This is a genomic window from Embleya sp. NPDC059213 (assembly GCF_042754445.1).
Lineage (GTDB): Bacteria > Actinomycetota > Actinomycetes > Streptomycetales > Streptomycetaceae > Embleya.
Genome location: NZ_JBHZAV010000011.1, coordinates 1 through 54,225 on the forward strand (window position 1 = coordinate 1; position 54,225 = coordinate 54,225).

At 70.6% G+C, this 54,225-nt stretch carries 62 protein-coding genes and 3 pseudogenes (1 of these 65 only partly in view); 28 read left to right on the forward strand and 37 right to left on the reverse strand.

Features of this window, described 5'->3' with window-relative positions:
• Positions 1-81: 81 nt before the first annotated feature.
• Positions 82-1,569, reverse strand: a complete 1,488-nt coding sequence (locus ACFXMF_RS06505) for an FAD-dependent oxidoreductase (protein WP_379987709.1) — start codon at positions 1,567-1,569, stop codon at positions 82-84.
• A gap of 108 nt (positions 1,570-1,677) precedes the next feature.
• On the opposite strand from ACFXMF_RS06505, the gene ACFXMF_RS06510 reads away from it, so the two are divergent.
• Positions 1,678-2,052 (forward strand): ArsR/SmtB family transcription factor, encoded by a 375-nt coding sequence (locus ACFXMF_RS06510; protein ID WP_379987710.1) that lies wholly within the window; start codon positions 1,678-1,680, stop codon positions 2,050-2,052.
• A 10-nt stretch (positions 2,053-2,062) separates the two neighbouring features.
• On the opposite strand, the gene ACFXMF_RS06515 is transcribed toward ACFXMF_RS06510, so the two are convergent.
• Entirely contained in the window at positions 2,063-2,416 is a 354-nt protein-coding gene (locus ACFXMF_RS06515; protein ID WP_379987711.1) for an ArsR/SmtB family transcription factor, read from the reverse strand.
• Between the two features lie 58 nt (positions 2,417-2,474).
• Between ACFXMF_RS06515 and ACFXMF_RS06520 the strand changes: the two genes are divergently transcribed.
• Entirely contained in the window at positions 2,475-3,530 is a 1,056-nt protein-coding gene (locus ACFXMF_RS06520) for a flavin-containing monooxygenase (protein ID WP_379987712.1), read from the forward strand.
• A gap of 16 nt (positions 3,531-3,546) precedes the next feature.
• On the opposite strand, the gene ACFXMF_RS06525 is transcribed toward ACFXMF_RS06520, so the two are convergent.
• Positions 3,547-3,900 (reverse strand): ArsR/SmtB family transcription factor, encoded by a 354-nt coding sequence (locus tag ACFXMF_RS06525; RefSeq protein WP_379987713.1) that lies wholly within the window; start codon positions 3,898-3,900, stop codon positions 3,547-3,549.
• 93 nt (positions 3,901-3,993) lie between these two features.
• Between ACFXMF_RS06525 and ACFXMF_RS06530 the strand changes: the two genes are divergently transcribed.
• The gene (locus ACFXMF_RS06530) at positions 3,994-4,464 is read left to right on the forward strand and encodes an ArsI/CadI family heavy metal resistance metalloenzyme (RefSeq protein ID WP_379987714.1); all 471 of its coding nucleotides are present in this window, start codon (positions 3,994-3,996) and stop codon (positions 4,462-4,464) included.
• Between the two features lie 199 nt (positions 4,465-4,663).
• Here the strand turns inward: ACFXMF_RS06530 and ACFXMF_RS06535 are convergent, their stop codons facing one another.
• The 20 genes and pseudogenes from ACFXMF_RS06535 to ACFXMF_RS06630 all read right to left on the reverse strand — a co-directional run bounded on the left by ACFXMF_RS06535 (position 4,664) and on the right by ACFXMF_RS06630 (position 23,121).
• Entirely contained in the window at positions 4,664-5,881 is a 1,218-nt protein-coding gene (locus ACFXMF_RS06535; protein WP_379987715.1) for a DnaB-like helicase N-terminal domain-containing protein, read from the reverse strand.
• 21 nt (positions 5,882-5,902) lie between these two features.
• Positions 5,903-7,021: a DNA cytosine methyltransferase gene (locus ACFXMF_RS06540; RefSeq protein ID WP_379987716.1), complete on the reverse strand. Its 1,119-nt coding sequence runs from the start codon at positions 7,019-7,021 to the stop codon at positions 5,903-5,905.
• Positions 7,022-7,193: 172 nt separating this feature from the next.
• Positions 7,194-8,915 carry a type IV secretory system conjugative DNA transfer family protein gene (locus tag ACFXMF_RS06545; protein WP_379987757.1) on the reverse strand — a complete coding sequence of 574 codons (1,722 nt, stop codon included), beginning with the start codon at positions 8,913-8,915 and terminating at the stop codon, positions 7,194-7,196.
• Between the two features lie 184 nt (positions 8,916-9,099).
• Complete coding sequence (locus ACFXMF_RS06550; protein WP_380017710.1) at positions 9,100-9,378, reverse strand: hypothetical protein; 279 nt, start codon at positions 9,376-9,378, stop codon at positions 9,100-9,102.
• An 84-nt stretch (positions 9,379-9,462) separates the two neighbouring features.
• On the reverse strand, positions 9,463-9,597 hold the full coding sequence (locus tag ACFXMF_RS06555; protein ID WP_379987717.1) for a hypothetical protein: 135 nt from the start codon (positions 9,595-9,597) through the stop codon (positions 9,463-9,465).
• Between the two features lie 61 nt (positions 9,598-9,658).
• Positions 9,659-10,174 carry a hypothetical protein gene (locus tag ACFXMF_RS06560; RefSeq protein ID WP_379987718.1) on the reverse strand — a complete coding sequence of 172 codons (516 nt, stop codon included), beginning with the start codon at positions 10,172-10,174 and terminating at the stop codon, positions 9,659-9,661.
• A complete protein-coding gene (locus tag ACFXMF_RS06565) occupies positions 10,171-10,668 on the reverse strand; it encodes a hypothetical protein (protein ID WP_379987719.1) in 498 nt (165 codons plus the stop codon). Before ACFXMF_RS06565 ends, ACFXMF_RS06560 begins: the two co-directional genes overlap by 4 nt.
• Before the next feature lie 31 nt (positions 10,669-10,699).
• Positions 10,700-11,233 (reverse strand): hypothetical protein, encoded by a 534-nt coding sequence (locus tag ACFXMF_RS06570; RefSeq protein ID WP_379987720.1) that lies wholly within the window; start codon positions 11,231-11,233, stop codon positions 10,700-10,702.
• A 9-nt stretch (positions 11,234-11,242) separates the two neighbouring features.
• Positions 11,243-11,851 carry a hypothetical protein gene (locus ACFXMF_RS06575; RefSeq protein ID WP_379987721.1) on the reverse strand — a complete coding sequence of 203 codons (609 nt, stop codon included), beginning with the start codon at positions 11,849-11,851 and terminating at the stop codon, positions 11,243-11,245.
• 73 nt (positions 11,852-11,924) lie between these two features.
• Complete coding sequence (locus tag ACFXMF_RS06580; RefSeq protein ID WP_379987722.1) at positions 11,925-13,226, reverse strand: hypothetical protein; 1,302 nt, start codon at positions 13,224-13,226, stop codon at positions 11,925-11,927.
• 26 nt (positions 13,227-13,252) lie between these two features.
• A complete protein-coding gene (locus ACFXMF_RS06585; protein ID WP_379987723.1) occupies positions 13,253-13,615 on the reverse strand; it encodes a hypothetical protein in 363 nt (120 codons plus the stop codon).
• 21 nt (positions 13,616-13,636) lie between these two features.
• The gene (locus tag ACFXMF_RS06590) at positions 13,637-14,488 is read right to left on the reverse strand and encodes a hypothetical protein (RefSeq protein WP_379987724.1); all 852 of its coding nucleotides are present in this window, start codon (positions 14,486-14,488) and stop codon (positions 13,637-13,639) included.
• Between the two features lie 61 nt (positions 14,489-14,549).
• A complete protein-coding gene (locus ACFXMF_RS06595; protein ID WP_379987725.1) occupies positions 14,550-15,401 on the reverse strand; it encodes a hypothetical protein in 852 nt (283 codons plus the stop codon).
• A 4-nt stretch (positions 15,402-15,405) separates the two neighbouring features.
• Complete coding sequence (locus ACFXMF_RS06600; protein WP_379987726.1) at positions 15,406-16,983, reverse strand: ATP-binding protein; 1,578 nt, start codon at positions 16,981-16,983, stop codon at positions 15,406-15,408.
• 2 nt (positions 16,984-16,985) lie between these two features.
• Positions 16,986-17,456 (reverse strand): DUF6238 family protein, encoded by a 471-nt coding sequence (locus ACFXMF_RS06605; protein WP_379987727.1) that lies wholly within the window; start codon positions 17,454-17,456, stop codon positions 16,986-16,988.
• Between the two features lie 38 nt (positions 17,457-17,494).
• Positions 17,495-18,955 (reverse strand): SCO6880 family protein, encoded by a 1,461-nt coding sequence (locus ACFXMF_RS06610; RefSeq protein ID WP_379987728.1) that lies wholly within the window; start codon positions 18,953-18,955, stop codon positions 17,495-17,497.
• Positions 18,956-19,348: 393 nt separating this feature from the next.
• Positions 19,349-20,746 (reverse strand): annotated as a pseudogene (locus ACFXMF_RS06615) (ATP-binding protein); the annotation flags it as partial.
• A 29-nt stretch (positions 20,747-20,775) separates the two neighbouring features.
• Positions 20,776-21,450, reverse strand: a complete 675-nt coding sequence (locus ACFXMF_RS06620; protein ID WP_379987729.1) for a hypothetical protein — start codon at positions 21,448-21,450, stop codon at positions 20,776-20,778.
• A complete protein-coding gene (locus ACFXMF_RS06625) occupies positions 21,447-21,755 on the reverse strand; it encodes a DUF6112 family protein (RefSeq protein WP_379987730.1) in 309 nt (102 codons plus the stop codon). Before ACFXMF_RS06625 ends, ACFXMF_RS06620 begins: the two co-directional genes overlap by 4 nt.
• 82 nt (positions 21,756-21,837) lie before the next feature.
• Positions 21,838-23,121 (reverse strand): C40 family peptidase, encoded by a 1,284-nt coding sequence (locus ACFXMF_RS06630; protein WP_379987758.1) that lies wholly within the window; start codon positions 23,119-23,121, stop codon positions 21,838-21,840.
• Positions 23,122-23,771: 650 nt separating this feature from the next.
• On the opposite strand from ACFXMF_RS06630, the gene ACFXMF_RS06635 reads away from it, so the two are divergent.
• From ACFXMF_RS06635 to ACFXMF_RS06670, 8 genes are all read left to right on the forward strand, one after another.
• Positions 23,772-24,497: a DNA-methyltransferase gene (locus tag ACFXMF_RS06635; protein WP_379987731.1), complete on the forward strand. Its 726-nt coding sequence runs from the start codon at positions 23,772-23,774 to the stop codon at positions 24,495-24,497.
• A 79-nt stretch (positions 24,498-24,576) separates the two neighbouring features.
• The gene (locus tag ACFXMF_RS06640) at positions 24,577-25,260 is read left to right on the forward strand and encodes a DUF4913 domain-containing protein (RefSeq protein ID WP_379987732.1); all 684 of its coding nucleotides are present in this window, start codon (positions 24,577-24,579) and stop codon (positions 25,258-25,260) included.
• 20 nt (positions 25,261-25,280) lie between these two features.
• Positions 25,281-26,036 carry a hypothetical protein gene (locus ACFXMF_RS06645; protein WP_379987733.1) on the forward strand — a complete coding sequence of 252 codons (756 nt, stop codon included), beginning with the start codon at positions 25,281-25,283 and terminating at the stop codon, positions 26,034-26,036.
• Positions 26,033-26,494, forward strand: coding sequence for a hypothetical protein (locus tag ACFXMF_RS06650; RefSeq protein WP_379987734.1), 462 nt, complete (start codon positions 26,033-26,035; stop codon positions 26,492-26,494). The genes ACFXMF_RS06645 and ACFXMF_RS06650 overlap by 4 nt, the downstream gene beginning before the upstream one ends.
• A 20-nt stretch (positions 26,495-26,514) precedes the next feature.
• Positions 26,515-27,054 carry a hypothetical protein gene (locus ACFXMF_RS06655; RefSeq protein WP_379987735.1) on the forward strand — a complete coding sequence of 180 codons (540 nt, stop codon included), beginning with the start codon at positions 26,515-26,517 and terminating at the stop codon, positions 27,052-27,054.
• Positions 27,055-27,100: 46 nt separating this feature from the next.
• A complete protein-coding gene (locus ACFXMF_RS06660; RefSeq protein WP_379987736.1) occupies positions 27,101-27,967 on the forward strand; it encodes a winged helix-turn-helix transcriptional regulator in 867 nt (288 codons plus the stop codon).
• 215 nt (positions 27,968-28,182) lie between these two features.
• A complete protein-coding gene (locus ACFXMF_RS06665) occupies positions 28,183-28,842 on the forward strand; it encodes a hypothetical protein (RefSeq protein ID WP_379987737.1) in 660 nt (219 codons plus the stop codon).
• A gap of 2 nt (positions 28,843-28,844) precedes the next feature.
• Positions 28,845-29,261 (forward strand): hypothetical protein, encoded by a 417-nt coding sequence (locus ACFXMF_RS06670; protein WP_379987738.1) that lies wholly within the window; start codon positions 28,845-28,847, stop codon positions 29,259-29,261.
• A 696-nt stretch (positions 29,262-29,957) separates the two neighbouring features.
• On the opposite strand, the gene ACFXMF_RS06675 is transcribed toward ACFXMF_RS06670, so the two are convergent.
• The 3 genes from ACFXMF_RS06675 to ACFXMF_RS06685 form a co-directional block, all read right to left on the reverse strand.
• Complete coding sequence (locus ACFXMF_RS06675; RefSeq protein ID WP_379987739.1) at positions 29,958-30,425, reverse strand: hypothetical protein; 468 nt, start codon at positions 30,423-30,425, stop codon at positions 29,958-29,960.
• Positions 30,426-30,759: 334 nt separating this feature from the next.
• Positions 30,760-31,071, reverse strand: a complete 312-nt coding sequence (locus ACFXMF_RS06680; RefSeq protein ID WP_379987740.1) for a hypothetical protein — start codon at positions 31,069-31,071, stop codon at positions 30,760-30,762.
• Positions 31,072-31,131: 60 nt separating this feature from the next.
• A complete protein-coding gene (locus ACFXMF_RS06685) occupies positions 31,132-32,028 on the reverse strand; it encodes a recombinase family protein (protein ID WP_379987741.1) in 897 nt (298 codons plus the stop codon).
• A 556-nt stretch (positions 32,029-32,584) separates the two neighbouring features.
• Here ACFXMF_RS06685 and ACFXMF_RS06690 point away from each other — a divergent pair.
• Entirely contained in the window at positions 32,585-32,998 is a 414-nt protein-coding gene (locus ACFXMF_RS06690; protein ID WP_379987742.1) for a DUF1120 domain-containing protein, read from the forward strand.
• A gap of 185 nt (positions 32,999-33,183) precedes the next feature.
• On the opposite strand, the gene ACFXMF_RS06695 is transcribed toward ACFXMF_RS06690, so the two are convergent.
• Positions 33,184-33,780, reverse strand: coding sequence for a recombinase family protein (locus tag ACFXMF_RS06695; RefSeq protein ID WP_379987759.1), 597 nt, complete (start codon positions 33,778-33,780; stop codon positions 33,184-33,186).
• A 317-nt stretch (positions 33,781-34,097) separates the two neighbouring features.
• On the opposite strand from ACFXMF_RS06695, the gene ACFXMF_RS06700 reads away from it, so the two are divergent.
• From ACFXMF_RS06700 to ACFXMF_RS06760, 13 genes and pseudogenes are all read left to right on the forward strand, one after another.
• Positions 34,098-35,687 carry a Mu transposase C-terminal domain-containing protein gene (locus ACFXMF_RS06700; protein WP_379987743.1) on the forward strand — a complete coding sequence of 530 codons (1,590 nt, stop codon included), beginning with the start codon at positions 34,098-34,100 and terminating at the stop codon, positions 35,685-35,687.
• On the forward strand, positions 35,687-36,445 hold the full coding sequence (locus ACFXMF_RS06705; protein WP_379987744.1) for an AAA family ATPase: 759 nt from the start codon (positions 35,687-35,689) through the stop codon (positions 36,443-36,445). The genes ACFXMF_RS06700 and ACFXMF_RS06705 overlap by 1 nt, the downstream gene beginning before the upstream one ends.
• Positions 36,438-37,850, forward strand: a complete 1,413-nt coding sequence (locus ACFXMF_RS06710) for a hypothetical protein (RefSeq protein WP_379987745.1) — start codon at positions 36,438-36,440, stop codon at positions 37,848-37,850. The genes ACFXMF_RS06705 and ACFXMF_RS06710 overlap by 8 nt, the downstream gene beginning before the upstream one ends.
• Positions 37,851-37,945: 95 nt before the next feature.
• On the forward strand, positions 37,946-38,275 hold the full coding sequence (locus ACFXMF_RS06715; protein WP_379987746.1) for a hypothetical protein: 330 nt from the start codon (positions 37,946-37,948) through the stop codon (positions 38,273-38,275).
• A 236-nt stretch (positions 38,276-38,511) separates the two neighbouring features.
• On the forward strand, positions 38,512-39,720 hold the full coding sequence (locus tag ACFXMF_RS06720) for an IS110 family transposase (protein WP_379987747.1): 1,209 nt from the start codon (positions 38,512-38,514) through the stop codon (positions 39,718-39,720).
• 85 nt (positions 39,721-39,805) lie between these two features.
• Positions 39,806-40,207: a hypothetical protein gene (locus tag ACFXMF_RS06725; RefSeq protein ID WP_379987748.1), complete on the forward strand. Its 402-nt coding sequence runs from the start codon at positions 39,806-39,808 to the stop codon at positions 40,205-40,207.
• 19 nt (positions 40,208-40,226) lie between these two features.
• The gene (locus ACFXMF_RS06730; RefSeq protein WP_379987749.1) at positions 40,227-40,484 is read left to right on the forward strand and encodes a hypothetical protein; all 258 of its coding nucleotides are present in this window, start codon (positions 40,227-40,229) and stop codon (positions 40,482-40,484) included.
• 42 nt (positions 40,485-40,526) lie between these two features.
• A complete protein-coding gene (locus ACFXMF_RS06735) occupies positions 40,527-41,333 on the forward strand; it encodes a hypothetical protein (protein WP_379987750.1) in 807 nt (268 codons plus the stop codon).
• Between the two features lie 210 nt (positions 41,334-41,543).
• A complete protein-coding gene (locus ACFXMF_RS06740; RefSeq protein WP_379987751.1) occupies positions 41,544-41,951 on the forward strand; it encodes a DUF317 domain-containing protein in 408 nt (135 codons plus the stop codon).
• Between the two features lie 115 nt (positions 41,952-42,066).
• Positions 42,067-42,381, forward strand: coding sequence for a DUF317 domain-containing protein (locus ACFXMF_RS06745; RefSeq protein WP_379987752.1), 315 nt, complete (start codon positions 42,067-42,069; stop codon positions 42,379-42,381).
• 246 nt (positions 42,382-42,627) lie between these two features.
• The gene (locus ACFXMF_RS06750) at positions 42,628-42,765 is read left to right on the forward strand and encodes a hypothetical protein (RefSeq protein ID WP_379987753.1); all 138 of its coding nucleotides are present in this window, start codon (positions 42,628-42,630) and stop codon (positions 42,763-42,765) included.
• A 207-nt stretch (positions 42,766-42,972) separates the two neighbouring features.
• Positions 42,973-43,183, forward strand: a pseudogene (locus ACFXMF_RS06755) (IS982 family transposase); the annotation flags it as partial.
• Positions 43,184-43,317: 134 nt separating this feature from the next.
• Positions 43,318-44,667 (forward strand): restriction endonuclease, encoded by a 1,350-nt coding sequence (locus ACFXMF_RS06760; RefSeq protein WP_379987754.1) that lies wholly within the window; start codon positions 43,318-43,320, stop codon positions 44,665-44,667.
• Positions 44,668-44,956: 289 nt separating this feature from the next.
• Here ACFXMF_RS06760 and ACFXMF_RS06765 read toward each other — a convergent pair whose 3' ends face one another.
• The 10 genes and pseudogenes from ACFXMF_RS06765 to ACFXMF_RS06810 form a co-directional block, all read right to left on the reverse strand.
• Positions 44,957-45,265, reverse strand: coding sequence for a hypothetical protein (locus ACFXMF_RS06765; RefSeq protein ID WP_379987848.1), 309 nt, complete (start codon positions 45,263-45,265; stop codon positions 44,957-44,959).
• 185 nt (positions 45,266-45,450) lie between these two features.
• A complete protein-coding gene (locus tag ACFXMF_RS06770; protein WP_379987847.1) occupies positions 45,451-47,208 on the reverse strand; it encodes a relaxase/mobilization nuclease domain-containing protein in 1,758 nt (585 codons plus the stop codon).
• Positions 47,205-47,597, reverse strand: coding sequence for a plasmid mobilization protein (locus tag ACFXMF_RS06775; protein ID WP_379987846.1), 393 nt, complete (start codon positions 47,595-47,597; stop codon positions 47,205-47,207). The genes ACFXMF_RS06770 and ACFXMF_RS06775 overlap by 4 nt, the downstream gene beginning before the upstream one ends.
• Positions 47,598-47,857: 260 nt before the next feature.
• Positions 47,858-48,082 (reverse strand): hypothetical protein, encoded by a 225-nt coding sequence (locus tag ACFXMF_RS06780; RefSeq protein WP_379987845.1) that lies wholly within the window; start codon positions 48,080-48,082, stop codon positions 47,858-47,860.
• A 131-nt stretch (positions 48,083-48,213) separates the two neighbouring features.
• Positions 48,214-48,363, reverse strand: a complete 150-nt coding sequence (locus ACFXMF_RS06785) for a hypothetical protein (RefSeq protein ID WP_379987851.1) — start codon at positions 48,361-48,363, stop codon at positions 48,214-48,216.
• A 498-nt stretch (positions 48,364-48,861) separates the two neighbouring features.
• Positions 48,862-49,089, reverse strand: a pseudogene (locus ACFXMF_RS06790) (DUF2637 domain-containing protein); the annotation flags it as partial.
• A gap of 104 nt (positions 49,090-49,193) precedes the next feature.
• The gene (locus tag ACFXMF_RS06795; RefSeq protein WP_379987844.1) at positions 49,194-49,718 is read right to left on the reverse strand and encodes a WhiB family transcriptional regulator; all 525 of its coding nucleotides are present in this window, start codon (positions 49,716-49,718) and stop codon (positions 49,194-49,196) included.
• Between the two features lie 97 nt (positions 49,719-49,815).
• Entirely contained in the window at positions 49,816-50,538 is a 723-nt protein-coding gene (locus ACFXMF_RS06800) for an ATP-binding protein (RefSeq protein ID WP_379987843.1), read from the reverse strand.
• Complete coding sequence (locus ACFXMF_RS06805) at positions 50,535-51,632, reverse strand: hypothetical protein (RefSeq protein ID WP_379987842.1); 1,098 nt, start codon at positions 51,630-51,632, stop codon at positions 50,535-50,537. Before ACFXMF_RS06805 ends, ACFXMF_RS06800 begins: the two co-directional genes overlap by 4 nt.
• Positions 51,633-51,995 carry a hypothetical protein gene (locus tag ACFXMF_RS06810; protein WP_379987841.1) on the reverse strand — a complete coding sequence of 121 codons (363 nt, stop codon included), beginning with the start codon at positions 51,993-51,995 and terminating at the stop codon, positions 51,633-51,635.
• Positions 51,996-52,456: 461 nt separating this feature from the next.
• On the opposite strand from ACFXMF_RS06810, the gene ACFXMF_RS06815 reads away from it, so the two are divergent.
• From ACFXMF_RS06815 to ACFXMF_RS06825, 3 genes are all read left to right on the forward strand, one after another.
• Complete coding sequence (locus ACFXMF_RS06815; protein WP_379987840.1) at positions 52,457-52,918, forward strand: XRE family transcriptional regulator; 462 nt, start codon at positions 52,457-52,459, stop codon at positions 52,916-52,918.
• 222 nt (positions 52,919-53,140) lie between these two features.
• Positions 53,141-53,644: a hypothetical protein gene (locus ACFXMF_RS06820; RefSeq protein WP_379987839.1), complete on the forward strand. Its 504-nt coding sequence runs from the start codon at positions 53,141-53,143 to the stop codon at positions 53,642-53,644.
• Positions 53,638-54,225, forward strand: partial view of an MAB_1171c family putative transporter gene (locus ACFXMF_RS06825; RefSeq protein ID WP_379987838.1) — the 5' end (the start) only. It continues 651 nt past the right edge of the window; only the first 588 of its 1,239 coding nucleotides appear in the window; it begins with the start codon at positions 53,638-53,640; its stop codon lies off the right edge, out of view. Before ACFXMF_RS06820 ends, ACFXMF_RS06825 begins: the two co-directional genes overlap by 7 nt.

Below are 54,225 nucleotides of genomic sequence, written 5' to 3' on the forward strand. Positions count from 1 at the left end.
ATGGGGATCCTCGGTCGCGGCTGCGCGTTCGGTGCGGGTGGGCGCCGTCACCGGCGCCCACTCTCGATGTGGTGACGGTGGTCAGGCATCGCCGTGCTCGGCATCGCCGGAGTAGCCGTGCACGCGCCCGGTCGCGAATCCGACCCCGGCGCCGATGGTGACCGGCTCCGGGACGGGCGTCCCACAGCACGAAGCCGCGACCGGCTCCGGTTCGACGTCGCTGGTACCGCAGCAGGAGGCTTCCACGGCGACGGGCTCGGGCGCGCACGTCGACCCGCAGCCGCCGCCCGCCTCGTCCTCGCCGGGCAGGTTCGTGGAGCACACGCCGGTCTCGGGGAGTTCCAGGTGCACGGCGTCGGCGGCCTCGCGGTCCCCGGCCAGCGCGGCGGCGATCGAGCGGACCTGCTCGTAGCCGGTCGCCATCAGGAACGTCGGGGCGCGGCCGTAGGACTTCATGCCGACGATGTAGAAGTCGGTCTCCGGGTGGGCGAGTTCGCGCTCCCCGTGCGGGGGCACGGTGCCACACGAGTGGAAATTCGGGTCGATCATCGGGGCCAGCGTCACCGGCGCCTCGGTACCCGGCTCCAGCGCCACGCGGACCTCGCGCAGCATGTCCAGGTCCGGGCGGAATCCGGTCGCGGCCACCACCGCGTCCACGGTGATCTCGCGTTGCCCGTCGGGGGTGGCGCCGGTGACGGTCACGCCCGCGTCGGCCGGACCGAAGCCGGTGATGGTGAAGTTGCGGACCAGGGTGATCGCACCAGTTTCGACGGCCTGCTTCACGCGCGAGCCGAGCGCACCGCGCGCCGGGAGACCGTCGGCGTCGCCGCCCCCGTACAGGCGGGCCACCGACGCGCCGCGCACCGCCCAGGTGATCCTCGTGTCCGGTTCGGCCTTGGCGAGTTCGACCAGGGCCAGGAGGGTGTTCGCGGCCGAGTGCCCCATGCCCACGACGAGCGCGTGACGGCCCGCGAAGCGGTCACGGTCACGGCCCAGGACGTCGGGGAGTGCGCCGGTGATGTACGAGGCCGCCTCGCTCTCGCCGGGCGCGAGCAGGCCGGAGTCGCCGAGCGGGTTGGCGCGGCCCCAGGTGCCGGAGGCGTCCACGACCGCGCGGGCCTCGATGTCCTCGATCCGGCCGTCGGTGCCCACGACGCGTACGAACAGCGGGTGGGTGTCGCGGTCGATGGTGCGGGTCTTGTCCACGCCGCGCCGCGCCACCGCGATCACGCGGGCGTTGGTGCGGATGCGTGGTGCCAGCTCGTCGGTCGCGGCGAGCGGGGCGAGGTAGGCGTCGACGAGCTGGGCGCCGGTGGGCAGTTCGTCGGCGGGTGGCGCGGTCCAGCCGGTGGGCTCCAGCAGGCGCCGGGCGGCGGCGTCGGTGTCGTACTCCCACGGCGAGAACAGCCGCACGTGCCCCCATTCGCGGATCGCGGCACCGGCCGCGCGACCGGCCTCCAGGACCAGGGGTTCGAGTCCGCGTTCGAGCAGGTGGGCGGCGGCGGCCAGGCCGATCGGCCCGGCGCCGATGACCACGACCGGCCGGGTCTGCTGCTGGGGTGTGCTCATGGCAGGGCTCCTCGAAGGTTCGACGACGACAACGGGTCTCCGACAACGAACGCAACTGTAAACAGCAAACACTGTTGATAGCAACATGTGCCGTGGTTCAATGGACGCATGACGAACACGCTCGACGTCCTGCTGATGGACCCGGCCGTCGGCGACACCGCCACGAGTCGCGCCCACACCCTCGCCCCGCTGCTCAAGGCGCTCGGCGACGAGAATCGCCTCACGCTGGTGCTGCTGCTGGCCGAGCGCCCGCACACCGTGCGCGAACTCACCGACGCCACCGGCATGGGCCAGACCCTGGTCAGCCACCACCTCGCACCCCTGCGCGAGCAGGGCCTGGTGACCGTCACCCCGCGCGGGCGTGCCAACGTGTACGCGCTGTGCTGCGAAGCCCTGGTGACCCCGATGCGCCTGCTCGCCACCCTCGCCTCGGCCAGCCCCGAGGGCCTGGACGCCTGCCGCACCGGCGCCGACTGCGGCTGACCCACCGGCTTCAGCAGCCCGACTCGTCTCCGCATCCGGTGGGCGGGCAGCACTGGACCAGGTACGCCTTCAGCGCGTCCAGCCGCTCGGCGATGCGCGCGGCGTCGGCGCGGTAGCGCACCGTCCGGCCGTCGCGCACCGACACCAGCAGGCCCCCGCGCCGCAGCAGCGACAGGTGCTCGGAGGCGGTCGACTGACCCAGGCCCGATCGCTCGGCGACCTCGCCGACGCTGAGTTCGACGTTTCCCGCGAACAGGCCCATCACCTGTTGGCGAGTCTCGCTCGCGAGGGCCTTGAGGAAGTCGCCCGCACCCTCCTCGAGGGCGGGTGCCGCCGCGGTGGCGGCGGCCGGAACGTCGGTCATGGGTCCTCCGGATCAAATCTTTCGTCGTTTCCCGATATGACGATGCTACGTTGTCGGCATGGAATCCGCAGACCTCGTGATTGTCGGGGGCGGCCAGTCCGGCCTGTCCACCGCCCACACCGCCCGCCGACTCGGCCTCGCGCCCGTCGTCCTGGAAGCCGGACCAGAAGCCGTCGGCTCCTGGCCGCACTACTACGACAGCCTCACCCTCTTCTCGCCCGCCAGGTTCTCCGGCCTGCCCGGCACCCCGTTCACCGGCGACCCGGACCGCTACCCGACCCGCGACGAGGTCGTGGCCTACCTCCGCGCCTACGCCGCCGGCCTGGACGCCGACATCCGCACCGACACCCGCGCCACCACCATCACCCGCGAAAAGGATGGCGGGGGTCTGGTGGTCGAGACCGAAGCCGGGTCGAGCCTGCACACGCCGTTCGTGGTCGCCGCGACCGGCGGCTTCGGCCGCCCCCACATCCCCGCCCTGCCCGGCCTGGACGTCTTCGACGGGGAGGTCCTGCACGCCTCGCGCTACCGCGACCCCAAGGACTTCGCCGGCATGCGCGTGGCCGTGGTGGGCGGCGGAAACTCCGCCGTGCAGATAGCCGTCGACCTCGCCGACACCGCACGTGTCTCGCTCGCCACCCGCGGCCCTCTCAAGTGGGCCAGACAGCGCGTGCTCGGCAAGGACCTGCACTGGTGGCTCAAGCGCACCGGCCTCGACATCGCCCCCCTCGCCAAGCAACTCGGCGGACAGACCATGGCGGTGATCGACGACGGTCGCTACCACGCGGCACTCGCCACGGGAAACCCCGACCCTCGGCCGATGTTCGCGCGCCTGACCACCGACACGATCGTGTGGGCCGACGGCAGCGAGGAACACCTCGACGCGATCGTCCTGGCCACCGGCTACCGCCCCCACCTGGACTACCTCGAAGCCAGTGGAGCCCTCGACGCCGACGGGCTGCCGCTGCACGACACGGGCGTGTCCACCACCGTCCCCGGACTGGGATACGTCGGCCTGGAATGGCAACGCAGCCTGTCCTCGGCGAGCCTGCGCGGCGCCGCCCGCGACGCCACCCACGTTCTGAACCGCCTGCGGAAGACGTCCGCCCACTGAGCCGCGCGGGCTCGGGTCAGCCCGCCGCGAGAACGCCCGCGAGCATCGCGAGCGCCTGCGGATCGATCCGGTAGAACACCCACGTCCCCCGACGCTCGCTGGTCACCAGGCCCGCCTCGCGCAACTTCTTCAGGTGATGGCTGACAGTGGGCTGGGAAAGCCCCACGTCCGGCAGGTCGCACACACACGCCTCGCCGTTCGCGTGTGCGGCGATCTCCGAGAACAACCGCAGGCGCACCGGATCACCGAGCGCCTTGAACATCACCGCCAAGCGCTCCGCGTCCCGCTCGCCGAGCGCCTCGCGCACCACGGGCGGACAGCACGACGCCCCGGCAGGTCCCACCGCGTCCAACGGAATCAACTTCGACATCCATCAATATTGACAGAACTCGATCCAAGAGCCAAGCTGGCTGTATCGACGAACGTCAATACAGGCGCTCGTAGTCACTCAGGAGGAATCGTCATGTCCCGCGTCCAACTCGCCCTGCGCGTCTCCGACCTCGAAGCCTCGGTCGCCTTCTACACCAAGCTGTTCGGCACCGAACCTGCCAAGCTCCGGGACGGCTACGCCAACTTCGCCGTCGCCGAGCCCCCGCTCAAGCTCGTCCTCATCCAAGGCGAGCCGGGCAACACCACCGTCATGGACCACCTCGGTGTCGAAGTCGAATCCACCGAGCAGGTCACCGCCGCCACCGGTCGCCTCGCCGACGCCGGCCTGCACACCCGCGAAGAGAACGACACCACCTGCTGCTTCGCCGTCCAGGACAAGGTCTGGGTCACCGGCCCCGGCGCCGAACCCTGGGAGGTCTACGTCGTCAAGGCAGACGCCGACACCATGACCAAGGCACCCGACAGCGCCTGCTGCACCCCCACCGAGGAAATCTCCCCCACTTCCGACGCCCAGCGGGAGACGGCCTCTGCCGGCTGTTGCTGACGTATCGGTGCCGCGCACAGCCGGCAACGCCGTACGGCAGGGGCGATGACGCTTCGACATGCGAGGAACTGGGCGATTCGCGCGGGCCAAGGCCACGAAGGGCGACGGCTCCGGGCGCGTGGGCGGCACGAGATCGTGCCACCCACGCCGCCGTATGGGTTCGCGTGTGTGGCGCGACACACCGGCGGTGAGCCACGGCTCACCCCCGCTGCGGGTGTGACGGGCTGCGGCTCAATGGCCGCCGCATGGTGGCGCCATCAACGGTTGCGAGTTCTGGTTCGTGGGGCACTGCCGGCGCAGTGCTCGCGTATCTCGTCGAGCTGACGGGGCCTCGCGAACGCGCTGCGGCTGCGGTAGAGCTGCCGGGCCCGCAGGTTGCTCCGGAGACCGTTTTCGGGACCGAGGGTCCTGTAGCCGAGTGCCACCGATTGCTGATCGCGTCGAGCGGAGCCAGGGCATGGCGCGCGGCGGCAATGAGGGAGCGGATCGCCAGCGTCGGATTCTCGGCATGGCTGCGCACGGCGTGGGCGCCGGTGACCGCCGTGCGCAGTAGGGCCGCTCGCAGAACGCGTCCGGCCCAGTAGTCGGTGCTGCCGGGGACGCCGGTTCCGCCGATTTTCAGGACGAGTTCGCTGGCGAGGCTGCCGTCTGCGAGATGGCCACGTCGTTGGGCCTCCCACAGCACAGTGAGGGGATCGACTGGTTCGCCGCGGTGGACCAGCCCCCCGATGGTCCGGTACAGCGCGGCGTGGCCGGGGTCGACGAAGTCCTTTGCGATCAGCCACCGTTGGATCCCGGCGAGGGGCGCCGGATCCACGATCAGGGCGGCCACCAAGGACTGTTCGTCGGCGAGGTCGCGCCGGCACGGCGGGGTGGCCGGCAGGGTCCGAGTTTCGGGGGGCGTGAGGGTGTTGTGGGGTTCGCCCCAGTGGTGGGCGAGGTTGTCGAGGACGGCGTGGAGGGCTCGGTGGTGGTCGAGGGTGTCGGTGAGGCCGTCGCGTTCTTGGTCGGCGGCTGCGACTTGGCCGAGTCGGGTCGCTGGTCGGGCAAGGGCGCGATGGTCGGAGGCTTCGATGATCATCGTGGCGTACAGGGCCGCATTGCGCGGGTGGGGGCAGGCGGCCATGAGGGTGTGTGCGTAGACGGGTGTCAGGCCGGCCGCGTGCGCGGAGGCCGTTGCCACGAGCGCCATCACCCGCTCTGCCGTCGCGACGCGCCGTCCGTGCGAGCGGTGTTCGGGGTGTTCGAGGAGGACGCGGTACAGGGCTTCGTGGGCGGGCCGATACATGTGTTCGGGCAGCAGCAGACCGCGTACGTCCTCGATCCGGTCGGGTTCCACCAGTAGGGCGCCGAGGAGGGCTTGCTCGGCATGGAGATGGGGGTGCACAACGCCTCCAGGGATCTCGCCGGTGTCCACAGGCTGGGATGGCGCGGTCGCTCATGCCGCGAGGTCGAAGTCGTCGCGTCTCGGCGCGGTATGGGCCGCGAGCAGGTGCCGGGCCATCAGGGGTGGGACGGCGTTGCCGATCTGTTCGAACTGTCGGCTCCGGCCGCCGTGCCAGGGATAGTCGGCGGGGAAGGACTGCAACAGGCCGGCTTGTGCGACGGTCAGACGCAGTCGGGGGTCCTTGGGCGCGATGGACAAGGCGCGGTCGACATCTTCGGGGGTGCTCGGCGTCCAGCGGGCTTCGTTGGCGCGGTGGCCGAAGAACATGGTGGGGGCGGGTTCGTCCAGTCGTCGGATGGCGGCGTGGGCTTGCGAGTTGCTGCGGAGTGCCCAGCTTCGGGTCGAGCCGGTCAGGGCCCATGACGGTTTGCCGGTCTCGAACTCGTTGCCGCCGGGGCCTCGTCGTTCGCCGCGGGCGTTGATCGTGGTTTCGTCGTTCCAGCCGAGGGCCTCGGCCATCGTCACCCAGGCCGTGCGGGTGGGGCCGAACAGGCCGTGCTGTTGGGCTTCTCGGGCGTGGGTGGGTTCGGGTGGCGCGGCCACTCGGATGCGGGAGGCGAGGAGGATCGCGCGTCTCCTGGTCTGGGGGACGCCGTAGTCGGCGGCGTTGAGGATGCCAACCCACACGCTGTATCCCCAGGTCCGCAGGATCTGGGCGTATTGTCGCCACAGCGCGAGCACGTCGGGAACCTCTTCCATCGCGACCCATTCCGGGCGGCCGGAGTGGGTGTGCAGGGCGTGCAGGTAGCGCATCGGTTCGGCGGCGAGGAGAGACCGCGGGTCCTGACAGACCGTCAGCAGCCTTTTTCGGTTGTCGATTCCGCGTGCGAGGTCGGCGACCGCCTGGTGGACGAGTGGCTGGTCGCGCAGTCCGAGTCGTTTGCCCGCCGTCGACCATGCCTGGCACGGGGGGCTGGCGATCAATCCGGTGATGTGTCCCAGGAACGGTCCGGTCGGGTGGGCGGCGATGTCCGTGCGCAGGGTCGCGTGCCCGGCGGCGATCCGTGTCGCGCAGGCCGACTCGTCCCATTCCATGCCCAGGTCGATCGCGCCGAGGTCGCGCAGTCCCTGGCTCCAGCCGCCCGGTCCGGCGAACAGGTCCAGGATCATGCGGCCTTCCCGTAGTCGTCCTGGAGGGGTGTGCCGGATCGGCAGGTCCACGGCGGGCAGCCGTCCACGTCGCCGGATTCGATTTCGGCGTCGGCAACCGCGTCGAACACGTCTCCCTGCCGGACGCTCTGGACTCCGGCACCGAGACTGAGGATACGAAGGGCCGGCGCGCTCATGCGGCGGTCTCGACGTCGTCGCGGGTCAGGTGCTTGGCGAGGGCGCGTTCGGTGATCTGCGCGGTGGCACGGGCGGAGTCGGCGCCGATGGCCTTGGCCGTCTTCTCCTTGTACCAGGGCTTGAGGTCCAGGAGGCCCGCGCGGATGCCGGTGGCCAGCAGGAGGGCCTTGCCCTTGGGGAGCGCTCTGATCGCGTCGGGGGGAAGGATGCGTTCCTGGCGCATGCTCGTGCTGGTGGAACGTCCGGACTCGCTCGTCGAGTGCGACACCGTCTGCACGTCGTGGTCCCCGACCAGGCGTGAGAGTTTGTCGGCGAAGTCCGCGTCGTCGATGCCGGAGCCGATCATCTTGATGGTCGCCGCGCTCCACAGTGAGTCCATGCCGGATTCGCCCCAGACGCGCACGCCCTGCCGGTAGCTCTGCAGGATCGTGATCGGGATGACGCCGCGTGATCCCAGGTGGGAGTACAGGTCGGGCAGGTCCGAGATCTTGCAGACGTTCGCGGCCTCGTCGAGGATCGCAAGCATGGGCGGGTCGAGTCGGCCTCCCGCGCGTTCGGCCTGGGCGACGGCGGCGCGCATGACCGCGTCTGCGGCTGCGGCGATGATCGCCCCTGCCGAGCCTCCGCCGTCCTTGCTGAGCAGGAACAGGCTGTCCGTGCTGGTGGCGAAGTGCTCGGGGCGAAACCGTGGGAGGCCGGGGGTGGGGGTGACCCAGGCGGCGATCCTGGGGTCGAGCAGGCAGGCGGCGTACTGCCTCGCGGTCTCGTAGATGCCGTCGCGAGTTTCCACGGCTCCGCTTACGGTGCCTTGGAGTTGGGCGGCGACCGCGTCGAGCTGGTGGTCCTGCAGGAGGTCGACCGGGGTGCGGTCGGCCGGTGAGGCGAGCCATGCCAGGACGTCGGTGATGGGCCGCTTGTCCTTGGCCGCAGCCAGGAACAGGGCGGTGAGCGTGTTGGCCGCGGCGGTGCTCCAGAAATCGCCTTGATTGCCCTCGTCGACCGAAGCGGACACGAAGTGCCCGGCCAGTCGCCTGGCCCCGGCGAGATCGCCGGCGTCGCCGAGGATGTCCCACCACATGTCTTGCCTGGCGTGCGCGATCTGCTGCGGGTCGAGCGTCCACACCGTCCCCAGGCGCGAACGGGCGTCGAGGCAGGTCGTGTACGCGTCGTTCGCGGCCTTGTTGCTGGTCAGCAGGACCGGCCCGGGGGCGGCCAGGACGGCGGGGATGGCCAGGCCGGAGGTCTTGCCGCTGCGAGGGGCCATGATCGCCAGGAGAACGTCCTCCCAGGAAGACCGCACCTCGTGGGAGCTGGGGGCGAGGGTGCCCAGACGGATGCCGCGATCGTTGGGGTCGATGTCCTTTGCCGGTACGTCCTTCAGCGACGGCCGCAACGACCGGGCCTTGGCCGTCGCCTCCTTCGGCAGCAGGATGTCCAGCTCGCGCCGCCCGGCCAGCCCTGCGCTGCGGCCCTGGAACCGGGCCCTGATCTTGAGCCCGATCACGGCCGCGACGGCGAGAACGAGTGCCGGGATGACGTAGCACGTGGTCAGCAGGACCGGGCGCGGCAGTGCGGGCCATATTCGGTCTGGGTGAAGCAGCGCCGATATCGGCTCGTACGGTGTCCAGGACCCGTTACTCAAGAGGGTGTTCGTGGCGTTGGCGGTGATCCAGGCGAGGGTTCCGCCGCCGGCGGCGAGGGCGGCGGCGCCGAGCATGGCGTACAGCGCGGCGTCGGTGCCGGGGGTGTTCGAGGGTGTGGAGGCGCGTGGGGGCAAGGGGGGTGGCTCCTTGGGGCATGGGTGATCGCAGCGGGGTGGGTCACGCGGAGTGCCGGTGCCTCGACCGGACTGGGGCCGGGAGGCGGGTGCGGCGGGGGTGGAGCTTCGGCGCGGGGCGGCGTCAGCTCGCTCGGCGGGCCTGCAAGTCGGCCGGGCCTGGGTGGGCGTGGACCACGGCATCCGTGGCGGGTGCGACCGATGTGATGGTCTGGGTACCGGCGGCGCGGGTGAGGGGCGGGCCTGCGGTTGGCGTCGGTGCGTGTGCGGGGTCGCGATTGATCACGGTGGCCGCCTGGTTGAGGAGTTCGGCGGCGCGGGCCGGCTCGGTGGCGTGGGTGCCCACCGTGGTGGGGTACCGGGTGACCGACAGTGCGGCCACCGTCCGTGCCGCTGCCGGCACGTCGTCTTGGCCGTCTGGTTCGTATTCGTTCTCCCACGGGTTGTGCGCGGCGGAAGGCCGGAATCCGGCGGCGAGCAGGGGCTCTCAGCCCCATCTCTCGCTGCCGGTGGCGATCAGTCCGTGTTCGGTACGGGTGATCACCACGGTGGGACGGGTGTCGTTGAGCGACGGCCCCCATGTCGCGCTGCGGGTGATCGCGGTGATGGCGCGGCCCTGCATGGGCGGTTCGGGCGTGGGGGTTCTCCTCTGGAGTGCCGCGTCTCGGGTGCGGGTCTGCGATTCACCGTCGGTTCCCGGGCTGGGGACGGGCGTCCGGTGAGGGCAACGCACGTGGTGTGGAGGCCGAGAGGGCGCGAGGGACGGGCGTTCGGGGGAAAGGTGCTGCGGGGCCGAGGGCGCGGGCGGCTCGGGCGGAGACGACTCGCGCGACGTGCGATGTGACCCGCGTGCGGTCGAGGTGGGGGCAGGTCTCGACCAGCCGTCGGATCGCGTCGTCGACGGTCGGGTGGTGGCTGTGGATCGCCACCCACAGGCGCTCGGTCGGGCTGGTCCACAGCACGGACCTGAGGTAACGCCGTTCGGGCGGCGCGGCCTCGTCACAGCCGATCGTCGCGCGGCCGGGGTGATCCCACTCGTCACGCGTCGGGATGTCCACGACCCAGGCCAGATGTGGCCTGCGGCCGGCGACGTAGCGTGCGGAGTCTTCCGACTCGGGGTCCGCCGGAATCCACTCCTCGGACGCGATCTCGGGGTGAGCGGGTCGGGCGGGCTCCGCTTTCGCGGGTTCGAGGGTCATCGGAAGGGGTTCTCGCTGGGGCGGTCCCTTCCGGTGGCGGCCTCGAGGAGTTCGGGAAGGTCGCTCGGGGCGTTGTCGCGCTGGTCGATCCACCATCCCGCGCGGGTGACCGTGCGGGCCGTCTCTTCGACGGTCTGCCACTCCCCCTCGTCGAGGTCGCCTTCGATCACCAGAGCGGTGTACGCGGCCGAGACGAGGTCGTATCGGCAGCGGGTGCCCCAGGCGACCGCTCGATCGGTGCCCTCCAGCGGTGGCATCGCGTACTGCTGCGACCAGGCGTCGGCGGTTTCCTGCTCTGCGGCGCGGCGTTGTTCGAGCCAGGCTGCCTTGTCGGCGTCATCGCCGGTTCGGGTCGCACGCCAGCAGTCGCTGCAGTCCCGGGTCGCGAGCCAGCGGGCGAATCCGCTGCGTTCGTCCGCCGGCTTGTGGGAGAGGTCCTTGTCGGCGGTGTGGCCGCAAGCGTGGTCCACGGTCCAGATGGTCTGCACGGGCATGGCCGTCCTCGGGGTTGTGGAAGTGGGTGGGTCAGCGCCTGCGGTGCCGCTGGGCGGTGGTTGCCGCCCACGGCGCGGGCCGCACGAGCGGTCGGGGTTCGGGCTCGGGTTCCGCTGTGGTGCGAGCGGCGGCGATCGCGGCGCGCGCTGCGGCGGGGCCGGGTCGCGCCCAACCACGGCCGTAGGCAGAATCGGCCACGCGCGTCTGTACCGGGGCCTCGTCGCGTGGTGCCGCGCGTGTCGAGGGTGGGCCGGGAGCGGTGAGGTATTCGCTCGCGAAGGCGATGTCGTTCGCGGCGCGGGCGAGGTTGTTTCGGGCGTATCGCAAATGCAGGCGCACTTGGTCGCTGTCGCGATCCGGGACACCGCGGCTACGCGTGGAGGCGGCGAGCAGCAGATTGTCCAAAGCGGCGAACAGCCCGCTTTGTGAGCCGAGTTGGTGGAGGGCCTCGGCGAGAGCGTCCGGTCCGGTCATGGAGGCGGCGAGTGCGTCGATGTCCGCGGCGACGGCCGCCAAGTGTGCGGGCGGGTTGTCGTGGTCGTCGGCCGAGAGGTCCCTGGGCATCGCTCGGGTTCACCGCCCCGGTTCGGATGTCCGAACGGGTTGCGCAGCGCTTGTGCGCCGGGGCTTCCAGGCGGCCAGGAGGGAGGCTGCGGTTTCGAGGGACACGTCCACGATCGCGAGGTGTTCTTCGGCTGCCCGCAGCTCGTCCCGAATTTCGGGTCGGGCCGGTCCCGGGTAGTCCTCGGCGCGCGTGCGGAGGGCTGCCACGACGCTTCCGAGTCCGTCCAGTACGCCGAACTCGTCGCGGAGTTCATTGATCACGGCGGCTTGGTGCCGGGGGCGGGGCCGGAGTTCGATCGCCGCAGCGGTCGCGTACAGGGCCAGGCCGACGTCGAGGCCCATGAGCGGGGCACCGAGCGGCAGATGGTGTAGTTCGGGATCGACCCGGAGCCGGGCGACGTGGGGTTCGAAGTCACGGATCAGGCGCGCGGCTCGGTTGCTCTGGGCCCGGTCGGTGAGATCACCGGGGAGTACATACGCGAGGGCGCTGTCGGACCAAACGAACCCCTCCTTCGCGATGGTCGATTCGAGGCCGGGGTGTCGGGTGTCGTCGCGGGTCCGCAGGACGATGCCGTGCTCGGGCACGTGGAGCATGGTCAGCGTGTGGTCGAGGGCCACGCGGGTCTCCTTCACTGCTGGTGTGGGGTCGAAGCGGGTCGAGCTGCCGGGGCGGGCGGACCGCGTGATCGCCTCAGCGGGTGCGGCGACCTGGGGTAGGGGCGGTCCAGGCCGGGTGGGCGGCGACGGGCGTGCGGCCGGTCGGCGGTGCGGGTGTCTTGGCGGTCGAGCGGGTCGAGCGGGTCGAGCGGGTCGCGGCGGCGCGGGCGGTCGTGGTGGTGACGGCTGAGGGTTGGGGCATGTCGGCGAGGTGGTCGCTGACGTCGATCAGGGCGCCCCCGACCCGGTCGAGGGCGCGGCCCGCTTCGCGGAGTTGTACGGAGAGTTCGACCCCCATCTCGCCGGGGAGGTCGGCGCACTGGCGGGCGGCCTGCTCGACGAGTTCGTGCACCGCGGTCAGCGCGCCGACGTCGTCGGTGACCCGGTCCAGCGCCGTGCCGATCTCGGCGGCCCCCGCCTCCGGGGCCAACGACGCGACGAGCCCCCGGTCTGTGGCCGGTTTCTGCGCGGAAGCTGTGGTCGTCATGGCGTTGGGGCGATCTGTCTGCAGGCGCTCGCTCGCCTGGTCGAGGGAGGCTTCGACCCGGCCCAGGGCCTGGGCGGCGTCGGTGAATCGGTCGGCCAGGTGGGCGCCCGCAGTGGCGGCGCGGGTGGTGCACCACGCGGCGGCGGCCTGGATCAGTCGGCGGACGGCTTCCAGAAGTGCCCGGGCGCCGGCGGGGCCGTCGAGTTCGGCGACCGGCTCGGGTGATTCGTCAGTGACGGACGGCTCTTGTGTCGTTGTGTTGTTGACCGACGCGGACTCTGGTGCCGCTGCGCTCTGTTCGGTACTCAGGGTGCCGGGTACGACGTGGACCACGGAGCCGGTCGCGGCCATCACCTGGCTCGCGTGGCGGACGATGTCACTCGCGGTGGCGTGGTCGGTGCCGGCGGGCAGGGTGTACACGTCCAGGTCGGGGTCGTATCGGAAGCCGGCGACGCGCAGGACCATCCGGGCGTAGGGGCGGTCGTCGGAGACGGCGGCGACGATGCCCTGAGTGGGGTGCTTGCCGAAGGCGACGTCCGGTTCGCCCTCCGCCGGAGCGGCCTGTGCGCGGCGCGGGATGGGTGCGGGTCGCAGCGTGCCGGGTTCGGGTTCGAAGGCCAGGTCGGTCTCGACGTCGAAGCGGGCGGCGCGCAGGATCGCGACGGCCTGGGCGGCGCGGTCGGCGGCGGGTTGGTTGCTCGCGGTGAGGGTGTAGAGGCCCTTGTCCGTGATGCGTTCGAACCCGAGGCGGTTGAGGAGTTGCTTGGCGGCGGGCAGGTTCGAGTGGTTGTTGGCGACGACGCCGAGGGTGGGGTGGTCGCCGATAACGATGTCGGGGGTGGTGGCCATGGTGCGGCTCCTGGGTGGTGCGGTGGTCAGCGATGCCGGGCGGGACGGCGGTTGACGGCGGGAGCCGCCGGTGGAGTCGACTCGCGGCTTGCGGCGGCTGTCGTCGTCGCGGCGCGCGCGACGGTGGCGGTGGTCGTCGAGAGCGGCAGGTCGGAGAGCACGGGGACACCGGCCTGGCGCAGGACGTCGACGACGTTGTGTGCTTGCCGCAGGTCGTCGACGTGGTCGTCGGTGTCGTCCAGGACGTGGATGCCGACCCTCACGGTGTCGAAGCCGGCGACGGCGAGCAGGCGGACGGCCAGGGAGGGGGTGGCGTCGTTGGTCAGGGCGACGATCCCGAAGCGTGGGTGGACGCCGATCGAAACCTCCGCCGAGGGGACGGGTGCCATGGGTCTTTGCCTTTCGAGGCGTCAGCGGCGGCGTGGTGCGGTGGGTCCGGGTGGTGGGTCGAGCGGTCGGAGCCGCGTCGGGGTGGTGGTGTGCCGGGCGCCGTGTTTGTAGGGCACGGCCTTGAGGGCGGTGGCGAGATCCGCGAGGGAGTTCTCGTCGGCCAGGTCCGCGTGGACGACGACGCCGGCCGCGCGTAGGGACTGCACGGCCCTGCGTGCCAGGGCGATGTCGCCGTCGTAGAGGCTCAGGCGGCCCGGGCCGGCGGACTCGAAGCCCCAGTTCGCGAGCAGGTCCAGGGCGGGCTGTGGCGTGTTCTCGCCGGTGTAGGCGACCGCCAGGTCGAACAGGGGGTCGCGCCCCACGCGCACGTGCGGTTCGGTCGCCGAGGATGCTGCGGTGTCGATGCGGCGGCGCGGGGTGGGGTCGAGCGAGGCGATCCGTGCTCGCAGGGACGGAAGGAGTTCCGCCTTGATGGTCTCCGCTGCCTGTTCGGCGTCGTGCGTGACCACCGCGGTGGGCGGTGCCTGCGGGTCGCGGGGGTAGTCGTGCCGGGGATCGGCACCCCATGGGGCCAGCGCACCGACCAGGTACCGGTCGCGTCCGACCGGGACCACGAGGAGTCGCTCGACGGCCGGGCCGAGAAGGACGGCCGCGTGCGGGCTCTGCCGCGCGTTCACGGTTCGGGACAGGACACGGGTGTTCCAGACCGTGTCGGCGAGGAGATGTCGCTCGCGGGAGGAGAGTCGGCTCGCGTGGCTCTGCCACCAGCCGGGCAGGCGGTTCGCGATCGTGGCGGACAGGTCGTACAGGACGCCGAAGTCGTCCAGTTCCTGGTGTCGTCTGTCCCACTCGCTGCGCTCGTCGCGGGTCATGTCGCCTCCGTAAGGTGTTGGGCGGCCCGGGAGGGCTCGGTGCGCGTCTCGGTGCCGGCGCTCACGGTCGCGGCGGCCGGCCCTGGCGCACCGGGGTGACCACGGGGCGCGGCGGGCTCGACGTCGGACCCGGTGCGGTGGTCACGGTGGTCGCCGAGGTCACGCCGCTTCTGCGCGCGGCGACGGCCGGCTCGGGGAAGTCGGGTCCTCGGCGTATGCGGATACCGGCGCGCTGGAGGTGTTCGACGAGGTGCTCGGCCTGCTGCTGATCCCAGTCGGGGCGGGTGTAGACGCAGTGGTCGGTGCGCGTGAGCCCGTGGTATTCGAGGTCGTTGACGGTCCCCCAGTGGGCGGTGTCGGTGACGCGGGCGATGAGTTGGCCGGCGTGCCTCCAGCTCCGCCCGACACCGACGACAACTTCGGTGCCGTCCGCGACAGCGGCCTGACGCAACGTGGTGACGGCGGCCTTCTGCTGAGGCAGGAGGATCGCCGCGATGGCTTCGACGGCACGGTGTGGGTCGGCGGGGACGTGGAGCACGGCCGGGGCGTGGGGATCGTGCGTCCAGTCGTGGTCGAGGTTGACGTGCGTGGGCGCCAGACACGCGGCGAGGAAGGTGTCCGGGTCGGTCGGGTGCCGAATCAGCAGGACGTCGCCGTCGCGACGCAGGCACAGGTTCAGCTTCTGGCCCGGGGTGGTGATCAGGGCCTCCCGCATCTCGTCGGCACCCCACAGGTCCTCGCCGAGTTCGATCATCGATTCTCGGTCCAGGTTGTATCCGCCAATGTGGAAGGGGATGGGGAGTCGGTCGGCGGCGGCGGAGCCGATGGCCCGGAACCTGTTCGAGAGGTCGATGTCCTGGGCTGCGGCCTCCTCTTCGGCAGAGGCGAATGTGACGCGGCGGGGGTCGCTCACGACCTCACGACCCTTCCGTGGGGCTCGCGGGTTCGTCGATCCGGGCTGACGAGAAGCCTTCAGTGCCGGTGAACTCACGGGGGTCTTGGTGCATGCGGGCGTCGGTATCGAAGAGGTCGAGCTCGAACGGGTGCAGGAGGTGTTGGACGATGAAGGACCGGCCGGCGACCTTCCACAGTCCGCGGCCTTTGGTCAGGGCGGCGACCGCCTGCGTCTCCACGCCGGTCAGCCCCAGAAGCCCCGCCGACGCGGCGAGTTGGTCGGCCTCTTGGCGGTAGATGATGCGCGTGCTGCAGTCTGCGAGCAGGCCCTCGGCAAGGGCGCGTCCGCGGGATCCGGCGTCGCCGGCGCTCATCAGGTCGGACAGGCGGTGGATGACCATCAGATTTGCGATCCCCAGTCCGCGGGACAATTTCCACTGGGACTGCATGCGCTCAAGGAGCGGAACGTGGCGCATGACGCGCCATGCCTCGTCGTAGATCACCCAGCGCCGACCCCCGCGTGGGTCGGCGAGAGCCGATTCCATCCAGGCGGACGCGCACGTCATGGCCAGCACCAGGCCCGTGTCGTCGCCGCCTGCACCCAGGCGTGAGAGGTCGATGCTCAGCATCGGCGCCTTGGCGTCGAACGCGACCGTCGACTCCGCGTCGAACATCCCGGCCAGGTCGCCCGCCACCAACCGGCGCAATGCGTGGGCCAAGTCTTGGGCGGCGGCGCCCAGATGCCCGGCGGGTTCGCCGAAGGCGGTGTCGAGGGCGGTGGGGTTGCCCAGGATGTGGGCCACGTCGCCGAGCAGCGGGGTGCGGTTTTCGTCGGTGGCGAGAGCGACGACGCGGTCCAGGGCGACGTCGAGGCCGGTGTGTTCCATCGGCAGCAGGTCGCGCCGCAGGACTGTGCGCGCGAGCGAGCCCAGGAGGAGGAGCCGCCGCTTGCGGATCTCTGTCGACCAGTCCCGCTCGTCGACCCCATCCGGGCGGGCGGGGGCGTCCAGCGGGTTGAGCCTGCCGGGAAGCCCGGGGCCCAGCGCGATGGTGTCTCCGCCCAGGGCCCGGCTGACGGTGGTCCACTCGCCCTTGGGGTCGCACGGCACGTAGATGCGGTAGCCGTGGGCGATCGCCCGCACTGCCAAGGACTTGGCGAGTGCCGACTTGCCCATGCCGATCACGCCGGCCAACAGCACGTTGGGGTTGGTGAAGCCGTCGAGTTTCCCGTACAGGGTGAACGGGTCGTAGGTGAAGGCGGCTTCGGCGTGGACGTCGCGGCCGATGTAGAGACCGTGGGCGCCCAGCCCGCCCTCGGCCAGGAACGGGTAGGCGCCGCTGGCGATCGCGGTCGTCATGCGATGGGCGGGCAGTCGGAGCTTGCCGCCGCGCGCCGAGGCCGGGCCGGGGCGTCCGGCTGGTGGGTACAACGGTGCGGTGTCGGGGTCGACGCCGGACGCGGTGCTTCGGCGGTCGCGGCGTCCGGCGAGGCGGGCCCGGCCCTGGGCTCGGTCGAGTTGGGCGCGGGCGGCCTTGCGTTCGGCGCGTGGTGCTGCGGCCGGGGTGAAAAGTGGGCTGGCGCTGGCGCGGCGGAGGCTCACCTCTACTTCTCCTTCGTGCGGTGGGCCGGTCCCGGTGCGCTCTTGCGCAGGTCGGCGGGTGTGGCGTGGCGGCGGACCCGGGTCAGGGCTCCGATGTGGCGCTGACACACGGTCAGTTCCGGTGCGCCTTCGGGGGTTCGGCGCCGGCAGACGTCGCGGTCGGGGGTGGCGCCGTCGGCGTGGGGTGCGTGGTGGTAGGCGTGGTGGAGTTGTTCGGCGGCCTGCCAAAGGTGGGTGCGGGCTGCCTTGAGGTGGTCGCCCTCGGCGTCGGCGATCGGCGCGGTGCGGGTGGTGTGGGCGTCGATCAGGTGGTGCAGGGCGATCAGGTGGCCGTGGAGGTCGTCGAGTTCACGGCGGGTGGCGGCACCGGTGAGGCTCGGAAGGTCGACGGTGCGGTGGCAGTCGAGGGCGATCGCCGCGAACAGGAGGAAGTTCGATTCCGGCGCGTGTAGTTGCTCTGGGGTGGCGGGCATGGCGTCCGTCTTTCGCGGTGGGGGTGGGTGACGGTGCGTCAGACGGCCAGGGCGAGGGGCAGCGCGGCCGTGGTGAAGGCTTCGCCTTGCTGCCAGGTCAGACGTCGCAGGTCGACCAGGGCCGCGACGGCGGCGGTCTCGATCTGCGCGCAGGCGGCGTCGAGGTCCTTGCTCGTCTCGGCGCTCACGGTGACCAGCCCGGTCAGGGCGACGTCGGCGTGGCCGGCGATCAGCTCGCGTTCGCGCTGCTTGATGTCCGCGTACTCGACGCTGTCCGACTCGCTGTCCACCTGGCCCTTGCGGATGCGTTCGTTGGCGTCGGCGATCACCGTGGCCTTGCGGCGCTGGACGTCGCGCAGCGCGGATTCCAGGCCCTGCGGGGTGTAGACGAGGGAGAGGGTGCGGCGCACCCCGGAGGTGAACAGCAACTGGTGCAGGAACCCCGAATGGGTTTCGGTGCGCGGCCAGTTCTCGATCCAGAACGTGGCGTGGAAGGCGGTGTCGGTGCGGATGCGGTCCGCCTCCTCGACGACCACCACGGGTCCGGCCGCCGCCGGTTCGGCCTGGGCGCGGCCCTCGTCGGACCAGCGGTCCAGGGCGGTCAGCGACGCGGGGTCGTAGGCGGTGCGTACGACGGCGGCGATCTCCTGGGCGGTAAGCCATCCGTTCGGTATTACGCCTGCCGGTCGCGCGGCCTGGTCGAAGGTTGCGGTCAATTGCGACAGGACGGCGAAGGCGCCGGTGAGGCCACCGCCGGCCTGGTTGATCAGGCGCCGTGCCGCGGTGAGGTCCAACGCGACGGCCACGTAAGCCTCATGCGGTGCCGCTGCCGGGCCGGCTGCGGTAAGCAGGTCGGTGTAGATGTCGGCGGCGAGTGGCGCGTCGGGGTTGCCGTTCTCGGCCCAGTAGCGCTGGAGGGCGTCGCCGCTGGAGGGCACGGTGCGTTCCAGGACCTGGACTCGGGCGATCTGCCCGGTCCGGGCCATCGACGCCAACACCCGGCCCCAGCCGTGCACGTTGTGGTTCTGCGTCGCCGGGTCCAAGAGGGCGAAGGCGCGGGAGGCGACGCGGACGACGGCGGTCAGGGTGGCGGAGTGCGGGTCGTGGACAGCGGCGAGTTCCCCGCCCGGGGCGGTGACCACGCGTACCGACGCGGCGGTGCCGGGCAGGTGCAGTACGCCGTCGCGGCGCGGTCGTGAGGTGGGGCGGGCGAGCCAGACGAGTTGGCCGCGGGCACGTCGACGGGCGTAGCGGCCGGCGATGGGTGCCCATTCGGCGAGGGATCGGCCTCGGTGGCGAACGATCACCAGCGCGGCCAGTGCTGCCCACAGAGGGATCAGCTTGAGGGCTGTGAGCAGGCCCAGGGTGAGCATGGTGGCCAGGAGCAGGATCCCGATGGTGGCGGCGACGATGAGTTGGGGCCAGGTGAGGCCGAGGAGGACGCCGCGCCGGGAGCGGTGCGGGAATCGCACGGTGGCAGGGGGTTCTTCGAGAGTCATGGGGTGGTTCCTTCGACGGATGGTCGGCGGGGCGGGGCCGTGCCCGCCGCCGCGTCATCGGCGGCGGCCACGGCGATCGGGTGGCGTCCGTCAGTCGCCGGTGGGCGGCTTGTTCGGGTAGACCCAGCGGTTCGGCGTCGACGAACCCTGCGGGGACGGACCGATGCGTCCCGCTCCGGGAGCGGCAACCGGATTGATCGGCGTGAGCCGTCCGCTCCCTGTTGTGGGCGAAGGGGTCGTCCCTCCGGCACGAGGAGCGGAGCCCGATGCCGGTGCCGGGGATCCGCCCCCTGTGGGGGTGGGGCGTGAGGGCGCCCCCGAGCGGGCCGGAACGGTGGTGGCGGGTGCCGAACCTCCGGTCTCGGGCAGCGTCGATCCCGACCCGGGTGCCGTTGTGGCAGTGCCGACGTTCGCCGAGGCGGATACACCACCGGCGGGGGCGGGCGCCGAGTCCGGCGCCGGGGACGATGCGGACTCGGGTGCCGAAGCGGCGGTGCCGGTGTTCGCCGAGGCGGACACGCCACCGGTGGGCGCGGGTGCCGTGTCAGGCGCGGCTGACGAACCGGGCCCCGGGGATTTGACCGAGGGACCGGGTTCTCCTGCCCGGCGGATCAGCGGCCGGCCCTGGTCTCCGTCGGACTGCGGCCTCTTGATGAGCGGTTGGCCCTTGTCGCCCGAGGCGCTCGGGTCCTCCCCGAACTTGAACCGCGTCGGCCCGCCGCCGCCTCCGCCACCACCACCGCCGCCTCCGCCGGAGGGGTCGATACCTCCGAGGACGCCGTCCTTGCCCATGCCGGGGAACTTCAACGGACCTTGCGGGGCACCGCCCTTGGCTGCGGCGCCCATGGCCATGCCGCCGGCCTTCTGCGCAGCCGCCGCGGCGGTGGACAGACCCGCCGCAGCACTGCCATGCAGGTCGTGACCGTTGCCGCCTTCCCCGGCCCAGTGGATGAACTTGTACGTGACCATCGGGCAGCACAAGACGATCGCCATCACGACGATCCCCGCCATGACGTCGCTCAGGGCCGCCAGGCCGTCGGAGCTGTCCGACTTCCCCATGGCCGCGACGCCCAGCACGAAGACCACGGTCATCAGAAGCTTGCTCACGACGAGCGTCGCGGTGGCCTCGATCCAGCCGCGACGCCAGCGCCGCGCCGCCTCCCAACCGCCGCCCGCACCGGCGAACACGGCCAGCGAGACCATGATCAGGATGGACACCTTGCGAAAGACCATCACGCCCCAGTACAGGAAACACGCGACGGCGCATCCCAGGGCGACGAGTGCGGCGACGGCCCAGCCCAGCGGATACATCGATCCGAAGCTGGACACCTGGACGATCCGGCGGATCGACGCCTCGATCGACGAGTCGGCCGCCTGGAACAGTCCGGCGGACAAGGCGTCCACGACGGTCAGGGCGACAGAGGTGAAGGCGATCGCACCGAACTGGAACATGACGCCGATGACGGTGCCGGTGACGGCTTGGGCGAGTGCCTGTTCGTCCCGGCGGATCGCCGCCCGGATGAGCTGGGCGCAGAACGTCCCGACGATCATGACCAGGCCGATGGGCAGCAGCAACGCGTAGTTGTCGCGGAACCAGCTCGCGTTCAGGTCGACGCTGGTGGTGGTGTCGACGGCGCGTGCGGCCAGGTCGGCGGCGCTGGCGGCGAGTTCGCCCATGCTCTTGGCCATCCACGCGCCGATGCCGTCGGTGATGGCCGCGCCGGTGCTGGAGACGACGCCTCCCACCGCGTCGCAGACCTTGTCGACCAAGGGCACATTGCAGACCCCCATGGGGATTCCTCCTTTCTACGTGGGTGGGGTCAGGGCGCGATGTTCGGCGTGATGCCGACGAGGGCGCAGTCCTTGTCCGGTCGGCACTGGACGGCGAGGGTCACCGTGCGCGGTTCCGCGCCGCCCCCCGAGCCGTTCCAACGGATGCTCTGCTTGCCGGTGACGGTCACCGCGTAGGCGTAGGCGTCGGTGATCCGGTCCGGCTCGGCGTTGAGCGCGGCGGTGAACGACGCGGGGATGTGGCCTTCCGCGACCTCTGCGGTGGCGTACTGACCGCCGTCGCGCATCCGCGACCACAACACCGGATCCGGTACCGCCCGGGCGACGGAGTCCGGATCGGCGTAGTCCCTCTCGTGCGTCAACCAGCCCTGCAGCGCGGCGAGATGCCCGGTCTGGGTCTCGACGCGGGTGTCGTAGGACCACAGGTCCTTCGCGAACGCCTTCGCGAACACCACCGGGTCCGAGGTCCGGGAGAGCCCCGTATCGGAAGCCGCCGGAGCTTCCGTGGTGGCACCCTTGGGGGCCGTCGTGGGGCGGCTCGCCGTGTCGGGTCCGCGATGCGAGGGGGCGTTATCGGTGGTAGCCCAGGCCAGCAGCGCGGTAGCCGCCATCAGGATGAGCAGCACCGTGCCGCCCAGCAGGATGCGGGTGCGCATGTCCAGGTTCGCGCCGAACGTGATGGAGTCCTTCGAGCGGCCCTTCACTGGATCTTGGTGCCCATGGCCGAGAAGAAGGCGACGATGCCGTTGGCCCCGCCAAGAAGCAGTGCCGCAGCACTGCAAATGAGAACGCCCTTCTTGCCGTTGGCCTCGGCCTGGTGACTTCCGCTGTGGTTGCCCCAGGCCCACACGGCGCCGGACACGCACAGGGCGCCGACGATCGCGATGATCCCGAAGAGGTTGACGGAGGAGACGACGTCCTTGAGGACAGACAGGCCGGGAAGGCCACCCTCCTTCGGCTGGACGCCCGGGTCGAAGGCGAGGTTTTGGGCCTTTTCGAGCAGCTTCATGCGAACTCCTGGCGCGATGCGCGATGAGAGGGAGGAGCGCCGCGGCAGAGCGCCGGCGGCGAGAGGTCGTGCAGGGGTCGGATCAGCCGGCGACGATGCGCCGGGCCGCGAGGATCTGCGGCTTCCACGCGGCGATGGTCGCGATACGAGTGACGTCACCCGTCTTGGGCGCGTTGACGATGAGACCGCCGCCGATGACCATCCCCACGTGTTCGGGGACGGCGGCGGTGCCACGCGTGAACACGAGGTCGCCGGGTCGCAGGTCGGCCACGCCGACCGCCGTACCTTCGTTGACCTGGGTGTATGTGGTGCGGGTGAGCTGGATGCCGGCCGCCGCGTAGGCCCGCTGCATGAGCGAGCTGCAGTCGCAGCGGCCCATCGGGTCCGGGCCGCGCGGATCCATGCAGGTGCCGCCCCACTGGTAGGGCGTGCCGAGCTGGCCCAGCGCCCAGCGGATCGCCGTCTGCACGACGGGCGGCGCGTCCGTGGGGATCGCGTAGCCCTCGGGCAATGCCCCGGCGGGAATGGTTCCGAAGCCCGAGCCGTCACCGCCGGCCCCGGAGCCGGCGGTCGAGGTACATCCCGCCAGGCCGGCCCGCGCCGGTGGCGGTGGCGGTGGCGGTGAGACCGGCGTCGAGGGTGCGGTCGAGGTCGACGGCGTGGCTGCGGGGATGGGACTGTCAGGCGACACGGGGATGCCGGTGGTCGGCCGGTCGATAAAGGTCGGGCTCACGATGACGGGCGGCGCGGCGGGGTTCACGGGCGTGGTGCCGACCTGGGGCAGGACTCCTTCGATGGCCTTCTGAAGGGCCGTGGCCAGGGGTTCCCACTTGTCGTACGCGTCGGGGAACCCGGATTGCTGGACGGTCTGCGCGGCCTGACCCAGCGTCAGTTGCTCCCAGCCCTTGATCTTCCTGAGGGCCGAGTAGAACTTCGTAGCCGCGTAGACCGGATCCATGATCTGCTCGACCGAGCCCCAGCCCTGAGACGGGCGTTGCTGGAACAAGCCGACCGAATCCCTGTCCCCGTAGGACAGGTTGATCAACGTCGACTCCTGCATCGCCACGGCCAGGGCGATGGTCTGCCCGCGGGCCGAGACCTTCAGGGCCTGGCCGGTGGCAACGATCGTCTGGGCATTTGGGATCTGCTCGCGCGGGTTGAGCAGTTGCGGGATGTGCACGTTGCCACTGAGGCCGGCCAGGATGCGTTTGACCTCCTCGGCGATCGCCGCCGAGTCGTCTGCGCCCTCCGACGAGGTGTTCGCGCACTTGGCCGAGGCGGTGCCCGACAGCGCGATCACGATCGGCGCGATCATCACCAACGGCGACAGGGCGATCGCCCCGACGATGAGCCCCGCCTTCTTCACGGACGGCCCTCGCGCATCCGCCCGGGCCAGGAGTGTCGCTGCGCCCGTGAGATATCCGGGGGCAGTATCCGTTTCGATTTCATCACGCCTCGATTCATTGGCGGGCGCGCACCGCCTTCGGTTTCCGATTGCGGTACGCACCCGACTTCGTCCGGAGGCCCGGTGTTACCGCACCGGGAATCCGATTCACCCCGCCTGGACGCGGGGCAACACGCGGGCGTCGATGTGAATCCCACCATTTATGCCACGCTGTTCCGTAGATCGATCGGCTTGGCGCCTCACGGTCCGAGAATGCCCCGGGCGTCGGGGATTTCCTTGGAACACGACCGGAGACTAGACCCGAGTCGTGACGCCGCAAAATCGTGAGGATGCACGAGTCCCGCGTGAATCAATGAATACGGACGGCACGGCATGGCGCGGCATTCCCGAACATGCCACAGGGGCCCCTGCCTGCATGTTTGTTCCAGTCGACGCAGTTCCCGGGGGTCGTTCGACGATTCTTCGGCCTCCCTGTGCCGCACCTTCGGAATCAGGAGAACGATTTTGTGGCGTCACGCATCGGGTCTAGTCTCCGTTTCCCATCGCCGGTGCCGATTGATCGTCGCGATCCCGGGATGGCCTCCTCCTTATTTCGAGAAAGGCTCACGCCTATGCCCTACGCCCTGCATCGAGGAGACGCTTTGAGTGTTCTCTCGGGGCTCCCCGACGAAAGCGTCGACGCGCTCGTCACCGACCCTCCGTACAACAGCGGCGGGCGCACGAGCATGGACCGGACCACACGCAGCGCACGGTCCAAGTACACGTCCGAGAAGGGCGGACTCCCGGATTTCGGCGACGAGAACAAGGACCAGCGCAGCTTCACCAGGTGGATGACGGAAATTCTGCGGGAGTCGTATCGGGCCACGGTGCCCACGGGCACCGCGATCGTGTTCATCGACTGGCGGCAACTGCCGTCGCTCACGGACGCGATGCAGATGGCCGGGTGGACGTGGCGCGGCGTCGCCGCCTGGCACAAGCCCGCGAGTCGGCCGCAGAAGGGCCGGATCAAGCAGTCCTGCGAGTTCATCGTGTGGGGCAGCAAGGGCGGGGTCGACGCCGCCCGGAACCCCGTCTACCTGCCCGGGCTGTACACCGCATCCCAGCCGCGCAAGGACCGCAAGCACATCACGCAGAAGCCGCTGTCAGTGATGCGCGAGCTGGTCACGCTGTGCCCGCCCGGCGGTGTCGTCCTGGATCCGTTCGCGGGTTCGGGCACGACCGGCGTCGCGGCCCTGATGGAGGGCCGCCGGTTCATCGGCGTCGAGTACTCGCCGCAGTACGCCGACATCGCCGAGGCACGACTGGCCGAGGCCGCCCAGTACGAACTCGCGGCCTGACCCGAGCGGCCGGGTCGACTCCCGGCTCGCGTCCGACCCGGCCGCTTCCCCTGCCCCGCCGAGAAAGGGCCATCTCCTCATGACTGAAACCGACTTCGAGCCTTTGCCGCCGGGACGGCTCCCATCCGCTACCGACACCGATGTCCCGTCCGATCCGGACGCGGGCTCGGTTACGACCGAGGACGTCGCGGCCGAGGAACTGTGGGCGATCATCGACCGACTGACCCGAGAACTCTTCGCACAGCGTCAGGTGTTGGACCATCTCTCCGTCGCGAACGAGGACTTCGACGACGCCGTGTCCGAACCGTCGAGCGCGGACGGGGCGGGGAGCGAGTCGAAACCGAAGACCACGTCGATCTGCATCCTGGCGTTCGACCCTCCGCAGTACACCGCCGAGCTTGCCGCGCTGCGCCTGTGGGTCGAGGACCTGCTGCTCCCCGTTTACGGCCGTGAGATCAGCACCAACCGGCCTTGGTGCGAACGATGGCAGGAGCATCCCGAGGCGGTGGTGCGCCTGCACGGCCTGTGGCTGGCGTTCCAGCAGCTCACCGACGCAGAGGCCGGCCTCACCGGACCCGCGACCTGGCACCGCGACCACCTCGACCCCACCCTCGCCCAACTCCGCGACCCCGGCGGCCCGTTCGGCGCGTGCACCACCAACGCCACCCGCCCCAACCACCGTCTCCTGGCCAGCCCCGCCGCCGCGCCGGTGGCCGGCCTCGGCCCCAAGTCCACCGTCGTCGACCTGCCGTCTGCGGCCTGAACCTGTCCGAAGGGAGTTTCGTGTACGACTTCGACCTGGAGGACTGGACACCCGCCGACGACGAAGCGGCCGAGGCGATCGAGGAGTTGTGCCTGCATGCGCCCGATCTGCTTCCGGTCTCCGCGCAGATCGACGGCAGTGAACACCTCCTGGCGCTCGGCGGCTTGGCCGCACCACGGGCGCCCGGCGGCTACCCATGGCTTCGCGTGGTGCCCATCGCGCGGGATCCCCTGACGGCCACCGCCCGCGTCGAGCACGCACAGGCCGCCACTCTCGCCCTCGCCAAGGGTTGGCTTCTGGAGCGCGGCGCCGATCCCGACCGGCAGGTCCGCGATCCCGAACAACTCGCACCCGTCGACCCGCAGACACACGAGATCGAGAGCCGCACGCGGGAAGCCGGCAACCGGCTCCGCGTCCTGGAGCACTCCTGCGACTACGACACCGACCAGAGCGCCGAAACCCGGGTCGTCATGCACGACGACAAACCCGTCGATGCCGAGCTGCCGTTCGTGGTGCAGATCGAACAGGTCCTGCGCGACCCCTGGCGCTACTCGGTGCGCGAAGGGCGCTTCCCCGACCGGGACACGGCCGTGCGATGGCTCACCACACGCGAAGACCCCCTGTCACAGGCAACCGGCGCCGACCCGGTGGGCCGCTCACAAACAGCGGCGGCCCGCAGCCGCACCGCGGCGGCGGGCCCGGGACCGACCGGACCGACCCTTGCCCATCCCGCACAGTCATCGGGGACGGCCCCGACCACCGGGCCCGGTCGATGAGCGTCGTGCGGTGGGGATTCAACGCCCTGCCCGAAGCCATCGAGGACCTGGACCGCATGCCCCGCGACATCCGCGCCGATGCCCTGGCCCTGGTGCACGACGTCATGCGCACCCACATCCGCGGCCCCCGACTCGACAACCACCAGGCCCGCGAACTCGACGGCTGCCGCAAGCTCTACGTCGGCCCAGCCGCCGACTGGCGTGTCGTGTACATCGAAATGCCGCAGCCTTCGGGCCCCCGCGACCATCAGGACATCGTCATCGTCGCGGCCGGCCCACGCGCCGACCTGAGCGTCTACGAAGCCGCTGCTGCGCGCCTGCGGACCAACCACGCCGGCAACGACCGCACCCCGCAGGCCGCCCGCGCCCGCTCCGCACATGCCGGACCCGCACCGACCACGCCCACCGCGCGCGTTCCCGCCGCCGCGCTCTCGCCGCGCCCGGCACCGCGCCGCTGAACCGCCCGTACGAGGACCCCATGGACAAGGAACTCCCCCCGCCCGGCTCCCTCCTGGGAACCCGCGTCCTGGACGAACTCCTGGGCCCGGACGCTGTGGCCACACTGCGCCACCGGCACCACGAGAACCCCGCGCAGGAACAGATGGCCTCGTTGATCGTCCACTGCGCACTGAACCTCAACACCCGCGACCTCATCTTCCGACAGGTCGCGCACGCCGCCGCGAACGCCCTGGCGGCTATGGGCACCGACGCGGAAACGCCACCACAAAACACGTCGGGAGTGCCCACCGCACGGATCGAATTCCTCGCGGGAGAACGCGAACAGGCCCGCCACCACCTGAGCCTGCTCATCGGCGCCTACAACGCCTGCACCCCACCACCGCCCCCGGAACACGGGCAACGCAGGACTCGCGAAATCGACCCCAGGCACCGCGCGCTGTCAATCGTGTCCACCCCGGCCGAACGCGCGACCCACCCGACGGCCCAGCCCCCCGTCCCACCGTCGACCACGGCCACCGGCGCCCAGGCCCCTGACCTCGGCCGACGCCGGGCTCGCTGAAACCGAACCCGCACCATCCCTCACCGCACCTGTCAAAGGACCCGTCATGCCCACGACCACCTCACCGCTCGCCGACGAACACACCGAACGTGCGGTGGCGATGCTCAACCCGCGCTGGTCAACCTGGGTCCTGCAGACCATGGCCCAAGCCCCGGGCGAACATCTGCGTACGGGTGAGGTGGCTCGCGCGCTTCCGTGGCTCTCCGTCAGCCTGGTGTCCCAGCGGATCACCCGCCTCGCCCAGGACGGCCTCGTCGAAGCCGCCACCCACCAGGGCCGGCACTCCGGCTACCGCCTGACGACAGCGGGGCGGTCGCTGGAGCCGGTACACACCTCGCTCGCCGCCTGGTCGCGCGAACACCTCGCCCACACCGGGCCGCTCCCCCAGGCGGAGTCGACCGAGCAGACGCTCGCTGCGTTGCGCAACCGCCACACCCTCCCGATCCTGCAAGCCCTGCGCGACCGCGACCTGGTCCGGTTCAGCGACCTCAAGCAGGCCGCCCCCGGCCTGCAGGACGCCATGCTGGGCCTGCGCCTGCACCAACTCCAGGACGACGGCCTCGTCGCCCGCACCGACGGATACCGCGGACAGTACGCGCTCACCAGCCGTGGGCGAGCCCTGGACACGGTCATCGGTGACCTGACCGTCTGGGCCCACCGGCACATCGTTCCCACCGACAGCCCCTCCCCGGCCACGGCAGCACCCACCGCCGCCCGGACGTCGGTCCGTCCGACCACGCCCACGCCCACGAGCGCCCCCTTGCACGACGCGACCCGGTCGGCGGCGACCGGCCGAAGCACCGTTCACGTCGCCGTGTTCGCGGTGACCTTCTCCCACCCCGGCGACACCCTCGGTCCCGGCGCGGCCACCCCGACCGTCGCCGGGCCCCAGCGCGCCGGGCAGCGCCGGTGACGCCCTGTCGGGCGACCTGGGTATGTCAGTTGGTCGCGACACGGAATGTGTCAGTGGCGGTCAAGCTCGGTGCCATGAAGAAGGTCGGCCACGTTTGTCAGGACCGATGCCCGGATCATCGCGCACTCCCGTCCCTGAACCTCGTAGTTGCAACTCCTCGGCCTGAAGTTGGGGATCCTCTCGACACCTTCGATCTCAAAGTTCACAGTGCTCTCATGATGGAGCTCATTCTTGGGGTAGCCGGAACGGTGACGGGGCTCGTGGGTCTAGGGCTCACTCACGTTGGTTACCGGAATCAGAGACGGCAAGGGCAGGAGTTGGAAGCTCGTGAGCAGCACCTGCGGGAGCGGGAGCAGGAAGCCGAGCGTCGGGAAGTTTCCCTCCACGCATCCACGCTCCGGGTGGAAGTCAGCCACGAAGAGTCGTCCCTTGACACCTCGGCGAGGGTTTGGAAGCTCACCGTCACGAACGGCAGCAACCAGCCGTTCACCCAGGTGACTCTTCGTTACGGTGACCAGGTGCTGGCGTCGCCGGCGCTAGGCGGACTCTTAGGCGCACGAGCCTCCATCACGCAGATACTCCCCGGCGGCGGCGGTGAACCGGACCCGGCCCAATGCGTCGTCGAGATGACCGACATCGCCGGGCACTTATGGCGCCGACACGTCGCCGGGAATCTGTATCACGGACACCGCAACTCGGAGGGGCGGATCGTCTGGGACTCGGACGAGCCGTCCTTCGTCCATGTCATTCCTCTCGGGCCGGCGACCATGGACCGGCCACCACTGGGACTCTTGGCGGTGCCGGGTATCCCAGCACTGGTCGTGGTTGTCATAGCTCTTGCCGCTCTTGCCGTCTGGTACTTCGCTGTTCGTTGATCGTGCTCACCACCCTCGTCCAACACGGCCCCGCCCGACTCGACGACCTCTACTCGCGTGAACCCTGGCGCCGCGCGGACGTGTCCCTGCGGATCGACGAAGCCGACGCGCTGCTGCGCGTGTTCCTCGACGGCGGCATCGACAACCACGGCGACGGTCCCGCCGTGCGACAACACCTCACGCTCGACACCCTCGCCGAGGCCCGGCTGATCGAACGCGGACCCACCGCGGACACACTCGCGCGCAGCGTCACCTACAGCCTCCTCCTCATGGACGAGCTACCCGACCCGCAACCACCGCGTGACCCACCTCGCCGCCGTAGCTGTGGGTGGGCACGGAAATGTCAGTGGGTTGGACATCCCGTTGGCCTGGCTCGGACAGCAGGGAAACCGGCCGGTAGGTTCCGGCGCTACCGCTGACCTGGGACGACTCCACGCAGTGTTCGGCGTTGCGTGACGTCAACGCGTCGTACTCGTCGGTACGGCCTGCTTTTCCGACGCCTTGACGTGACGGTACTGCCGGTGCCGACGCCGGTAGGCACGGTCTCGACAACGGGCAGAGCAGTAGCGGGCGTCCCTGCGGCGGGACCCGGCCGCGTAGGTCATGTGCCCGCAGATCGGGCATAGCAGGCGCCTGAGCAGGCGCTTGTCGTCGGTGGCCGCGGCCTTCAGCAGCAGCCTGCCCAGTGCTCCGATCCGTTCGATGGCCTGCCGGTCCCTGTACGCCTGGGCCCGGCAAGCCGGGCCGCAGTACAGGCGCCGCCGTGTCGCGTTCTTCGGGAGCACGGCGCCGCAGATGTGGCAGTACCGGCGGCGGGCCATGCCTCCAGGATCGCTCGCGCGCGGGGTGTGGCGGCCCCGCCCGGCATCGGCAACGAGCCCCCCGTCCCCGACCACGCCATCCACTGACAGACCCGCGACCAACGCACTGACATCTCATGTCCAAGCCCGCGACATCACCACGTCCACCGACACGACGGGCCCTACCACCAGCCCCACCGGCTGTTGTCCGCCGCGAACTTGTCAGCGTCTTCGCCACGGAACAATGTCAGCGATCCGGCACGGACTATGCGATGCCGCCGTCGCCGAATGCGGGTCCGTCAAAAGAACGCTTTTTTACAGTCCTTCCCATGCCGCGTTCCAATGCGCCCCGACGCCGGGTTCGAAGCCCGCCGCGGTGGGGGCGTACGGCTTGCAGTACCCAGACTCGGGAAAGGGCTTACATTCGAACACCTCCTGTCCCGCCATGACCTTCACTCCCATGGACACGTTCCTCGCGTCGATTCCTTCGCCGGCTGCGGCGGGATCGGCGGTCGTGGCGTGGGCGGCGACCAGGGCGTAGGCGTGGGCGAGTTCCGCCAGCGCCTTGGAGGCCTGGCCCGGTTGGGTGTCCGCGACGTGCTCGGCTTCGCGGCCGATGGCGCGCAGGAGTCGGTCGCGGGCCTCGGTCGCGGCGGCGGGTTCCTGTCGGGCCCCCTCACGGGGAACGGTCTGGTGCCAGGTGATGTGCGGGATCCACCGTGGTGTGTCGGTGGTGGCAGGGTCCGCGGTTTCGGTGGTGGGTTCGTTTTCACCGGTGGTCACGAGTGCTCCTCGATCGAGATGGAGAGGTCGGGGCGGGTTGAGCGCGGCAGAGAGTCGCCCAATGCGCTTACAAGATCATTTACTGTGGTTCCCGGTGGGAATCGTCCGGACCGTGATCGGCCGATTCGGGTGTCCTGTTCGGCGGTTCGTGTCGGACGCGAAGAACTCGGTGCGTCGGCGAAGGGTTTCCCTCGGGGGTCGCTCTACTTTCGGAGCCCTTCCAGAATTGCGTGATGGCGGCGGAGGTGATGGTGATGCCGCGGGCCTCGCCGGCGCCGGTCACCAGGGCGTGGGCGCGGGCGCGCCTGTTCGGCGCCGGCGGGCCGCGGGTCGACTACTCGCGTGTGTAGGTGCCGAAGAGCCCAGGCGTCATCAGGTTGGACGGAGTGTCGCCGAGGAATCTGGCTCCGATCGCGGGAGGAGTCGTGACGAGGGCGTAGGCGCGGGCGAGTTCGGCCAGTGCCGTGGATGCCTCGCCAGCGCTCGTGTCCGCGACGTGTTGGGCTTCGCGGCCGATGGCGCGCAGGAGTCGGTCGCGGGCTTCGGCGGCGGCGGTGGGCGCCTCGGGTGTGGTGCCTGCCGCGAGGGCCTGCCGGGTTTTCTCGCTGAGGGTCACCTGGAGGGGTTCCGACTTGCTGGTGGTCACGGGTGCTCCTCGGGCCGGTCGGGTCGGGGTGGACCTCGGGGTGAGGTTCGTGGCTCAAGATCATTCACGGGTGCGGCGAGGGTCGGGGTGTCCCGGTGGTGATTGGCCGTATTCGGGCGGTGATTGGCGCGGAACCACCGCGTCGGGGGTGGGCGCGGTTTCGTCCGCCTGTGCCAGGGCCCGGTACACCGACGCGAGCGAGGGCGGCCGGCCGGCGTTCCTCCCGGTCCTGATGACGAGTTTGGCGGCGATGTCGGGCACGGGCACGCCCTTGTCGCGCAGGGCGAGGGCGAAGACGAGCATGTCGTCGTCGACGACCTTGGGACGTCCGCCGTGGCGGCCCTTGGCGGCGGCGACGTCCTGGCCTTCGAGGGTTTCTCCCGGATGTAGTCGCGGTCGAGCTGGGCGGCCACCGCCAGGACCGCGAAGAGCATGGCGCCCATGCCGGACGGGTCGTACACCGCGGTGAGCGGGCCGGTGAGGGAGCCGTTTCAGCTCGTGCACCGTGAGCAGCACGTCCTGGTCGGGCGCGGCCTCCTTGAACCGGTGGGCGAGCTGCAGGGCTTTCTCCAGTTCGGGCCGGACCTTGATCCGGGTGCTGATCTGCTCGCGGAAGATCTTCGAGCAGCCGGCCTTCTCCAAAGCCTCGATCTGGCTCGCGAGTTCCTGCCGGCGCAGGGAGGTGCGGGCGTACCCGATTCGGATCGGCCTTGGTTGGCCCGCCGCGACAGGAGCGGGTGCGGGTCGCTCGATCCACCCCTTGCCGGGTCGACGGTCGGCGGGGGTGGGCACGTCCAGGAGTTCGCGCAGCGCGGGCACCAGGACGAATCGCGGCGTGTGGTACTTGACGGCGGTCCTGCTGGCGCGGGTGCGGCACGGACTCCCGGCCGGCGCGGCGCACTTGGGGCAGTCGTGGCGTTCGACCGCGTCGGCGGCCCGATCCGGGGTCCACTCCATGGTTTCAGCGTCGCAGAACCGTCTCGCGCAATCGCATGGTTCCGCGAGGGATTGTGCGACGGGAAGTCGGGGCGATTCGGGCGCGATTCGCGGTCGGTCCGGTCCTGTCTCATCCGACCGTTTGTGAGAGACCCTGCACAGGCGCGGTGCGCGCGGGTTCTTCCGGTGTTTCTTCATCCGATCGTGTGGAGGCGATCGGGTGTTCGACCTGTTCGACCCCGACGAGCTACCGCCCACCGATCGCAGCCGCCGGCCACGGCACCCCTGCTGACAAACCTCATGGCGGAATCGCTGACACCGACTGGCAAAGCCCGCAGACACTTTCGTGGCGGACGACACCGGTGTCGGGCGACATGGGTTTGTCAGTCAGTGACGACACGGGATGTGTCAGTGGCGGTCTGGGCGCGATGAGTGCCCGAGGCTGCCAAGGGGCAGAGCGTCTCGGAGGTGGGCGGGAGCGGGGCGTTCGCCGCCGTCGAGTGTGTGATGGCGCAGTAACGCCCCGTCTGGAATGATCCACACGAGTCGGCAGTGAGTCGGCCAGTGAGGAGTCGCCGTGTCCGAGACCGCGCCCAACTCAAAGGGCCCCGCGAAGGTACAGATGACACCCGAGCAGGCCGCGAGCCTCGGCCTGACTCCGGCTCCCGAGGCGACGACGCCCGCGGAACCGACACTGATCCCGGTGTCCGAGGTCAAGCCCGAGGAAGTCGCGCGCCTCGGCCTGCGGCTCAACGTCGGCGAGATGCAACTTGAGGTTCACTGCGGGAGTTTCGTCCCGGAGCTCATCATGGTCGTGGATCGGTCCGGGAACGCTGTCGCGGAGTACACCGTCGGCCCCGTCTCCGCCCGCGATGCGTCTTCCGAGCCTCGTGTCTACGACGCCGGCATCATCAATCCGACGGCGTGCGATCCGACTCTCAGCGACGGCGGCATCGTGGACCACGGAAAGCTCACCGCGAAGGACCTGTAGCCCTTCGGGTCGAATCCATTGCACCGCGCCGGGGCGTCGTGCCGTCCGACCGGCTCTCCTTCACGTGGGTTGTGGGGGTTCGTCACGGTGGTGTCGAGGTCGGCGGGGGCGGAGAAGACGCCGAACGGCCCCGCCGGCCCGGGCGCGTGCCCCGAGCGCGGGTGCGGTGCGATGGACGTGTGCGATCACCGGTTGCCGCCGGTGATCTGCTCGGGGAGTCGTGAGGTGCGCAGTTCCCGCAGGTCGGGGATGTGGTTGTACAGCGTTCCCGGACTCACCCCGAGCAGCCTGGCGATCGAGGCGACGCTGTTCTCGGGGTTGGGCAGCATGTCGCGCGCGGCCCGCAGGATCTCGGGGGTGACGACGGTGGGCCGGCCGCCGACCCGGCCGCGGGCGCGCGCGGCGGCCAGGCCCTCGTTCGTGCCGGTGACGATCAACTCCCGGATGAACTCCGCGAGCGCGGCGAACACGTGGAAGACGAGCCTGCCGCCCGGGGTGGTGGTGTCGAGGCGTTCGTGGAGCGTGGTGAAGCCGATGCCGCGTTCGCGGAGTTCGGCCACCGTGGTGATGAGGTCCTTGAGGGAGCGCGAGAGCCGGTCCAGGGCGGGTACGACCAGGGTGTCGCCGGGGACGACGAACGCCAGGCACGCCTTGAGTTCGGGGCGGGCGTCGTTCCTCCCGGACTTCTTGTCCGCGAAGATCCGCCGGCAGCCGGCCGCGGTGAGGGCGTCGATCTGCCGGTCGAGCTTTTGCGATCCGGTGCTGACGCGGGCGTAGCCGATGCGGATCTCGGTCAGGGCGCGCGGCCAGGGGGTGAGCGGGTCGTCGTCGCCGGGGTCGACGAAGTGCGCGCTGGTGTCCACGGTTTCGATGGTGCCGGCATCAAACGAGGGTTTTCTGAGGTTCGCGCCGAAGCATGCGGAAGGGGCCGAAGGCCCGTCAAGAACCGCTTCAACAACCTCCCGGGTTCAAAAATCCCGCACCACCGTTTGTTGCGGACCGGACCCGTCGATCGGGGCGTGAAACGGATTTCACCCGGTCGTGTGGCGTCGGACGCTTGTCCCGGCGGGCCGGCGACACGGCGCTGACACTTCGGGACATGGGCACCAAGGCGGAGCGGCGCGAGGCCGCGCTCGCCCGGCTGGAACTCCTCCGCGAGGTCGGGGAGTTGTCGGCCGCCCACGTGCGCCTGGCCGCGCGCGGCCGCGAGGTGAGCGAGCGGACCGTGTGGCGCTGGCTCGCAGCGGCCCCGCGCCCGGGTCCCGGGCGGCGGGAGAGGTCGAGCTTCGAACCGTCGGCCGCCGACCTGGAGGCGTTCGCGTTCTACCGGGGCAACGTCGCCGCCCTGCACCGCGCCCGCCAGGCCGTGCTGCGCGGCGACGGCACCACGGCGGGCGCGCCCGTTCCCGAGTTCCTGGCCCAGGGGTGGACGGGCGCGCGGCAGGTCACCCTGCGCACGCTGCAACGCGCGTTCGCCGCGGCCATGTCGCCGGCGGAGCGCGCGGCTTGGATCACCGGCGAGGAAGGACGCCGAGCGCGGTCGGTGTACCTCAGCCGACGGAACGCCCCGCGCGGGGCCGTGTGGGAAATGGACCACAAACAGCTCCCGCTGCTCGTACTGCCGCCCAGGGGCAAGCCGGTGCGGCCCTGGTTGACCACGGTCGTCGACGACGGCACCCGCGCGCTGCTCGGGTGGGCTCTCGCATTGTCCCCGCACACCGGCACCGTGCTGACCGCGATGCGCATGGCCCTGGTGTACGAGCCCGGGGTGTCGCCGTTCGGCGCGGTGCCGGCGCGGGTGCGCGTCGACCGCGGGCTGGAGTTCGCGGCCGAGGCGATCGACGACGTGATGACCGCCCTGTGCGTGACCGTGCACCGGCTGCCCGCGTTCACCCCGCACCGCAAGGGCAAGGTCGAGCGCCTGAATCTGACGATCGAGCAGACCCTGATCTCCCAGCTCCCCGGCTTCACCGGCGGCCCGCGCGACGCGGGCGGCCGGTTGTACGGGCCGGTCGGCGACCACCGGGCGGCCGTCCGCGCGGCCGAGCGCGACCGGGTCGGGCCGATGCGCATCGAGCCGTTGGCGGAACGCTTCGCCGCGTGGGCGCGCTGGTACAACACCGAACGCCCGCACCGCTCCCTCGACGGCCGCACGCCGTTGGCGGCGTGGAACGAGGACCAGGCGCCGGTGCACCGCGTCGACACCGACGTGTTGCGGCATCTGCTGTTGGCCGGTGCCGAGCGGGTCGTGGGCAAGGACGGCGTCAACTTCCACGGCCTGACCTACCTCGCCCCCGAGTTGGCCGGCCGGGGCGGGCAGAGCGTCGAGGTCCGACACATGCCGCACGACGACCGTTGGATCGAGGTCTACCTCCACGGGAGCCACCTGTGCACCGCCTACCCGACCGGGCAGCTCACCCCCGAGCAGACCCAGGCGTTTCGCGAGGCCGCCCGCGCCGAGGCCGAGCGCCTGGGCAACGAACGCCGCCGGACCGCGCGCCGCGCGCGGCGCGAACTCGCCCCGTTGACCGGCGACGGCACTGCGGCCGCCGAATCGCGGCTGGTGACCGGGGCGGCCGGCCGCGAGGCGTCACGGGCCGCGCAGGACGCGGCGCTGACCGCGCGCTCCAGCACCTCCCTGCTGCTCGGACCCGACCGGGCGCCGGCGAGGAAGACGAAGGGAACCTGATGCCCCGCCACTTCGCCGACCTGACCGGCGCCGCCACACTGGCGACGAACACCTTCCTGTTGACCGCGCGCGTGGTCGAGGACCTGGTGAGCAACCGCGCGACCGGGGTGGTCCACGGTCCGGCCGGCACCGGCAAGTCGTACGCGGTGGAAGCCGCTCTGGAGGAGCAGGCCGCGCGCGGCGGGACCGCGGTGGTCTCGCTCGTGTTCACGGCCAAGCCGACGATGCGCCTGGTCGGCGACCAACTCCTGTCGGTGCTCACCGGCGCAAAGACGCCGTCCAGCCGCAACCGCTTCCACATCACCAACAAGCTGATCGACCTTCTCGCCCACCCGCGCCGCCTGGTCGTGGTCGACGAGGCGCAAAGGCTCAACGGGCACTGCATCGAGATGCTGCGGCACCTGCACGACGATCCGAGGACGAACTTCGCGCTCCTGTACGTCGGCGGCGACGGCTGTTGGGAGGTGCTGTCGAGGGAGCCGATGCTGCGGTCGCGGATCTTCCGCCGCCTGCCGTTTCGGCCGCTGGCCCCGGACGAGGTCCCCGATCTGATGCTGGCGTACCACCCGATCTACGACGGCGCGGACACGACGCTGTTGCGGACCGTGGACGAGACCTACGGGCACGGCACCATGCGCGACTGGGCCGTGTTCACCCACACCGCGGCGTCCCTGTGCGAGAACAGCGGGCGCGAACGTGTCGACACCGAGGTCGTCGAGAACGCGTTCACCCTGCTGGGCGGCGGCGTCCATGCCTGACACCGCACACGCCCCGCGCCCCGCGACCTCCACAGCCCGACCCCCGTACGTCCACGCGATCGCCGTGCTCAACCCCGGCGACCACGTCCAGGCCACCCGGCGCCTGATCGCCGTCGAGGGCCAGAACCGCGTGGTCGTGCGCCCCAGTCCCGGCGGGCGCGTCGGCGACCTGGCGCTGGACGTCCTGGCCGCGTCCGGCCACAGCCCCGACGCCCTGCTCGACGAACGCGCCAGCGTGGCCGCCGCATGGCGCTCGGCCGCCGCGTGGATGCTCGTGGATCGCGTCGAGGAGCTGGTGGTCGACCGCGCGCACCTGCTGCCCACGGGCGCCACCATCGCTCTCGCGGAACTCGCCGCGCGCGTCGGCGCGCGCCTGTGGCTGATGTGGTCCACCCCCGACCACCCGCAGCCCCTGCTCGACGAACTCGCCGACATCGGATGCGACGTCGAGGCGATCACCCTGCCCGACTTCTACCAACGCCTGCCCCTACCCGCCCGCCACACCCGCTGGACGTCGTGGTCGCACCCCTCCCCCCACGTGTGGCCCGACGACGAACGCGGTCGCGTCCTGCTGCCCGCCCACGACTTCCCCCTCTTCCTCGACGTCTGCCGGGCGACCCTGCGCGCCGCGGACTTCGTCGGCGTCCGCGCGGAGTACGACCATGAATTCCACGACACCACCCGCTGGTTCGACTCCCACCGCGCGCTCGACCCGGCCGACCTCGCCGCGACCCTCGCGTTCCGCCTACGCGACCACCGCATCGCACCCGCCCCCAGCCCCGAACACGCGCTGATCCGCCTGCGCGCGACCCAGGCCGCGCTGTTCCTCAAGGGATGGCTCCTGCGCTGGCAACCCCAACTCCTGGGGCAGAGCTCCGCCGGGCGGCTGCTCGGCGTGCTCACCCCCGACATCGCCGAGCGCCTGCGCGCCACCGCCACCCCGCAGGCTGCCGCCGCGACTGCGCTGTCCCTGCACCTGTGCACCGGGACCGACGGCTTCGGCGACATCACCATGGGCGACACCCGCCCCGACGGCTTCCACCTGATCGCCCACCCGGACCACGACCCCACCCGCGGGCACATTTGCGGCCCGGACCCGGTCGTGCTGCCCGAGCACGGCATGGCGCTGTTCTCCGCGCACCTGGCCACCCGACGCGCCCAGGGCGCCGAGGGCGCCGACCCCGTCTTCCTCCACCCGCATTCCACCGCCAATCCCGACGCGGCCCTGTTGGAGGCCGTCCGCCGGGCCTGCCACCGCATCCACGCCACACCGCCGTGGCTGCACCGCCCCTCCTACTGCCGACACGGGCGCCATGTCCCCCGCGAGGGCAAGTTGTCCGGCTGGATGAACGTGGGCGCCCTCGACCTGGTCCCGCTGTCCGAGGACCTGAGAGCGCGACTGTGACCCGCAAGAACCGCTCCACACGCGTCGTCCGTAACCCGCGCACTCCGGAACAACTCGCGAACACGCGATACCGCACCCCCCACCGACGCAGGTACGTGACGGGCGTCTACCCGCCCGTCCTCGAACGCCGACTCCGGGCCGTCGGACTGACCCGATGGCAACTCGCCGACCTGTTCGGCGTCCACGAACACGAACTCGACACCGAACACCTGACGCACATGCCCGTACGGGTGCTGCTCGACCTCGCCCGACGCCTGGACGTCAACCCCGCCGACCTGATCGCCGGCGCAGAGGACCTGTTCGCGATCCCCCGCGCCCACCAGGTCGGCGACGCCCGCGACCGCGACGCCGAGCCGGACGCCCTGCTCGTGCTGACCACACTCGCCCACCGGGGCCGCACCCCGTTACCTTTTCCGTGGCCCTGAAACGGGGCTCCTGGCCTCCGGGTCCGGCATGACTTCTACCCCCTGTCGAACGCATGACCTGGGGGGTGGTGTCACCGGATCCGGAGCACCGTTTGACCGCTGATGAGAGGCCTGACCACCGCCCGGCCGAGCGCAACGCCCGGCCCCCGAAGGGTGGTTGGTCTGCGTAACGTGGATGCGCGCGCACGGTGCCAAGGCGTGAGGCCGGGACGGAACGACCACCCTCGGAGGCATGCGTGTTCGACACCGGTGACATCGAGGTCTTCCTCGGCCTGGACGTGGGCAAGACCGACCACCACGGCCACGGCCTGACCACCGCAGGCAAGACCGTCCACGACAAGCGACTGCCCAACAGCGAACCGAAGCTGCGGGCCGTCTTCGACAAGCTCCGGGCGAAATTCGGCACCGTGCCGGTGATCGTCGACCAGCCCGCCTCGATCGGCGCCCTCCCGTTGACGGTCGCCCGGGACGCCGGCTGCGAGGTCGCCTACCTGCCCGGCCCGGCCATGCGCCGCATCGCCGACCTCTACCCGGGCGAGGCCAAGACCGACGCCCGCGACGCCCACGTCATCGCCGACGCCGCCCGCACCATGCCCCACACCCTGCGCGCCCTCGAGGTCGCCGACGAGGCCATCGCCCAGCTCACGGTGCTCACCGGCTTCGACCAGGACCTCGCCGGCGAGGCCACCCGCACCAGCAACCGCATCCGGGGTCTCCTCACCCGGTTCCACCCCTCGCTCGAACGCGTCCTCGGCCCCCGCCTGGACCACCCGGCCGTCACCCACCTCCTCGAGCGACACGGCTCGCCCGCCGCCCTGCGCAAGGCCGGACGCCGCAGACTCGTGGCCCTCATACGCCCGAAGGCACCGCGCATGGCCGAACGCCTCGTGAACGACATCTTCGACGCGCTCGACGAACAGACCGTCGTCGTCCCCGGCACCACCACCCTCGACACGGTCGTGCCCTCCCTGGCCCGCTCGCTCGCCGCCGTCCACGAGCAACGACGCGCCGTCGAAGCGCAGATCGGCGAGCTCCTGGAGGCGCACCCTCTTTCGCAGGTCCTGACATCGATGCCCGGAGTCGGCGTCAGGACCGCCGCCACCCTCCTGGTGACCATCGGCGACGGGGCGTCCTTCCCCACCGCCGCCCACCTCGCCTCCTACGCGGGCCCGGCCCCCGCGACGAAGTCCTCCGGGTCCTCCATCCACGGCGAGCACGCCCCCAGGACGGGAAATCGGCTGCTGAAACGGGCGATGTTCCTCTCGGCGTTCGCGGCCCTGCACGACCCCGCCTCCCGCACCCACTACGACCGCTGCAGAGCCCGCGGCAAGACCCACACCCAGGCCCTCCTCCGCCTCGCCCGCCAGCGCATCAGCGTCCTGTTCGCCATGCTCAGAGACGGCACGTTCTACGAATCCCGCCCGGCCGAACCGGTCGCAGCGTGACCCGCTCACGCTTGACGAAAGACATAGAGGCACCCCCCACAGCGCACACACCCTGGCGCGCCTGCTCGACTGGCCGTTGGAGCGCGTGGAGACCGCGCTCGCGCACGGCTTCGACCACCCCGACGTCGGCGGCGCGCTCATCCTGCGATTCGTCCCACCCGCCCACTACATGGCCGAGCCACGCATGGACCTGCACTCCCCGACCCAACTCGCCGACCTGCACGCGCGCGAGACCCGGCGGACCGAGGAAGTGCCCATGCGGGTCGACGAGGCCGACGCGCTCCTGCGCGTGCTCCTCGACGGCGGCATCGACGACGGCACCGGCCCCACGGTTCGGCAGCACCACACGCTCGACACCCTCGCCGAGACCCGGCTCATCCACCGCGGCCCCACCGCCGAGACCATCGCCCCCGGCGTTGCGTACAGCCTCCGCCTGATGGCCGAGCTTCCCGAGCCGACACCACCCACGACAGAGAAGACGTCGTGACCCTCTACTGACGCGTCTCATGTCGTCATCACTGACAACTCATGTCGCATCCGCTGCCATCGAGACGTCGTCCGACACGCCCGAGGAACTGGACGCCCTCACCGCCCACGACAACCTCGAAGAGCTGTTCGTCTCGCCGCGTCACTTGGCCGGGCCGCGCGCCGACGGCGACGAGGCGATCAAGCCCTTGCTGGACGCGGGCTGGTCCCATCGGTACGACGACTTGGGCAACCTGTACGTCGACTCGCCGTGCATGAGGGTGCGGGCACGCCGCTGACCGAAACCCGCGACCCCACCCCATGACGGACCGTGGAGCACCGTGTTCATCCTCAAGCCGTACAACACCGACTACCGGGACCTCGAATACGTGCGGCGAGACGGACGCCGCGAGGGTTCCCTGCACGCGTGCCTCAACCACTACTTCGGGAATATGGACGCGGTGGTCCTCGCGGGCAGCGAACGCACGGTCTTCGACCGACGGCACGCACAGCCGGGCGACCGCGTGCACATCGACGACTTCTCCAACCACGGCTTCAACGGCGTCCTGGCAGCGGCCTTCACAAAGGACGGCCGTTTCGGCGGACACCTCGCACTGGACCGCCTCGCCGTCGTCCCCACCGACTCCGCCCAGATCCGCGCCCACGCCGCACGCAGGGATTCCTCACTCACCGACGGCGCCGGAACGCCCCTGATCGACGTCGTCATCCTGCGGCGCGAGACGGGCCCCGCGGTGGCGATCACCCCGGGCATCGCCTTGGGCGACGGCTTCGTCCCGGCCGGATACAGCTACGTCGAGCCCGTTCCCGGCGACCATTCGGCGGCCCACCTGGTCGCCTACGCCCGCGAGGTCGCCGAACGCTACCTGCCTCACAGCCCCGTACCCCTCCGATTCCGAACCCCATGGCGGCAGGCAACCCTCGAACCCGCCCGCGAGGCCATGGGCCGGCGCATGACCACCCACATTCGCGCCGGCAACCTCACCTCCGCCCCGGGATCGCCCACACGGGTCGCCGCCGCGACCATCCGCACCACCACACCGCCCCGACCCTCTTCGCCCCCACGCGACCCCGACACGCCCCACACGAGCGCCACCGCCGAAAACTCCGCCCCTCGCCAACAGCATTGACGCAGCGTCACATCCGAGTGTCCATCACCACGTCGCCCCGCCCAGGAATTCACCCCGGGCGGGGTGATTCCTATTTCCGGGCGGCGCCTTTGTGCGGCCCGTTCGCCTACGGCAGACACACACGACTGGATACACCCCGCCGACCGATGCCAACGTACGGACGTCGGCAAAAACCGCCGACGAAACCGCAGGTCAGCGAAGGGATTTTACATGTTCGACGCCCCCTCCCACCCCACCCGTGTCGACGTTGCCGATGCCGTCCCGGCCGGCCCGGGACTCCACACCCCACCTCTTGCGGCCTCAGTCGACGAGGGGCGGGCGTGGCTCACCGGCCCCGGCGCGCCCCATCAGGTCCTGGCCACCTTGCGTAACGCCGGTTGGGGCGTTGCGGAGGTCGCGTCGGCCAACGTCTACACGTCCTCGCCCGACGCGTGCGCGTTCGTGCGGTTCATCCCCGAACACCCGGGCGGTGTGCGCGGACCGCTGTGGGAGATCACCGTGGACGACCATCGAGGCGACGACTGGACCCAGACCTTCGACGACAACACCCCTGCCGAGTTGGTCCACGCGTTCGTCACCGCCCTGCTCGCCGCGCAGCCGCGCACCGAGCGCGTCTGATGCGCCCGGCAGCCGACAAGACCCGACGTCGAAGGGCTCATCCGTGCACCTGACCCTCCTTCCCGCACCCGCTCGCCGTCTCCCGACGCCCGCCCCACACCCGGACCTCGCCCACATGGAGGGCGACCGGTGGATCAAGGGCGCGGGAACCCCCTACCCGGTGCTCGACCTGCTGGTCGCGGACGGCTGGTCGATCGTCCTCGACCACCGCGCCGACGTGCACGCCGGCTCCCCCGACGGCCGCGCCTACGTCGGCTACCTCCCGGAATCCCCGCACACCCGACTCGGTGACCTGTGGCACATCGCCGTCGAGGGCACCGCCGAAAGGCCAGGTTGGGAACAGGTCTTCGGCGCCGCCGTACCCGCCGAGGTCGTCGCTGGCTTCGTCGCCGCCCTCTTGGCCGCACGCGATCGACCCGACGAGTTCTGACGCCCCTCACGCCACGACGATCCGACTTCCGAACTCTCCTACCTACCACGCCATTTCCCGAAGGGACCCGCTCTGCTCACACGCGACGACTACGACCTGATCCGCATCGGTGCCCTCGGCGGCAGCGAGGGCCCGTGGTCGGTCCGCGCCGAAACCCGGGAACGCCACGCCCTCGTTCGTCTCCTGGACCGCCACGGCCGCATCGTCGCGACCACCGTCGCCTGCCTGCACGACGATTCCGACGCGTTGGACAAGGCAGAGAACGATCTCCTGTTCATCGCCTACGCCCGTCAATGGACCCTTGACCTCCTCGACGAGGTGACCCGACTGAGCGATCGGCCACAGGCGACGGGTCAGGGCACGACGCCGCACCGGACCGCCTGACCGCGCCCGGCGTCGGGCTGCGCGCGAGGCTCAAGCCGCACACGCGAACAGCGTGTGCGGCTGCGGCCGTTCCGGGCACCTGGAATGTCACCGGGACGAAGTACGCTTTGATCGCGGCCCGAATGATGGCGGCATCCGATCGTTGGGCGGCAACCAGACGGGCGTCGACTTCGAGGGGCCTTGGCGAATCCGAAGATCGACGAGCGGGAACCCGCTCTGAAGACGGTTCGCCAGCTGATCGAGTCAGACAACGACACCCTCAAAGGACAGCTCGACCTGGAATGACACGGTGGGCGGACCCTTCGAGGGCGTTACGATCCGAGTGGCCCAGCGTATCCTCGCGATGGCCACCGCGATCTGGCACAACAACAAGATCGGCGCACCAGTCACCCGCTCGCTGATCGCCTATAACCACTGATCACATCAGACTTGCTCGTCTAGGTCGAGCGTCGCGGCGGCGTACTGGGCGACTGCGATGGGTGGGTAAGAGACACCATCCGCCGCGCGGGCGCCCACCGCTGTAGGCGGCCCACCTGACACGACGGAGATCACATGCCCGGGCCCGCCGACTGGATCCCCGCCGCCGAACTCGCTCGCAAAGCTGCCGTCGCCTATGCCGGTCATCTCAACAAGATCACCTATCCCTCCTTGCTGCCGCAGTACCTGCGCCGTCTGCCCGGCGAAACCGAGTGCCAAGCGATCTACGACCTCCGCACCCGGGCCATAGAAATCAGATGCGAAGCCATCCCTTCCTTGACCAGCGGCCTCAAATCCCAGAACCCACGACTTTTCGCGGAAGCCATCACCTACGTGGAAGAGCAACGCACCACCGCCATCCACGCGCTGCTGACCGCCGCGTCGTACGAGGAGAGGTTCACCGAAACACTGCTCCTCGTCGCCAAGCGAGGGTGGTGGGAAAAGTACTTGAAGAAGGACGCCGAGCTCGCCGACACCCTGCTGCTCTTGTGCGCCGTTCTTGATGAGCCGCCTCTTGTCGGGCTCGCGCCGGTCAGCGCGCGGACGGCCCTGGGCCCACCCGACGAGACTACGCCCGGCGACGGAGCCGGTCGCCTCGGCCTCGCCGACCGGGGGGACTTGGGCACGGAAGAACTCCTGGCTGCCGCACACGGCCACCGCGAAGCGTTGGCCGGGTACCTCGCATGCCTGAGCGCCGACACCGACTCCTGGCTCCACCCCGCCTACCAAGACGCCGAGGCCGAGCTGGCCAACGCGGAGCGGGCCAGCGGGAAAGCCGTCACTGCTGTCCGGCGCACCCAGGTCCATGCAAAGGTCGACCTGAGCCGGTGGCGCGAGGACCCGGCGAACGACCGCCTCGGCGACCTGGCTGCCGAGCAACTCCGGTTCCGGTTGGCAATCGCGTACGCCGACCGGCTCCTCTTGGAGGAGCATGCGGCAATGCTGGCGGCCAGGGCGTCCCTGTTGCCGTTCGCCCAGGACGGGGAGCACCATCTACGCCGGCTGATCAACAGGACGCCCGCGCCCGGGTCGCGCCCTCAGGGCGCCGACTACGAGGCCATGACGCCGATGGAGTTCGAGACCCACCTGGCGATGCTGTGCGATATCGATGGATGTACGGGGGTCGAAGTTGTGGGAGGCACCGGCGATCTGGGTGCGGACGTCACCGGCATCACCCCCGACGGGCGGCGCTTGGTCGTCCAGGCCAAGCGCTACCGGGAGGGGAACCGCGTGGGTTCGCCGGACGTACAGCGGTTCGGCGGGACCTGTTTCGCCGTACACAGAGCCGACGTTGCGGTCTTGGTGACGTCGTCGGAGTTCACCGACCAGGCCATCGAGTACGCACGGCAGACGGGTGTGCGACTGTTCGATCGAAGAGCTCTGATGGCGTGGGAATCGGGCACAGGCCCCGTTCCCTGGCATTAGCCGTTCCGGGCACCACGCCACGGAATCCCACCTTCCGTATCTCGGGGACCCTATTCCTGGACTTTCTCGGCAAATGGCTTCCCTGGGTGCGCCCGAACCGCCGCTGACGCCGCCGACCATGAAGGATCCCGTCTGCTCGATCTGGGAGAGGGTTCGGTGACCGGTCACGGGGCGCTGGTCAAGCCTCGGGCGGCGGACGGAGTCCGCCGCCCGAAACCGGCCGTGACCTGCAGGTCGGCCCGGTATGCCGCGCGCGTCGAATGATGCATCCAACGCGATTCCGCCGCTTCTAGAAGTACGTTCCGCGCAAGGTCCCGTCGAACCCTATGGACGCGACGGCTTCGTCGAAGGATGGCCAGTACCGATCCGGCGGGCCTGCGCCCATCTCGTCGAACTCGCCTGCGGTCAGATCCGGTTCGTGCCACTGGTGGGCACAGCGGCAGCGGATCCACACGTTGCCTCGGTGGAGGATGACCAGCCAGTCGCGGCGCGCGGAGCAGGAGGCGCAGCGGATCGGGATTCCTCGTGCGCGCAGTTCGTCGGGGTGTTCGGTGCACCGTGCAAGTTCGTCGTGGTCGTAGGTGCGGGGGTCGGGCATGGGGTGGAGGTTGAGCGGCGCGTCCGGGTCGGGGGGCGGCCAGGCGAAGGGGTCCGTGTCGGGTTCGGGCTCGTGATCGGGTCGCTGCAAGGGGGAGCCTCTCCGTCGGGGAAGGAACACCATGGACTCGAAACGGGCCGAAGTCCATGGTGTTCCGGATCACTTCCAGGGGACTCCGTTGCAGGTCAGCGGCGGTGTTCGCGTCGCGGGGTCTCGGGCAGCTCAAGAGCCGCCGCAGGTGCCGGTGCAGGCTTCGATGGGCCCGACGTGCGCTTGGTGGCGCGCCGGGGAGCGGGTGTGGGGAGTTGGGCAATGTGGCGCAGTCGCCAGACGAGGACGTCGGCGGTGTTGTCGGCGGTGTCGAGTTCGCGCATGGCCGTGGCTTCGGCAAGGAGGGTCTGCGGGTCGTGTCCGGCGCGTTCGGCTTGGTCCAGGGTGGCGGCGAGCGCGTCCCATCGGGCGTCGTCGGCCGGGCCGGTGGTTTCTTCGGGCAGGGCGGTGGCGATGGTGGCCCGGTGGCGGTCGCGGTCGGGTGTGGGTAGGGCTCGGCCGGCGTTGCGCAGGGCTCGCATGGGTGGTGTGGCGGCGTTGCGGTAGGCGGTGCGCAGGTGTTGGGCGGTGGCGTGGGCGGCGGCGGCTTGTTGGGCGTGGCCGTGGGCTGTGTGCCAGCGTGCGGCGGCGACGGCGACCAGGACGAGGGTGCACAGGACGGTGGCGGTGGCGGCGCCGTCCTCGCCTCGGCCGAGTGCTCCGCCGGCGTAGACGATTTCGCGGGCGATCGAGCGCAGGGCGCGTTGGTCGGCGCGTCCGGCGCGGATGTGGGATCGGCCGGCGCGTTCGAATTCGCGTGCTGCGGCTCGGAGTTCGGCGCGGACGTCGGCGGAGGCGGTGTGGGACAGGGCGTCGAGGACTTCACCGACCCCGATCAGGCGCGCGGCCGTTCCAGGGTCGTCGTCCTGGTCGAAGCCGGCTGCGGCCCGGTCGAGGGCGTCGGTGGCTCGGCGCCGGGCCTGTGCCGGGCGCGATCGCGTCGTTCCCGCGCGACCGCCGCCGTGGGGGCGGTTGTGGGTCGTGCCGGTGGTGATCCCTTGGTCTTCGGGGTCGTGGTCGAGTCGGCGTCGGATGGCGGGCAGGGACAGGTCGGGGGCGAGTTTGGATCCCGAGTACCAGATGGGTTGCCCGCCGGCGTTGTGGTCGCCGGGCAGGGCGACGGTGTAGCCGAGGACGTCGCCGGAGGGGGCGCGGCGTTGGTTCACGCGGACGCCTTCGCAGCGTAGGCGGGTGAAAAACTCCATCTCGTCGCCGGCGCCGGCGAGGGAGCGGCGGACGGCTTCGCGGAGCAATTCGCGCGGGGTGGATTCGAGGCCGCGCCGTTTGGCCTTGTGACGTTCGGGGCTGGTGGGTCGCTTGGCGGCGGTGCCGTCTCCTGCGGCGAGTTCGCGCAGGCCCAGGTCCTTCTCGATGCGGCGGGCTTCGGCCTGGGCGCGTGGGGCGTCGAAGTCGAGGTCCGGTCGGCGGCCGTCCTCGCGGACAAGGTTGGCGATGATGTGGATGTGGTCGTCGGCGTGGCGTACCGCGACCCATCGGCATCCGGCGTCGTCGCCGTCGCCGTCGGAGTCGATGCCGGTGGCGGCGACGATGCGGCGGGCGATGTCGCCCCATTCCTGGTCGGTCAGGACGCGGTCGGTGGCCGCAGCCCGCACCGAGCAGTGCCACACGTGTTTGTTCGGTCGTTCGTCTTCGGGGAGTGCGAGGAGTGGTCGATCGAGGACGCGTTCGAGGGGCTTGAGGGAGTCGCTGGGGTCGCGGCCGGGGTCGGGGACCATGCCGTCGAAGGAGGCAACGATGTGCGGGTCGACGTGTTCCTCGGCCTTGCCGGGGCCGTACAGGTAGGCGAGCAGGCCGATGGTGCGTGGTCCACGTTTGTGGATGCGGGGAATCACGCGGCGTCTCGGCGGTCGAGGAGTCGGTCGGTCACCGCGTCCAGGCGGGTGACCGCGTTGACCACCGCGGTCAGGACGACTTCGGCGTGGGGGGCCGCTCCTCCCGAGTTGAGGACCTTGGCAACCTGGTTGAGGTTATTGCCGATGTGGGCGAGGTGGCGGCGGGCGGCGAAGAGTTCGGCGACCAACTCGCGTTCGCCGGCCACCGCAGCGGCAGTGGCGTTCAGGTCGCGGGCGGCGGCCAGGGCCGCGTGGGCGAGGAAGCCGGCGACGGTCATGGCGCAGGTGCCTGCGGCGGCGCTGATCAGCGCGAGTTCGTCGTCGTCGAGGCGGGTGCTCTTCTGGTGGGCACGCTTGTGTTGAGGGGCTTTGTGCGGGCGATCGCGCACGCGCGGCTCAGGCTGCGGGGCATGTTTGCAGTCGGTGTCGTGGCAGAGGTGTTGCTTCTCCCCGGTCTGCGGTCCGCCCTCGGCCGCAGCCTCCCCCTCCGGCGCCCCCCGGCGCCGGAAGAGCCCCGCCACCCCTGGGGCGGGGCTGCCCAAAGCAATGCTCCCGTGGGGAGCATTGCTTTGGGGATAACTTGCTCCGGCAACGTCGGGAAGCTTTTGACCTGCGGAAACACCTATCGGGGATTCTTCACGGAAGGTGCTCACGCCGCGTCCCGGAGTGCGGTTCGACGGGTGGCAAGCTGCATCCGCGCCACGAAATCGGCTCCCTCGTCGGGGGTGTGGAGGACCTCGGGGCGGTCTTCGCTGGTGCGACGCACGATCCACGAGCCGTCCGGGCCGTGGGCGGCGTCGTAGATCACGTCGAACGCGACCAACGCCAGCATCCAAGCGTCGATCTCGGCGGGTGTGGTCGGGCTGTCGGACACGGGAAGCCTCCATTGCGGGCCGGGGTCGGGTTCGTTCGGGTCGGCGAGTGTCCCGGCCGAGAGGGGCGGGGACACCCACCGACAGGTTTCGCGGTCGGGCGGGGCTGCGGGGGGTGCCGGGGGACCGGCGGCTATCGCAGCTTGCGCATCAGGACGGTCAGCCGGTCGTTGGACAGCGGTATCCCCTGTCCTCGGATGGCTCCCGCGACCACCGCCCGGGTCACCTGTCCGCTGTCCGCGACGGCTGTCCGAGCCAGCGCCAGGAGGTCTTCTTCGGTCACCGGATCCCTCTGGTCATGCTGCCCCGCCAGCTTCTCCGGTCGGTCACCTGGCGGAGTCGGCCCGTGACCGGACAGGGTGGCCGGTCGGGTGTCCGTCGGGCGTCCTTGCTGGTCACGGGCCCCGTCTGTGATCGGGTCGGCGGGGACGGCGTGAAGTGTGCGGGTCGCTGTCCGAGGGTTCGTTCGCGGTGACCGGTCCCTGTCCGCCGATATCGATGCCCCCGGGGCCGACGCCTGTCCGCCGAGGTGACCGGCTTCGGGGGCGGTCGTCCAAGCGGGCGGCGGGGTGTCCCACGCGCCCTCGGACCGGTGACCAGTCGTTGTCGCGCCGGTCGGCGTGAGCGGTTGTCCGCCGGTCTCGGACAGGGTCGCGGTCGCCGGTTGTCCGGTGTTCGGGCCGGTGGCGCGGGCGATGAGGATGTACAGGTGGACGGCGCCGGCCAAGGCCAGCGGAGCGAGGGTGGACAGGACGCCGACGGTCGTATCTCCCAACCGCAGTCCGCCCGTTGCGGGGTCGCTCCATTCATTGAGGCGGACCGCATGCAGGGCGTTGGCCCAGATGCTGGCGGCGGTCGCAGCACCGAACAGCGACCAGGCGTAGATCCGGGCACCCCGGGGTGCGGTACGCAGAACCAAGAGCGCGCGGATTCCGTAGGCGATGAACCCGTCGATCAGCAGGGGAAACAGGAGCGTAAGGGGCCCGCGGACGTGGACGGCCTGAGCCATCTGTCGCAGCGCGTCGTAGGACAAGGCGAAGCCAGCTGCGCCCAGCAGGGCGATGGCCGCCCGGTCCCATCCGGTTGCCCGATGGTGCGGTGCAGGTGCGGTGTTCACGCGGCCTCGGTGCGGGGGACGACGATCGGCGGACGAGTCTTGCGGCGGGGCTTGCTGCGGGCCTCGCGGAGCAGGCGCAGGACCCGTTCGGGTTCGCAGTCCAAGAGCATCGCGATGCGCGCGACGGGCATCCGGGCGGCGGTCGCCTCGACGGCGACGGCGCGTTGCTCGGGCATCGTCAAGTGGATGCGGCGCCCGCTCAAGGCCACCGCGACGCGGGCGGGGTCCAGGCGGCGGTGCAAGTTGCGGCGCAGCGGCTTGCGTTCCTTCTCGGTGACGCCGCCCCGTATGCCCCAGCGGTCGCCCTCTTCGAGGGAGGCTTCCAGGCAGATGGCGCGGACCGGGCACCAGGCGCAGATGGCCTTGGCGCGGTTGATCCGGTCGGTGAAGTCGGCGCCTTCGCCTTCGGGGAACCACAGGTCGGGGTCGGCGTGGCGGCGGCAGGAGGCGGTGTTCTTCCAGCTCTGGTCACCGAGCGTGCGAAAGCGCGGCTCGGGCGCGGGCGGGGTGGTGGCGCTCATGGCGGTGCTCCGTTCCCCCATCGACGCGCCCGAGTATTGGCAGGCCGGGGCTCGGTGGGGTCGTGCGGGTTGTGGAAGGGCGACGGGTGCCGGGTGTTCAGGCGGCGTCGCGGGTGTGCGCGCGGTCGAGTTCGCGTTGCGCGCGGATGGCGCGGCGCAGGTCCTCGCCGGTGAGGTGTACCTCGGTAGCCATCTCGATCAGGCGAGAGGCGATGCGGTCGCCGAGGTAGGCACCGAGGTGGTCGAACCGCAGGTTGGTCGTGATCAGGGTGGGGAGCATGTGCTCATACCGGCGGTTGATCAGCCGGTAGATCAGCTCCTCCGTCCATTCGGACGGCTTGGCCGCACCGAGGTCGTCGAGGATGAGCAGCGGACTGTGGGCGATGGCGAGGAATTCGCGCTCGTTGTCGACATCTTTGCCGGGGCGCAGGCGGGCGTGCAGGTCGGGCTGGTTGTACGCCGTCCAGCGGGTGGCGCAGCCGGAGGCGATGAGGCGGCGCAGGGCACCGAAGGCGTTGTGGGTCTTGCCCGTTCCGGTGGTGCCGCCGATGAGCAGGGTTGGTCCGGTGGTGATGCGGCGCATGCCGGTGATGCCCCGGTCGGCGGCGCGCAGGACCTCGTCGATCCAGGACAGGACGTCGGGGTGCCAGGGCTCGGCGTTGCGGAACAGCGGCGGGATGCGCTCGCCGGCCAGGCGCAGGGCCTCGCCCCGGGGGTCGTCGGGTTCGAGGTGGACCTCGGCGGTGGGGTCGATGCCGCGTGCGGCGAGGATCTCGGCCATGCGGCGTTCGAAGCGGCCGATCGGCTGGGGCTCGGTCACAGCGACCCCCACGAGCCCGCGCCGGCTCCGACCAGGCCGGTGTCAGCGGCGGGGGTCGGGTTGGTCCAGGGTTTGTAGCCGGTCACACCCGGTCGGCCTGCACCGGGGGCGGGCGGGTTGAGGGCCTCGTTGACCAGGCTTGGAAGCGTGCTGGGGTGCAGGGCTTTGGCGCGCAGCCGCTCCAGCCCGGCGCGGACGGCGTCCGGGGAGATGCCCTCGTCCAGCAGGCGGGCGACCAGCTTCCCGGTGTGCCCCAGGACATCCTTGGGCGGGCGGGTCCGGCAGGCGCCGACGTGCTCGGCGATCAGTTCCCGTGCCGCCGGGATGGCCGCCGTGATGGTGTCGGCGCCCGTGGTGGTGGACGTGTTGTCGAGACGTTCGACCTTCGCGGGTGCGGGCGCGACGCGCCCCCCGGAGGGGTAGGTCCTAGGTCCTACGGTCCTAGATCCAGGCGTTGAGCCTTCGGGGAGGGTTCCGGGAGGGTTCGCCGACTGGTCGGGGAATGCGGTTTGACCTGCGGATTCGATGCCCCCGGTTGTCGCGGCTCGCGGAGCGCGGCGCAGCCCGGCGGCAGCGGGCGCAGGGGCCACGGGAACGGCCTCGGTGGTCGTCGCGGTGGTCTCGGACGACGTCCTCGAAGCTTCCGGAGCGTTCCGGGAGGACTCCGGGAGGGCTACGGGAAGGGTCGGCGAGGCACCGGAGTCGCCCATGCACGGACCCTTGCACCTGGAGCACGGCTGGTCCTGCTGGTGCACGGGGCACGACGGCCAGTGGGGCGCGCCCGGCTTGTCGATCCGCTGGTGTTCCTTCCAGTTCACCGTGTGCAGGTAGGTCCGACCGTCACAGCCGACGTAGCGGCAGATGACCCCGACGGCGGCGAGCTGGCGCAGATCGTCGGCAACGCCTTCCTCGGAGTGCTCGTCGACGCGCATTCCCCAGATCTTGGCGCGGATGTACTTGGCGTTGTCGCGGATGCGGCCGAAGTCGTCCGAGAAGGGCCACAACCCGCCGAAGGTGCGCTCGGCGGACAGCGTCACCATCGCCAGCGTCTCGGACTCGTAGAACTCGGGCTTGGTGCAGCGGATCCTCGGCACTCAGCACCCCCTCGCCATGGCCGGGGTCAGACGCGCGGTCGCGGGGTGGAAGTCGTGCGGCAGGTCCCAGGCGATTCCCGGGAAGGCGCGGTGCAGACGCCAGGCGACGATGGCCCCGACGTGGACCGGCAGGTCCAGGAGGAGGCCGCGCTCGTCGAACAGGCGCGCGGTGAGCGTCCCGTTCGGGCCGAGGACGGTACGGACGAAGGCCAGGTCGTCGTCGAGGTCACCGATCAGCCGGGCGAGGTCGTGGTGGACGGCGCGGTCGCAGGCGCAGCGTTGGGGGCAGGGGTTGGGCGGCGTGGCGTGGACCTGCTCGGCGGCGTTGTGCGCGGGCAGGTCTGTACGCACGATGTCGGTCATGCGAGAATCCCCGAATCGTAAGTGAAGCCACCGGCACGGCCTTCGACAGTTGGGCCGGTCGCTTCGGTTATGGAGTATCCGAGCCTCTTCGCGGGGTTCGAGCACGGCGTCCGGGGGTTCCCGCCCCTGGGCGCCGTTGTGCTCTCACCGCGCGCGTGGCGGCGGCGGTGGTCTAGGTCATTGGGATCGCGTGCTCCTCGCGTGGGCCGCAGGGCGGCGTCGGACGGACACGATGGCACTGGGTCGGCGACCAAGTCCACCCTTTGTTCGTAGCCCTCGGTCCACCGGCTGCAACAGCCTGACTACACGGTGGATGACTCCCCGTCGGGTCACCGTGGGCTCTCCGTAGTAGATCACGAAAATCAGCCACCGCGAAGAGGTGATCTTCACCGAGGCCATTTGCCTCCGCACTGGCAGATCGGGCAGAGTGGGATCACACGGTCCGACAGGGAGGTGACGCAATGGCTGACAAAGTGGACGAAGCAGCACCCGAACCGGGCATGCTCGCGCAGCGCCTGGAGCACCTGTTCGCGACCGTGCATCCGCCCGACCGCGGCCCGTACTCGACGGCCGAGGCCGTGGAGCTGATCAACGAGGCGGCCGGGGAGACGGTCATCGGCGCCACCTACATGTGGCAGCTCCGGACCGGGCGCAGGGACGACCCCACGCACAGTCGGCTGAACGCGGTGGCGAAGTTTTTCGGCGTCTCCGTGACCTACTTCTACGACGACGCGGTGGCCGAGCGGACCGACGCCCAGCTCGCGATGCTCGCGGCCGTGCGTGATGCCGGAGTGCGTTCGATTGCCCTACGTGCGAACGGGCTTTCGCCGGAGAGCCAGGCCGCCGTCACGGCGATGCTCGACCGCGTGCGGTTGCTGGAAGGGCTCCCCCAGCCGGAAGAAGATCCCGGACCGGTCGAGTAAGCGCTTCCCCGCGCTGGACGCCGCGACAGGGTTCACGCACCCGCTGTTCACGCCGAGGCGGCAGTGTTGTCGATCCGGCGTGCCCCTGATCACATATGTCGGATCTGATTATTAATCCGCCGAAATCCTGTCCTAGCATCCTCAAGGGAGTCGCGCGGGTCACCGGTTTCGCCGCGAGCACGAGGTCGCACTCCCGACCGTCGGAGCCTTGAGGGACCACACGTGGACGACTTGCGACCACTGCTCGCTGCCTGCGAGCGGCGGCTGGAAGGGATCGCGATCCCCCGCCCCTTCGACCTGGACGTTTTCCGCCACACGGTCGAGGAACTGCGCGGACGCGAGATAGGGATCGCGGCGGCCACGGATCCCGATCTCAGCGGGTTCGTCCACGCGCTGACCGTTCCGCTGGAGACGACCGACTGGATCCTCCACGATCCGGGCCTAACAGACGTGCACTTCGAGCTGGTCATCCTGCACGAGTTGGCCCATCTGATCTGGGGTCACACTGCGCCGCTCTCGGACACCCCGAATGTGCAGGACTCCGGGCTGAGGGGTCGACATGGGTTCGCTCCCGCTCAGGAGAACGAGGCCGAAATGCTCGCGACGATGATCTACGCGCGGGCAACGTCCCCGTGCCAACCGCCGCCCCCATCGGGTGACTCGTTCCTGGATCGCTTCGCGTCGATGCTCGGTCACCACTCCCGCGGCGACAGGAGCCGATGGTGAACATCTTCGATCTGCTCCCGATCGTGGTGATCTGGGCTGCGACCCTGTGGCACGCTCCCAAGCTCACGGGGCCGCCCTGGCAACGCTGCATGCCCATCGGGCTGCTCGCGCTCGCCCTGTGCCTGACCGTCCGCTTGGACGCGGTCTCCGACTGGATCGCGGCCACGAGCGACATGCCGAACCTGGCGGTGCTACTCAAGCACTCGCTGGCTGTCGTGGTGGCCGGTGCCTGGCTCGAATGGGCACTTCGCCTCCGCGCCGTCGACGCCCCCACGCGTCGAACCCTGCGCACCATGCGCATCCTGCAAGGCACCACCTTGGCATGCCTCACCTTCACGTACCTACACGTGCCGGATTCGGCGAATGCCGAGTTCTTCGCTGGCCAAGGCCACGATCCGGCCGCAGCACGCCACGAGTTGGTGTTCACCCTGTACCTGGCCGCCACCGGCCTATGTGCAGCCTGGGTGTTCTGGCGCAAGAGCCGACTCGCCCGTGATCCCGCAACCAGGTGGGCAACACGCCTGCTCGCAGCCGCCTTCGCACTGACCCCCGGCTATGGGCTTGGGCGCTTGATCGCGCTC

What these genes read in the sequence shown, in the direction of transcription:
- ACFXMF_RS06525 (WP_379987713.1), bottom strand. Translation starts at nt 3,900, where the DNA reads ATGTCGAAGTTGATTCCGTTGGACGCGGTGGGACCTGCCGGGGCGTCG.
- ACFXMF_RS06585 (WP_379987723.1), bottom strand. Translation starts at nt 13,615, where the DNA reads ATGGCACCCGTCCCCTCGGCGGAGGTTTCGATCGGCGTCCACCCACGC.
- ACFXMF_RS06700 (WP_379987743.1), top strand. Translation starts at nt 34,098, where the DNA reads ATGGGCACCAAGGCGGAGCGGCGCGAGGCCGCGCTCGCCCGGCTGGAA.
- ACFXMF_RS06555 (WP_379987717.1), bottom strand. Translation starts at nt 9,597, where the DNA reads ATGCAGGGCCGCGCCATCACCGCGATCACCCGCAGCGCGACATGGGGG.
- ACFXMF_RS06685 (WP_379987741.1), bottom strand. Translation starts at nt 32,028, where the DNA reads ATGGAGTGGACCCCGGATCGGGCCGCCGACGCGGTCGAACGCCACGAC.
- ACFXMF_RS06640 (WP_379987732.1), top strand. Translation starts at nt 24,577, where the DNA reads ATGACTGAAACCGACTTCGAGCCTTTGCCGCCGGGACGGCTCCCATCC.
- ACFXMF_RS06505 (WP_379987709.1), bottom strand. Translation starts at nt 1,569, where the DNA reads ATGAGCACACCCCAGCAGCAGACCCGGCCGGTCGTGGTCATCGGCGCC.
- ACFXMF_RS06545 (WP_379987757.1), bottom strand. Translation starts at nt 8,915, where the DNA reads ATGCTCGGCGCCGCCGCCCTCGCCGCCGGCGGCGGAACCCTCGCCTGG.
- ACFXMF_RS06650 (WP_379987734.1), top strand. Translation starts at nt 26,033, where the DNA reads ATGAGCGTCGTGCGGTGGGGATTCAACGCCCTGCCCGAAGCCATCGAG.
- ACFXMF_RS06540 (WP_379987716.1), bottom strand. Translation starts at nt 7,021, where the DNA reads ATGATCCTGGACCTGTTCGCCGGACCGGGCGGCTGGAGCCAGGGACTG.
- ACFXMF_RS06710 (WP_379987745.1), top strand. Translation starts at nt 36,438, where the DNA reads ATGCCTGACACCGCACACGCCCCGCGCCCCGCGACCTCCACAGCCCGA.
- ACFXMF_RS06610 (WP_379987728.1), bottom strand. Translation starts at nt 18,955, where the DNA reads ATGACTCTCGAAGAACCCCCTGCCACCGTGCGATTCCCGCACCGCTCC.
- ACFXMF_RS06635 (WP_379987731.1), top strand. Translation starts at nt 23,772, where the DNA reads ATGCCCTACGCCCTGCATCGAGGAGACGCTTTGAGTGTTCTCTCGGGG.
- ACFXMF_RS06520 (WP_379987712.1), top strand. Translation starts at nt 2,475, where the DNA reads ATGGAATCCGCAGACCTCGTGATTGTCGGGGGCGGCCAGTCCGGCCTG.
- ACFXMF_RS06625 (WP_379987730.1), bottom strand. Translation starts at nt 21,755, where the DNA reads ATGAAGCTGCTCGAAAAGGCCCAAAACCTCGCCTTCGACCCGGGCGTC.
- ACFXMF_RS06510 (WP_379987710.1), top strand. Translation starts at nt 1,678, where the DNA reads ATGACGAACACGCTCGACGTCCTGCTGATGGACCCGGCCGTCGGCGAC.
- ACFXMF_RS06745 (WP_379987752.1), top strand. Translation starts at nt 42,067, where the DNA reads ATGGAGGGCGACCGGTGGATCAAGGGCGCGGGAACCCCCTACCCGGTG.
- ACFXMF_RS06795 (WP_379987844.1), bottom strand. Translation starts at nt 49,718, where the DNA reads ATGAGCGCCACCACCCCGCCCGCGCCCGAGCCGCGCTTTCGCACGCTC.
- ACFXMF_RS06765 (WP_379987848.1), bottom strand. Translation starts at nt 45,265, where the DNA reads ATGCCCGACCCCCGCACCTACGACCACGACGAACTTGCACGGTGCACC.
- ACFXMF_RS06660 (WP_379987736.1), top strand. Translation starts at nt 27,101, where the DNA reads ATGCCCACGACCACCTCACCGCTCGCCGACGAACACACCGAACGTGCG.
- ACFXMF_RS06580 (WP_379987722.1), bottom strand. Translation starts at nt 13,226, where the DNA reads ATGGCCACCACCCCCGACATCGTTATCGGCGACCACCCCACCCTCGGC.
- ACFXMF_RS06605 (WP_379987727.1), bottom strand. Translation starts at nt 17,456, where the DNA reads ATGCCCGCCACCCCAGAGCAACTACACGCGCCGGAATCGAACTTCCTC.
- ACFXMF_RS06730 (WP_379987749.1), top strand. Translation starts at nt 40,227, where the DNA reads ATGTCGTCATCACTGACAACTCATGTCGCATCCGCTGCCATCGAGACG.
- ACFXMF_RS06705 (WP_379987744.1), top strand. Translation starts at nt 35,687, where the DNA reads ATGCCCCGCCACTTCGCCGACCTGACCGGCGCCGCCACACTGGCGACG.
- ACFXMF_RS06590 (WP_379987724.1), bottom strand. Translation starts at nt 14,488, where the DNA reads ATGACCCGCGACGAGCGCAGCGAGTGGGACAGACGACACCAGGAACTG.
- ACFXMF_RS06665 (WP_379987737.1), top strand. Translation starts at nt 28,183, where the DNA reads ATGATGGAGCTCATTCTTGGGGTAGCCGGAACGGTGACGGGGCTCGTG.
- ACFXMF_RS06760 (WP_379987754.1), top strand. Translation starts at nt 43,318, where the DNA reads ATGCCCGGGCCCGCCGACTGGATCCCCGCCGCCGAACTCGCTCGCAAA.
- ACFXMF_RS06740 (WP_379987751.1), top strand. Translation starts at nt 41,544, where the DNA reads ATGTTCGACGCCCCCTCCCACCCCACCCGTGTCGACGTTGCCGATGCC.
- ACFXMF_RS06560 (WP_379987718.1), bottom strand. Translation starts at nt 10,174, where the DNA reads ATGACCCTCGAACCCGCGAAAGCGGAGCCCGCCCGACCCGCTCACCCC.
- ACFXMF_RS06815 (WP_379987840.1), top strand. Translation starts at nt 52,457, where the DNA reads ATGGCTGACAAAGTGGACGAAGCAGCACCCGAACCGGGCATGCTCGCG.
- ACFXMF_RS06655 (WP_379987735.1), top strand. Translation starts at nt 26,515, where the DNA reads ATGGACAAGGAACTCCCCCCGCCCGGCTCCCTCCTGGGAACCCGCGTC.
- ACFXMF_RS06530 (WP_379987714.1), top strand. Translation starts at nt 3,994, where the DNA reads ATGTCCCGCGTCCAACTCGCCCTGCGCGTCTCCGACCTCGAAGCCTCG.
- ACFXMF_RS06810 (WP_379987841.1), bottom strand. Translation starts at nt 51,995, where the DNA reads ATGACCGACATCGTGCGTACAGACCTGCCCGCGCACAACGCCGCCGAG.
- ACFXMF_RS06570 (WP_379987720.1), bottom strand. Translation starts at nt 11,233, where the DNA reads ATGCCCAGGGACCTCTCGGCCGACGACCACGACAACCCGCCCGCACAC.
- ACFXMF_RS06515 (WP_379987711.1), bottom strand. Translation starts at nt 2,416, where the DNA reads ATGACCGACGTTCCGGCCGCCGCCACCGCGGCGGCACCCGCCCTCGAG.
- ACFXMF_RS06565 (WP_379987719.1), bottom strand. Translation starts at nt 10,668, where the DNA reads ATGCCCGTGCAGACCATCTGGACCGTGGACCACGCTTGCGGCCACACC.